The organism is Bradyrhizobium sp. CB82, from assembly GCF_029714405.1.
Classification (GTDB): domain Bacteria; phylum Pseudomonadota; class Alphaproteobacteria; order Rhizobiales; family Xanthobacteraceae; genus Bradyrhizobium.
In genome coordinates this window covers 5,177,360-5,235,030 of record NZ_CP121650.1, presented here as the reverse complement: position 1 = coordinate 5,235,030, position 57,671 = coordinate 5,177,360, and the positions used below count along the sequence as shown (strand labels likewise).

Below are 57,671 nucleotides of genomic sequence, written 5' to 3'. Positions count from 1 at the left end.
ATCGAAGGCCACACCATCTGCGCGCTCGGCGACGCAGCCGCCTGGCCGATCCAGGGCCTGATCGCGCATTTCCGTCATGAGATCGAAGCGCGCATCGATCAGTATTCGCACAGGGCCGACATCGACGATGCCGGCGTCCGCGATCCCGTGAACATGGTCGCGGCGGAGTAGGAAGAATGACAAAGCTCATCATCGACGGCAAAGAGATCGATGTCCCGCCGGAGTACACGCTGCTCCAGGCGTGCGAGACCGCCGGCGCCGAGATTCCGCGCTTCTGCTATCACGAGCGGCTGTCGATCGCTGGCAATTGCCGGATGTGCCTCGTCGAGGTGAAGGGCGGCCCGAAGCCGGTCGCGAGCTGCGCCTGGGGCGTGCGCGATTGCCGTCCGGGTCCCAAGGGCGAGCCGCCGGAAATCTCGACGCGTTCGCCGATGGTGAAGAAGGCCCGCGAAGGCGTGATGGAGTTCCTTCTCATCAACCATCCGCTGGACTGCCCGATCTGCGACCAGGGCGGCGAGTGCGACCTCCAGGACCAGGCAATGGGCTATGGTGTCGACACCAGCCGCTTCGCCGAGAACAAGCGCGCCGTCGAGGACAAATATCTGGGTGCGCTGGTCAAGACCTCGATGAACCGCTGCATCCAGTGCACGCGCTGCGTCCGCTTCTCGGCGGAAGTCGCCGGTGCCCCCGAAATGGGCGCGACGGGCCGCGGCGAGGATATGGAGATCACGACGTATCTCGAGCACGCGCTGACGTCCGAGCTTCAGGGCAATCTCGTCGACATCTGCCCCGTCGGCGCGCTGACCTCGAAGCCGTACGCCTTCGCCGCGCGCCCATGGGAGCTCGGCAAGACCCAGTCGGTCGACGTCATGGACGGCATCGGCTCGGCGATCCGCGTCGACACCCGTGGTCGCGAGGTGATGCGCATCCTCCCGCGCGTCAACGAGTCGGTGAACGAGGAGTGGATTTCCGACAAGACCCGTCACGTCGTCGACGGCCTGCGCACCCAGCGGCTCGACCGGCCCTATATCCGCGAGGCTGGCAAGCTGCGCCCGGCTTCGTGGTCCGAAGCCTTTGCTGCAATCGCCGCCAAGGCGGCCCGCACCGACGGCAAGCGGATCGGCGCCATCGCCGGAGATCTCGCCGGCGTCGAGGAGATGTTCGCGCTGAAGGATCTGCTCGCCAAGTTCGGCTCGGCCAATCTGGCGGTGCAGGGCGGTGATGCCTTCGATTCCGCGCTCGGCCGCGGCGCCTACGTCTTCAATCCGACCCTTGTCGGCATCGAGCAGGCCGACGCTCTCCTGATCATCGGCGCCAATCCTCGCAAGGAAGCGGCCGTGTTCAACGCCCGCATCCGCAAGCGCTGGCGCGCGGGCGGCTTCAAGATCGGCCTGATCGGCGCCAAGGCTGATCTGACCTACGATTACGAACATCTCGGCGCGGGCACGGAAACGCTCGCCGACCTCGGTGCGGGTAAGCACTCCTTCGCTGATGCCCTGAAGAATGCCAAGCATCCGGTCATCCTGGTCGGCGCCGGTGCGACCTCGCGTCACGACGGCGCGGCCATTCTCGCCCAAGCCGCCAAGCTGGCGCTCGAAATCGGCGCGGTGAAGGACGGCTGGAACGGTTTTGGCGTGCTGCATGAGACGGCCTCGCGCGTCGGCGCGCTGGATATCGGCTTTACGGCAGGTAATGGTGGCTTGAACGCCGCACAGATGACGACTTTCGGCACGTTGGATCTGTTGTTCCTGCTCGGGGCCGACGAGATCAAGGCGCCGGACGGCACCTACGTCGTCTATATCGGCACCCATGGCGACCGCGGCGCGCACCGCGCCGACGTGATTCTGCCGGCAGCGGCCTACACCGAGAAGTCGGCGATCTATGTCAACACCGAGGGCCGCGCGCAGATGACGGGCCGTGCCGCGTTCCCGCCGGGCGAGGCGCGCGAGGACTGGGCGATCATCCGTGCGCTGTCGGAAACGCTCGGCAAGAAGCTGGGCTACGACTCGCTCCCCGCGCTGCGCCAGGCGATCTTCAAGGCGGTGCCGCACCTGATCCGTCTGGACCAGATCGAGGCGGGCACGGCCGACCAGGTCAAGGCGCTCGCGAGCAAGGGCGGCACGCCTGAGAGGGCGCCGTTCAAGGCCCTGATCGAGGACTTTTACCTGACCAACCCAATCGCGCGTGCGTCCGCCGTGATGGCGGAATGCTCGCGGCTTGCCTCCGGGCAGATGCTGACCGCAGCGGAGTAAGCGTGATCTGATGGAATTCTTCCAAAGCGCATTCTGGACCGGCTTCCTCTGGCCGCTGATCATCATGGTCGCGGAGAGCGTCCTGCTGCTCGTCGTGCTGCTGGTCGCGATCGCCTACATCCTGCTCGCCGACCGCAAGATCTGGGCGGCGGTGCAGATCCGCCGCGGCCCTAACGTCGTCGGCCCCTGGGGCTTGTTCCAGTCCTTCGCCGACCTTCTGAAGTTCGTGCTGAAGGAGCCGATCATTCCGTCCGGCGCCAACAAGGGCGTCTTCCTGCTGGCTCCCTTGGTCTCCTGCGTGCTCGCGCTTGCGGCATGGGCGGTGATCCCGACCAATCTCGGCTGGGTGATCTCCGACATCAATGTCGGCATACTCTACATCTTCGCGATCTCGTCGCTGTCGATCTACGGCATCATCATGGCCGGCTGGTCGTCGAACTCGAAATATCCGTTCCTGGCGGCGCTGCGCTCGGCGGCGCAGATGGTGTCCTACGAGGTCTCGATCGGTTTCGTCATCATCACCGTTCTGCTCTGCGCCGGCTCGCTGAACCTCTCGGCCGTGGTCGAGGCGCAGAAGCTGCACGGTTTCGCAGGCCTGATCGGCCTGCCGCAGCTCACCATCCTGAACTGGTATGTGTGGCCGCTGTTCCCGATGTTCGTGGTGTTCTACGTCTCGGCGCTGGCGGAAACCAACCGTCCGCCGTTCGACCTCGTCGAGGCCGAGTCCGAGCTCGTCGCCGGTTTCATGGTCGAATACGGCTCGACCCCGTATCTGTTGTTCATGCTCGGCGAGTATGTCGCGATCGTCACGATGTGCGCGATGGCGACGATCCTGTTCCTGGGCGGCTGGCTGCCGCCGGTCGATCTGCCGCCCTTCAACTGGGTGCCGGGCATCATCTGGTTCTCGCTCAAACTGTTCTTCATGTTCTTCCTGTTCGCGATGGCGAAGGCGATCGTGCCGCGCTACCGCTACGACCAACTGATGCGCCTCGGCTGGAAGGTATTCCTGCCGCTGTCGCTGGCGATGGTGGTCGTGGTGGCCGGCGTGCTGCATTTCGCCGGCATCGCGCCGAAGTGAGGTCCGCCATGGGTATCAACATCAACGCCACCGCACGCTCGCTTCTGCTGTCGGAATTCGTCTCGGCGTTCTTCCTCGCCATGCGCTACTTCTTCCAGCCGAAGCCGACGCTGAACTATCCCTTCGAGAAGGGCCCGATCTCACCGCGCTTCCGCGGCGAGCACGCGCTGCGCCGCTATCCCAACGGCGAAGAGCGGTGCATCGCCTGCAAGCTGTGCGAGGCAGTCTGCCCCGCGCAGGCCATTACCATCGAAGCCGGCCCGCGTCGCAACGACGGAACCCGCCGCACCGTGCGCTACGACATCGACATGGTGAAGTGCATCTATTGCGGCCTCTGCCAGGAGGCCTGCCCGGTCGACGCCATCGTCGAAGGCCCGAACTTCGAATTCGCGACCGAGACCCGCGAGGAGCTCTACTATGACAAGGCCAAGCTGCTCGCCAACGGCGACCGCTGGGAACGCGAGATTGCGAAAGCGATCGAGCTCGACGCGCCGTACCGGTGAGGTGAGGGCATGATCCTTCCCGCGCTGTTCTTCTATCTGTTCGCCGGCATCTGCGTCGCCTCGGCGGTGATGGTGATTGTCTCGCGCAATCCCGTGCATTCCGTGCTGTATCTGATCCTGGCCTTCGTCAACGCCTCCGGCCTGTTCGTGCTGATGGGCGCCGAGTTCCTGGCGATGATCCTGATCGTCGTCTATGTCGGCGCGGTCGCGGTGCTGTTCCTGTTCGTGATCATGATGCTCGACGTCGACTTCCTTGAGCTGCGCGAAGGCTTCATCGAGTACCTGCCGGTTGGCCTCGTAATCGGCGGCATCTTCATGTTCGAGCTGTTGCTGGTCGTCGGCGCATGGGTGATCGACCCGACCGTGACCAAGTCGATCACGGCGGCTATCCCGGCCAACGTCTCCAATACCGAGGCGCTCGGGCTCGTGCTCTACACGAAGTACATCCATTACTTCCAGCTCGCCGGCATGGTGCTGCTGGTCGCGATGATCGGCGCCATCGTGCTGACGCTGCGCCACAAGGCGTCCGTCAAGCGGCAGGACATCAACGTTCAGAACGCGCGTACGCCCGACATGGCGATGGCGCTGCGCAAGGTGGCGCCGGGGCAGGGACTCCAGGATGCCGATGCAGCGGAGTGGGTGAAATGACGATCGGGCTCGGACACTATCTTGCCGTCGGCGCGATCCTGTTCACGCTCGGCATCCTCGGAATCTTCCTGAACCGCAAGAACATCATCGTCATCCTGATGTCGATCGAGCTGATCCTGCTCGCGGTCAACATCAACCTGGTGGCATTTTCGACCTTCCTGGGCGACATCGTCGGCCAGGTCTTCGCGCTCCTGGTGCTGACGGTCGCGGCTGCTGAAGCCGCGATCGGTCTTGCCATCCTGGTGGTCTATTTCCGCAACCGCGGCTCGATCGCGGTTGAGGACGTCAATCTGATGAAGGGTTAACCCAGCTATGGTTCAGGCAATTGTCTTTCTGCCTCTGCTGGGCGCCATTCTCGCCGGCCTGATCGCCATTTTCGGCGCGCATGGCCGCAACCCCAGCGGCGATACGGTCGAGCATCACGACGATCACGATCACGGCGCGCACGCTCACGCATCAGCTTCGATCAACGAGGATGCCGCCGTCATCCACGAGACGCATCACGAGCCGGGCGACGGCCATGACGACCACGCTCATGGTCCGACCGAGCCGCCGGCTCAGGGCTCGCGCGCGGCCGAGCTGATCACGACCGGGCTATTGTTCGTCTCGGCGGCCCTGTCCTGGTTCACGCTGGTCGACGTCGGCTTCATGCACCACGATGCGCGAATTCCGATTCTGCCGTGGATCCTCTCCGGCGATCTCCAAGTTTACTGGGCGCTGCGGGTCGACACGCTCACGGCCGTGATGCTGGTCGTGGTCACCACCGTGTCCTCGCTCGTGCACCTCTATTCCATCGGCTACATGGACGAGGATCCGTATCGTCCGCGCTTCTTCGGCTATCTGTCGCTGTTCACTTTCGCCATGCTGATGCTGGTGACGGCCGACAATCTCGTGCAGCTGTTCTTTGGCTGGGAGGGCGTGGGCCTCGCAAGCTACCTGCTGATCGGCTTCTGGTACCAGAAGCCGTCGGCGAATGCGGCCGCCATCAAGGCCTTCGTCGTCAACCGCGTCGGTGATTTCGGCTTCGCGCTCGGCATCTTCGCGATCTTTGCGCTGGTCGGCTCAACCGATTTCGAGACGATCTTCCATGCAGCCCCCGGTCTGACCGGCAAGAGCGTCAACTTCCTCGGCTGGCAGGTGGATGCGCTGACGCTGACCTGCGTGCTGCTGTTCATGGGCGCGATGGGCAAGTCGGCGCAGTTCCTGCTGCACACCTGGCTGCCGGACGCCATGGAAGGCCCGACCCCGGTCTCGGCGCTGATCCACGCCGCGACCATGGTGACCGCCGGTGTCTTCATGGTGGCCCGGCTGTCGCCGCTGTTCGAGCTCGCGCCGAACGCGCAGGCGGTGGTGATGTTCTTCGGCGCAACCACGGCATTCTTTGCCGCGACCGTCGGCCTCGTGCAGAACGACATCAAGCGCATTGTCGCCTACTCGACCTGTTCGCAGCTCGGCTACATGTTCGTGGCGATGGGGGCGGGGGCCTATTCGGTCGGCATGTTCCACCTGTTCACGCACGCCTTCTTCAAGGCGCTGCTGTTCTTGGGCTCCGGCTCGGTGATCTACGCGATGCATCACGAGCAGGACATCCGCAACATGGGTGGCCTGTGGCGCAAGATCCCCTACACCTACGCGGTGATGCTGGTCGGCACGCTGGCCTTGACCGGCTTCCCGCTCACTGCCGGCTACTTCTCCAAGGACGCGATCATCGAGTCCGCCTATGCCTCGCACAACCCGTTCGCAGTGTACGGCTTTCTCCTGACGGTCTTCGCCGCCGGCCTGACCTCGTTCTATTCATGGCGCCTGATCTTCAAGACCTTCCACGGCGAGCCGCATGACGAACATCACTATGAGTCGGCGCATGAGAGCCCCCTCTGGATGCTGATCCCGATCGGCATCCTGGCGGCCGGCTCTATCCTGGCTGGCTTCCCGTTCAAGGAATTGTTCGCGGGCCACGGCATCGAGGAGTTCTTCCGCGAGTCCGTGAAGATGAATCCGCACATCATCGAGGAGATGCACCACATCCCCGAGACCATCGCCTTCCTGCCAACGGTGATGATGGTGGTGGGCTTCCTGATCTCGTACCTGTTCTACATCCGCCGGCCGTACCTGCCGGTCGAGCTGGCCCAGACCCAGCCGGGGCTGTACCAGTTCCTGCTCAACAAGTGGTACTTCGACGAGCTCTACGACATCATCTTCGTCCGTCCGGCGAAGTGGATCGGCTACCAGCTCTGGAAGAAAGGCGACGGCTTCATCATCGACGGCTTCGGTCCGGACGGCGTTTCCGCGTCGGTCCTGCGCATCACCCGCAACGTCGTGAAGATCCAGACCGGCTATCTCTATCACTATGCATTCGCCATGCTGATCGGCGTCGCCGGCCTGATCACCTGGTTCATGTTCGGCTTTGGAGGCCAGTAAATGACAACCTGGCCCATCCTTTCCGTCACCACCTTCCTGCCGGTCGTCGGAGCGCTGCTGGTCTACGTCGTGCGTGGCGACGACGAGGCGGCGCGGCGCAATGCGCGCTGGATCGCGCTGTGGACCACGCTCATCACCTTTGCGGTGTCGCTGCTCCTGGTTGCGCGCTTCGACCCGTCGGTCGCCGATTTCCAATTCGTCGAGAAGGCCAACTGGATCGCCGCCGGCATCACCTATCACATGGGTGTGGACGGCATCTCGCTGCCCTTCGTGATCCTGACCACAGCCCTGATGCCGTTCTGCATCGTCGCGAGCTGGAACGCGATCCAGAACCGGGTGCGCGAATACATGATGGCGTTCCTGATTCTGGAAACGCTAATGGTCGGCACCTTCTCGGCGCTGGATCTCGTGCTGTTCTATTTGTTCTTCGAGGGCGGCCTGATCCCGATGTTCCTGATTATCGGTGTCTGGGGCGGCCCGCGCCGGGTCTACGCGTCGTTCAAGTTCTTCCTCTACACGCTGCTCGGCTCGGTTCTGATGCTGCTCGCCATCATGGCGCTGTACTGGAACGGCGGCACCACCGACATCCCGACCCTGATGCACACCGCAGTGCCGCGGTCGTTGCAGACCTGGGCGTGGCTGGCCTTCTTCGCCTCCTTCGCGGTGAAGATGCCGATGTGGCCGGTGCACACCTGGCTGCCCGACGCGCACGTCGAGGCCCCGACCGCCGGCTCGGTGATCCTGGCCGCGATCCTCCTGAAGATGGGCGGCTACGGCTTCCTGCGCTTCTCGCTGCCGATGTTCCCGCTGGCGTCGCATGACTTCGCGCCGCTGATCTTCACGCTCTCGACCATCGCCATCATCTACACCTCGCTGGTGGCGATGATGCAGGAGGACATGAAGAAGCTGATCGCCTACTCGTCGGTCGCGCATATGGGCTTCGTCACCATGGGCATCTTCGCTGGTACCATGCAGGGCGTCGCCGGCGGCGTGTTCCAGATGATCTCGCACGGCATCGTCTCCGGAGCGCTGTTCCTCTGCGTCGGCATCGTCTACGACCGCATGCATACCCGTGAGATCGCGGCCTATGGGGGCCTCGTCAACCGGATGCCACTCTACGCGCTGACCTTCATGGTCTTCACCATGGCCAATGTCGGTCTGCCCGGCACCAGCGGTTTCGTCGGCGAATTCATGACGCTGCTCGGCACCTTCAAGGTCTCGATCCCGACCGCGTTCTTCGCCACGACGGGCGTGATCCTGTCGGCCTGCTATGCGCTCTGGCTCTACCGCAAGGTCGTGTTCGGGGCGCTGGTGAAGCCGTCGCTGATGACCATCAAGGACCTCACCTTCCGGGAGTGCCTGACGCTGTTTCCGCTGATCGCGCTGACGATCCTGTTCGGCGTCTATCCGAAGCCCGTGCTCGACATGTCGGCTGCCTCTGTCCAGCAACTTGTCAACAATTACAACACCGCGGTGACGGCCGTGAAGGCCGCCGCACTGCTCCAGTGAGCGGGCAGGTCAGGATATCGCCATGAGCTTTGAGACTGCAGGTTATCAACTGGCGCCGGTCGTGCCCGAGCTCGTGCTCGCGGTCGGCAGCATGGCGCTCCTGATGCTGGGTGCGTATCGCGGGCAGGGGACCACGAAGGCGATCACGACGCTCGCCGTCCTGCTCCTGGTCGCAACCGGCGTGCTGGAGCTCCTGCTGCCCGCGGGCAGGCAGGTGACCTTCGGCGGTAGCTTCATCGTCGACGACTTCGCGCGCTTCCTGAAGGTCCTGGCGCTGATCGGCTCGGCGGTGACGCTGATCCTGTCGACGGAGTTCTTGTCCGATCCGTCGCGCCGCATCTTCGAATATTCGATCCTCGTGCTGCTCTCCACCCTCGGCATGATGGTGTTGATCTCGGCCGGCGACCTGATCTCGCTTTATCTCGGCCTCGAGCTGATGTCGCTGGCGCTCTACGTCGTCGCGACCAGCAACCGCGACAATGCGAAGTCCAACGAGGCGGGCCTGAAGTATTTCGTGCTGGGTGCGCTGTCCTCGGGCATGCTGCTGTACGGCGCCTCGCTGATCTACGGCTTCACCGGCACGGTCAGCTTCGCCGGCATTGCTGCATCTGCCACGACCGCGAGCGTCGGCCTGGTCTTCGGTCTCGTCTTCCTGCTCGCCGGCCTGTGCTTCAAGGTCTCGGTGGTGCCGTTCCACATGTGGACGCCCGACGTCTATGAGGGCGCGCCGACACCGGTGACCGCCTTCTTCGCTTCGGCGCCGAAGGTCGCGGCACTCGCTGTCTTCACTCGCGCGACGCTGACCGCTTTCCCGGGCATCGTCACGCAGTGGCAGCAGATCCTGGTGTTCGTCTCGATCGCGTCGATGGCGCTCGGCTCCTTCGCCGCGATCGGGCAGACCAACATCAAGCGCCTGATGGCCTACTCCTCGATCGGTCATATGGGCTTTGCGCTGGTTGGCCTTGCCTCGGGCACGGTCGAGGGCGCGCAGGGCGTCCTGACCTACATCCTGATCTACGTCGCGATGACGCTCGGCTCCTTCGCCGTCATCCTTGCGATGAAGCGCAATGGCCAGGCCGTCGAGCAGATCAGCGATTTCGCCGGCCTCTCGCGCACCAACCCGCTGCTCGCCTTCTTCTTTGCGATGCTGCTGTTCTCGCTGGCCGGCGTTCCGCCGCTCGCAGGTTTCTTCGCCAAGTGGTACGTCTTCGTTGCCGCAATCAAGGCCAATTTGTTCACGCTCGCGGTGCTCGGCGTGCTGGCGAGCGTGGTTGGCGCCTACTACTACCTCACCATCGTCAAGACGATGTACTTCGACGAGCCTGCCGGGAAGGTTGATCCGGTGCGCGTCGAGGTGCGGGCGGTGCTGGCGGTGGCGGGCTTGTTCAACATCCTATTTGCGCTGTTCGCGGGACCCGTCGTGAGTGTCGCCAGCGCAGCGGCAAAGTCGCTGTTCTAGGGATGGGCTTCGCGCTCGCTCATCGCGCTCTCAACGCGGGCTACCGTCTCGCAGCCTTCGATCAGATCGGCTCGACCAATACGGAAGCCCTGGAGCGTGCCCGCCAAGGCGAGCGCGGCCCGATCTGGTACGTGACCTCGGAGCAGACGGCGGGGCGTGGCCGCCGCCAGCGCGCCTGGATCGCGCCGCGCGGCAACCTCGCCTGTAGCATCCTCGAGGTGATGGAGGTCGCGCCGGCCGTTGCCGCCACACTCGGCTTTGCGGCGGGGCTGGCCGAGGAGGCGGCGCTGGAGCGGGTCAGCGTCGAGGCCGCGCTTCGCCTGGGTCTCGACCGGCCCCGATACACCCTGAAATGGCCGAACGACGTGCTTGCCGGCGGCAAGAAGCTCGTCGGCATCGGCCTCGAAGCCGAGGCCATCGGCAATGGCCTTGCCGTCGTGGTCGGCATCGGCACCAACGTCGTCGCGGCTCCCGAAGGGACGCCGACGCCCGCAGTGTCACTGGCCGCCCTCGGGGTCCAGATCAGCGCGGAGGAGCTATTCACGGCATTGTCAGACGCCTGGGTTGAATTCCGGGGCATCTGGGACAATGGCCGCGGTTTTGCAGAGATCCGCCGGCTCTGGCTGGAGCGCGCCGCCGGCCTCGGCGAGAAGGTCGCGATCCAGATCGGGAGCGGGATGCTGGAAGGTATCTTCGACACCATCGACGACACCGGTTGCCTGATCGTCCGCACCGCCGACGGCCGGCGGGTACCGGTGGCCGCCGGCGAGGTCTTCTTCGGCACGGCCGCCTCGGTGGGAGCGGCGTGATGGCACGGCCCGACGAACTGGTGTTTGCCCCGCTCGGCGGCGTCGGCGAGATCGGCATGAACCTGTCGATCTACGGCCTCGGCAACCGCCACCAGCGTGCCTGGCTCGCGATCGATCTCGGCGTCTCCTTCGGCGACGAGGAGCACCTGCCGGGCATCGACCTGATCATGCCCGACATCAGCTTCCTGGAGAAGGAACGCAAGAACCTGATGGGCCTCGTGCTCACGCACGCCCATGAGGATCATTTCGGCGCGATCATCGATCTCTGGCCGAAGCTGCAATGTCCGATCTATGCGACGCAGTTCAGTGCGGCGCTGTTCGAGGCCAAATGCGCGGCCGAGCGTAATCCGCCGAAGATCCCGGTGACGGTGATCCCCTCCGGCGGCCGCGTCGACATCGGGCCGTTCAACGTCGAATTCATCCCGGTCGCGCATTCGATTCCGGAATCGCACGCGCTGGCGATCCACACCGAGGCCGGCACGGTGTTGCATACCGGCGACTGGAAGATCGATCCGACCCCGATCATCGGCCCGCCCACCGACGAGCGGCGGCTGCGCCAGTTGGGTGAGGAGGGCGTGCTTGCCCTGATCGGCGATTCCACCAACGCGGTGCGTGAGGGCCGCTCGCCCTCGGAAGCCGAGGTCGCCAGGACCATCATCGAGCTTGTCAAGGCGGCCAAGGGGCGCGTCGCGGTGACGACCTTCGCCTCCAACGTCGCCCGCATCAAGGCCGTGGCCGACGCCGCCAAGGCCGCCGATCGTGAGGTCGTCGTGGTCGGCCGCGCCATGGATCGCGTCGTGCAGGTCGCGCGCGAGACCGGCTATCTCGACGGCGTGCAGAATTTCCGCTCGCCGGAGGTCTATGGTCATCTCCCGCAGGACAAGGTGCTCGCGCTCTGCACTGGCAGCCAGGGTGAGCCGCGCGCGGCGCTGGCGCGTATCGCCAATGACGATCATCCGGAGATCACGCTGAACCGGGGCGACTGCGTGATCTTCTCCTCGCGCACCATCCCGGGCAACGAGAAGGCCGTCGGCTCGATCATCAACAATCTGATCCTCCAGGGCGTCGAGATCATCACCGACCGCGACCATCTGGTCCACGTCTCCGGCCATCCCCGCCGCGACGAGCTCCGCGACCTCATCGCCTGGACGAAGCCGCAGCTCCTGATCCCCGTGCACGGTGAGGCGCTGCATCTGCATGAGCACGCCAGGCTCGCGCGCGCCGCTGGAGTTCCGCGCGTCCTGGTCTGCCGTAACGGCGATCTGGTCAAGCTCGGCCCGGGCGACCCCGGCATCGTCGGCGAGGTGCCCTCCGGTAGGCTCTACAAGGACGGCACGATCCTGGAGGACTCCAAGTCGCGCGCGGTGGTCGAGCGGCGCCGGATGGCGTTTTCCGGCTGCGCCTTTGTGGCCGTCGCGATGACCGCGCAGGGCGAGCTCGCGGACGAACCTGAGGTCGATCTCGTCGGCATCCCCGAGAAGAACAAGGCGGGCGAAGCGTTCGACGACCTCGTCTTCGACGCCGTGGTTTCGACGATCGAAGGCCTGCCGCGGCCGCGTCGCCGCGATCCCGACGCGCTGGGCGAGTCGGTGCGCCGCGCCGTGCGCGCCGTAATCAACGAACATTGGGGCAAAAAGCCCCCCTGTCTGGTACATGTACTGACAGTTTAGTTTTGAGGATGATCTTTTCGGAAAACCGTTTCACACTTTTCCGGATCATCCTCTGAGGGAGAGAACCATGCTGGGCCGGCTCAACCATGTGGCGATCGCGACCAAGGATGCGGCCAAGGCGGCAAAGATCTATGGCGCCGCGTTCGGTGCGCCGATCTCCGAGGCCGTGGCACTGCCCGAGCACGGGGTGACCACCGTGTTCGTGACGCTGCCCAACACCAAGATCGAATTCATCGAGCCGCTGGGCGAGGCCTCGCCGATCGCAAAGTTCCTGGAGCGCAATGCCGATGGCGGCATCCATCACGTCTGCTACGAGGTCGCCGACATCGTCACGTCACGCGACGTGCTGGTGAAGGAGGGCGCGCGGGTGCTCGGCGACGGCGAGCCGAAGATCGGCGCGCATGGCAAGCCCGTGCTGTTCCTGCACCCGAAGGACTTTTCCGGCGCGCTGGTCGAGATCGAGCAGGCGTAGGGCCGGGCCATGGCCTACCAAATATCAACCGCGGTCGCGATCTACTTCGTGCTCTGGTGGGTCACGCTGTTCGTGACCCTGCCGTTCGGCGTGCGCAGCCAGCATGAGGACGGCGTCGGAGCACCTGGCACCGATCCGGGCGCGCCGATCCTCACCGGGATGGGCCGCAAGCTGATCTGGACCACGCTGCTCTCGGCTATCGTTTTTGCGATCGGCATGGCTGCCTATCATGCCGGCTATCTCTCGATCGAACGCCTGTCGAAATTGATGGGAATGCCGTTCTAAACTAAAGCGCGATGAGATTAGGATGAATCGTCATCGCGCTTTAGGTTATTGTTTGAGCATGATCTCCGCGCAAACGCGTTCCGCGTTTGTCGCGAGGGAAAACCGCTTCACACTTTTCCGGATCATGCTCTAGGTTTTGTCGGCCTCCGTCAAGCTCGACAAATATACGGCCATTGGGAGCTACACGCTGGTGGCGGACAGCGTCTATTGCGATTACGATCCGATCAAAAGAAAGGCCGACATCGGCTCGAGCTTCCTGGAGCGCGACTGACGATCCGGCCAAGACCATGGGCAGGACTCGTCATGACGCAGGGGCAGGCGGAGAACTATCGGATTCTGCATGAGGCGGATCTGCGGGATTATCTCGCGGGCCGTCCGAAGCTGGTGGCGGCACTGGGCGGCGCGCCGGGCGACTGGTCGATCACGGAAGTCGGCGACGGCAATCTCAATCTCGTCTTCATCGTGAAGGGAGCACGGGGCGGCGTCGCCGTGAAGCAGGCGCTGCCCTATGTCCGCCTGGTCGGGGAAAGCTGGCCGCTGCCGCTGTCCCGCGCGCATTATGAATATCTGGCGCTGACGCGACAGGCGCAACTTGCGCCTGGGCTCGTGCCTGCAGTGCTGCATCACAGCGATGCGCTGGCGCTCACGGTGATGGAGCTGCTCGAGCCGCACATCATCATGCGCAAGGGGCTGATCACGGGCATGCACTATCCGCGCTTCGTCGACGACATCACGACCTTCATGGCGCGAACGCTGTTCTTCACCTCCGATCTCGCGCTCACCGCCGCAGAGAAGAAGGACGGCATCGCAGCCTTTGCCGGCAACCACGCACTCTGCAAGATCACCGAGGACCTGATCTTCACTGATCCCTATCGCGTGGCGGAGCAGAACCGCTGGACCGCGCCCTACCTCGATGCGAGGGCCGCGAGCCTGCGTGAGGACATGGAGTTGCACGTCGCGATCTCCCGGCTGAAGCTGAAATTCATGGCGGGCCCCGAGGCCCTGATCCACGGCGATCTCCACACCGGTTCGATCATGGTCACGGACGGCGAGACACGGGTGATCGATCCCGAATTCGCATTCTTTGGCCCGATGGGCTTTGACGTCGGTGCCGTTATCGCGAACCTCCTGATGGCCTATTTCGCATCAAGCGGCCACGAGCGCTCGCCCGGTGAGCGGCGTGGTTTCGAAGGCTGGGTGCTCGAAACGGTCGAGCAAGTGTGGACCGAGTTCGCACGAAAATTCCTCGCGCTCTGGCGAACCGAGGCGGCAGGCGATGCGTATCCGGCCTCGCTGTTCGCCGGTGAGAAGGGAACTGCGCGGCTGGAGGCCGAGCGGAAAGCTTACATGCAGCGGCTCTTTGGCGATACCGTCGGCTTCGCGGCGGCAAAGACCATCCGCCGGATCTTCGGTCTCGCCCACAACATCGACTTCGAGCTGATCGAGGACGCGCGGACACGGGCGATCAGCGAGGCGCGCGCCGTGCGGCTGGCGCGCGCGATGATGGTGGAGACGGGGTCATTCCCGAGCATCACGGACGTCACCGGCGCCGCGCGAAAACTCCGCGATTGGCAGCCGGAGTTTGCGGATTGAGTTCTCGCTGCGGCTTCTCTTCACCTCGCCCAAAAATGTCTTACTCCGCCGCCTTCTCCCGGAGCCGCTGCGCATAGACGTTGATGATCAGCGCCGCCAGCAGGATCAGGCCGCGGATCAGGATCTTCAGGAAGCTGTCGATGTTGACGTGGTCGAGGCCGTTGTTGAGCACGCCGAGCACGAACAGGCCGACGATTGTGTTGCCGATGCCGCCGCGGCCGCCGAACAGGCTGGTGCCGCCGACCACGACGGCGGCGATGGAGTCGAGCAGATAAGTGTCGAACTCGTTCTGCTGCGCGCTGCCGAAATGGGCGACGCCGAGCATGCCGCCGATCCCGGAGCAGACCGCCGAGATCACCATGACGACGCCGAGGATCAGCTTGACGTTGAGACCGGAATATTCGGCCGCCTCGCGGTTACCGCCGACCATGTAGACGTAGCGGCCGAAGCGGGTGTAAGTCAGCACGAGGTGCCCCGCCAGCAGCATCACCGCGGCGACGATGACGATCCATGGAATGCCGCCGATCGAGCCGGAGCCGAGCGTTGCGATCAGATCGGGCACCTTGTAGGCGATCTGGCCGCGTACCAGCAGCGCGGAGATGCCAGCCGCGATCTGCATCATCGCCAGCGTCATGATGAAGGAGGGGATGCCGATCACGGTCAGCCCCAGCGCGTTGACGAGCCCGAGGGCCGCGCATAGCAGCAGCGAGAGCAGGATCGCGACGGCGCCGGGGAGCGGGACGTTGGCGATGTTGACGTAGGACTCCTGCACAGTGAAATAGGCGACCGCAATACCCGTGACGTTGGCGATGCTGGCGATCGAGAGATCGATCTCGGCGCAGAGGATCACGAAGGTGAGTCCGACGGCGATCACGCCGGTCACGGACACCTGGGTGAGGATGTTGCCGAGATTGTCCAGCGTGGCGAAGGAGGGGCTGGCGAAGGCGAAGAACAGGCTGAGGAAGATCAGCGTCAAAAACGGCGCGATGTTGCGCATCTGCGATCGCAGGAAGGAGCCGACACCGCGAGGCCGGCGGGCCACTCCGGAAACTGCTTCACTGCTCGCCATTATGCTTCTCCGTCACGCCGCCTCCAACAGGCGGTCTTTGCTGACCGGCTCGTTCTTGAATTCGCGCACCACAGCGCCGCGCTTGAGCACGAGGATGCGGTCGGCCAGCGACAGCACCGTCTCCGGCTCCGTCGATAGCACGATGATGGCAAGGCCCTTGGCGCGGAGGTCGCGCACGATGTTGATGACGTCGTTCTTGGCGCCGACATCCATGCCGCGCGTCGGCTCGCACAGCACGAGCAGCCGCGGCGGATAGGTCAGCCATTTCGCCAGCGCCACCTTCTGCTGATTGCCGCCGGAGAGCATGCCGAGGTCGAGGCCGACCACCGGCGGCCTGATCTGCAACTGCCCGACCTGGTGCCTGGCTATGTCGCGCTCCTGCGCCGGTTTGAGCAGCATGGCCGAAATGCGATCCAAAATGCTGATCGAGATGTTCTTGTAGACCGGCTCCTGGTGAAACAGCATGGCACGCCGGCTCTCGGGCACCAGGGCGACGCCCGCACGTCGCGCGGCCGCGGTCGAGGCAAAGGATTTTGGCGCGCCGTCGACGACCAGCGCCCCGCTGTCAGGCTTCAGCTTGCCGAACAGGATGCGCGACAGCTCCTGCTGCCCGCAGCCCATGAAGCCGTAGATGCCCAGCACCTCGCCGGAACGAGCCTCGAACGAGACGTCCTGGAGGCTGCGCGCGAGCGACAGCTGATCGACCTTCAGCACGACCGGCCCGTCGTCGGAGCGCGGCAGCATCAGGTCGTCGGTGTAGCTGTGCTCGAGCGCCTCGCCGCCGCGGCCGATCATCGCTTCGATCAGGGCGCCCTTGGTGGTAGTGCCGGCCGCGGTCTCGGCGACCTTCCGCCCGTTGCGGAACACGGTCACCGTGTCGGACACGCGCAAAATGTCCTCGATGAAGTGGGAGATGAAGACGATACCGGTGCCCTCGTCGCGCAATCGGCGGAGCGTCGCAAAGAGGCGCTCGACCTCGGGCGGGGAGAGGGCCGAGGTTGGCTCGTCCAGGATGACGATGCGCGCGCCGGAGAACAGCACGCGAGCGATCTCGATGAGCTGCTGGAGGCCGATCGGGAGGTCGCCGAGCCGCGTCATCGGATCGACGTCGATGCCGAAGCGGGCGAGCTGCTCGCCGGCCTCGCGCGCCATGCGCCGCCATTGCACCAGCCCAAGCCGATTTGTCGGCTGGTTGCCGAGGAAGACGTTCTCGGCGACCGAGAGGTCCGGCGCGACGCTGAGCTCCTGATGCACCATGGCAATGCCGGCCGCGTGCGCGTCGCGGGCCGAGCGGAACCGGGTCTCCTTCCCGTCGACCAGGAAGCGCCCCAAGAAGTCCGGGTGCACGCCGGCGATGATCTTCATCAGCGTGCTTTTTCCGGCGCCGTTCTCGCCGACGAGACCATGGATCTCGCCGGCGTACAACGCAAAGTCGACACCACGAAGCGCTTCGACGCCGCCAAAGCTCTTCGTGATGCTCTGTAGTTCCAGGATCGGCGAACGGCCTTCAGGCATGGAGGAATCAGATCAGGAAGTGGTCTTCCATCCATTGCATGCCGGCAGCATTCGCCTTGGTCACGACCGGGCCGTCCGTCACCACGCTCTTCGGAATGCCCTGGCCGCTCTTCTCCCCACCGACGACCGCGGCGACACCCGCGATGATGGCGCCCCCATGGATGCGGCAGGAGGGATTGCGCACGGTCGCGAACATGCGCCCTTCGCTCACCGCCTGAATCGCGGGCGGCATGGCATCGACGCCGCCGACCAGGATGTTGGTGCGGTTGCGCGCCTTCATGATGTTGTAGGCGGCGAGCGCCATGTCGTCATTGTGGAAGAAGGCCGCATCGATCTGCGGATATTTCGTCAGATAGGTCTCCCACAGGCGCGCGGTCTTGGAGACGTCCCAATCGGCCGGCTGGGTGTCGAGCACCTCGATGTTGGGGAATTGCTTGACGACCGAGTTAAAACCCTTGGCACGGCCTTGCGCGCCGGTATGGCCGAGCGCGCCTTGGGTCATGATGATCTTGCCCTTGCCGCCCATGGCGTTGCAGAGCGCCTGCGTGACGGACGCGCCCATGAACTCGTTGTCGGGGGCGAGGAAGGAATGCACGTTGATCTGGTCGAGCGGGGCGATCAGCGTGTCCATGTCGATGACGGGCGTGCCGGCATCGATCATCTTCTGCACCGGCTGGGTGAGGGTGCCGATGCCGAAGGCCTGGATCGCCACGAAGTCCCACTTCTGCGAGGCCATGTTGTCGATGGCGGCGCGCTGTTTCACCGCATCGAGCTGGCCGTCGAACCAGGTCACCTCGACGTTGAACAGCTTGCCCCAGAATTCCGCTGCCTGCTTGCCCTGAGCACACCAAGTGGCCTGCAAGCCTGCATTGGAGAATGCCGCCTTCAACGGCTTCTCCGAACGTCCCATCTCGGCTGCAAGTGCAGGGTTGATCCCCATGCCGCCGAGGATGGCCGCCGCGGCGCCGGCGGTGGTTGCCGCCTGAAGAAGATCGCGCCTGGTTGTCGAGAAATCTTTCGTCTCGGACATCGCTCGCTCCCATGATTTTATCGTTGGCAGCGTCATTGTTTGCGCTACCAAGGTGGGCAGTGTCTCACAATCGATGGGTTCACGCTACCCACTCTGCTTGTGGGACAGCGACGCTGCGCCTTGGTGCAACGCAAAGAGAGTTCGGCCGGGATGCCGGCGAAGGCCGCGATCTCGGAGGGTGGTTTCTTCCAGGCCTCGTCCCTATCAGCGGACCATTCGTCGCCCAGCAGCTCACGCAGCACATCACGGATCACGCGAAAGAACTCGATGAACAACTCTCGTGGTGTGCCGTAGTCATGCGAGAGGACGATTCGCACTGGATCGTGCGGCAATGTCCACGGCGCTCGCCGGCGAAATCGCGGACCGCCTCGATCGTGAGCATCCCCCCGACCAAGCTCGCCGCCGCCTTTGCGACCATCACCTGTGTTTCGGGATGCTCGGCAAACCTCGCCGATAGGCTCGATCCTCGCAGCGCGTCGCCGCAAGCTCGAGGCTTCTCTCGATCGGATTGGCTGAGGCGTTCATGGGCGTTGGACGCCGGCACAAAAAAAGAGCGGGGCCCTAGCCCCGCTCAAAAATTGTGTCGACCCTATTATCCCCGATATCTGCGATTTGATCTTGATTGCCGGGGCGACGCTGCGTTTTGCGCGCCAGGGGCTCCTCCCGAGACTTGGACCACCAGACTTCGACCTCGCGGCCAGCCTGAGCAAAGAGATGCTAGATCAACTTTTCTCACTTGTCATCATTTTCGGCAACGATTGTTCAAAATTCGAGCAGCTAACGAAATGATCAGGCTTTTTGCCCCCTAAGTATATGACAGATATAAGAAATCTGTGAAGGTGGGGCCGCCACGTATTTGCCTCAAATGCCGGACCGTCACGCCGCGGCCGGGCGCGGCGAACACAGTTTTCGAGAAATTTGTGATCGCACAAGCAGGCCGACGAAGTGACCTCGACTCGGGCTCGGCGCGGTGTTTAGTTGCTAGGCGAACGAATGGTTCGGCCAATGCGCGCGCGGCTTCAAAAATTCCTGCCCCTAGTCCTGCTCGCTCTCGCGATGCAGGTGCTGGCGCCGATTGCCGCCTGCTGGGCCGCGGGTCTTGCGGTCGCCGATCCGCTTCAGAATGCGGTGATCTGCCACAGCACAGATGCGTCGGGCGCGGGAGCTGCCGGCCAAACCAATGTGCCGGCGACACATGCCGGAAGCTGTTCGATCTGCTGCCTGGCGCAGGCCAATGCGCCGCTTGATTCGCCGCAGGCCGCGTTCGCGAATCCTTTCCGGCTCGCTGAAGCTGTGCTGTGGCATGAGCAGGCGGCAGCCGCGGTCACATCGCGCGGCGGATCCAACGCCCGCGCACGAGCGCCTCCGCAGTTGACGTGAGCCCGGCGGCCAACCGACCGCCGAATTCGCACGTTAACATCGCGGAGATTCTCAAATGTCCATCTGTCATACGCGTGGGGGCCTTCTGGGGCTTGCCCTCGCGCTCGTCCCTCATTCGGGAAGCGTTGCCCACGAGATCGTTGGCAACCGCTTCTTTCCGGCAACGCTGGGCATCGATGATCCCGGCGTCAACGATGAGCTGTCGATTCCAACGGTCGATAGCTTCAAGACCGGCGATGTCCCGCCCGTTCGGCAGCGCGACATCTCCGGCGAGTTCTCCAAACGCATCACCGAGGATTTTGCGGTGTCGTTCGGCTCGACCTACACCTTTCTCAATCCAACGGACCCGACCGTCCCCGGCGCCAACGGATTTCAGAACCTCGAGACCACGTTCAAGTACCGGGTCTTCAAAGATCCCGCGCATGAATTCGTGATGTCGGTCGGCCTCAATGTCGAATGGGGCGGCACCGGCGCGCAAAATGTCGGTGCCGATCCCTTCCACACCTATACACCGATGCTGTGGTTCGGCAAAGGTCTCGGCGACCTGCCGGACACGTTCTCCTGGCTTCGTCCTGTCGCCGTCACCGGCCAGGTCGGCTACGCGATTCCTGCCAGGAATTTCACGACCACGTTCGGGATCGATCCCGATACCGGCGACTTGACTGCCGATACTGAATTTCATCCGCGCGTGCTGAACTGGGGCGCAACGATCCAATACAGCATGCCTTACCTGAAATCCGCCGTCGTGGACCTCGGTCTGCCGGAGTTCGTCAATCACCTGATCCCGCTCGTCGAAGCCAATCTGCAAACACCGATTGCGAACACGCTCACCTCGGGGACGACGACGACAGGCACCATCAATCCCGGCGTGATCTGGGTCGGCAACAAGTATCAGGTGGGTGTTGAGGCGCTGATTCCGATCAATCGGCAAAGCGGAACACATGTCGGCGTGATCGGACAGTTGCACTTCTATCTCGACGACATTGATCCCCGCGGCATCGGCAAGCCGCTTTTCGGTGGCCCGGTCCAATCTGCCAACCCCTTCGCAAGGAATTGACCGATGCGACGCTCATCCCTCAGTTCTTCGATACTGTTCATGGTCGTCTTGCTGACTTCGCTGACGCCTGGCGAAGTGAGCGCCCATGCCGAACTCGACCACGCCGAGCCGCGCGTCGGCAACAAGGTGGCAAGCCCCCCGCGCGAGGTGACGCTCTGGTTCACCCAGAAACTGGAGGCCGCGTTCAGCTCGATAAGCGTCACGGGTCCCTCGGGTCAGCGCGTCGATGCCGGCAAGGCGCGCGTCAGCGGCAACCAGATGTCTGTCTCGCTGAAGGCGGCAGGGGCAGGCACGTACCACGTGAACTGGCGCGTGCTGTCCGTGGACACCCACACGACGGACGGCAGCTTCACCTTCCAGGTCGGTCCATGAAGGCCTGACCCCCAATGGACTGGTCAGCAGCGGAAGCGGCGTTGGTCGCGACGCGCGCCGTGCACTTCGCGGCGACAGCGATCACGGTTGGAGACGTCATGTTTCGGACTGTCATCGTTGCGCCGGTCGTGCGCTCGGAGAAGGCCGCGGCTGTGTCGTTCGAGGCGCCCACCTTGTGGGTCGCGTGGCTCGGTCTTGGCTTCGCGGTGATCTCCGGCGCGATCTGGCTCGTGCTTCAGGCCGCCTCGATGAGCGGGATGCCGCTCGATGAGGCAATGTCCGCGGATGTGTTGTCGACGGTGATCAACGAAACGCAGTTCGGCCACGTGACGACGCTTCGAGCAGGCCTTGCGATCTGTCTGGCGGCTTGCCTCACCTATGATCGTACGGCGATCGCGCGATGGGGGGGATTTGCGGCTGCGCTCGCATTTGCCGCAAGCCTCGCCTGGAGCGGCCATGCCGGCTCGACCGCGGGCGAGGCAGGGTACCTGCATCTTGCCGCGGATACGCTGCATCTGGCAGCCAGCGCGGCCTGGATCGGTGGCTTGGCGTCATTAATCCTGTTCATGGCTGCGGCCCGCCGAAACAAGGTGATTTCGCTCGCCCACGACGTCGTGCGCCGATTTTCGATCATGGGCATGGTGAGTGTGGCAACGCTACTGCTCACGGGATTCATCAACGCCGCCATCCTGGTCGGCTCGGTCCACGCGCTGGTCGTCACCGACTACGGACGGCTGCTGCTGCTCAAGCTTGTCCTGTTCGCGCTCATGCTGGTGCTCGCCCTGGTCAACCGGGTGGTGCTGACGCCGCGGCTCGTCCCGGCCGGGCGCGGCGCGTTGCGCTGGCTTACGCGCAATAGCGCCGTCGAACTCGCTCTCGGCCTCGCCATTCTCGCCATTGTCGGGATGCTCGGCACGATGCATCCCGCGATACACCTGGTGAACTGAACGATGAAAAAAGGCTAGCCAAATGAAAAAGCTCTCCCGCATTTTCGCGCTCGCTGCCCTCTCGGCACTGGCGTTCGCCGCACCCGGCCGCGCCGACGACGTCAAGGCCGGCGATCTCGTCATCACGCAGGCCTGGAGCCGGGCGACGCCAGGCGGCGCGAAGGTTGCCGGCGGCTATCTCACGATCGAGAACAAGGGGAGTGCGGCCGACAAGCTCGTTGCCGTCTCGGCCGATATCGCCGGCAAGGTCGAGGTTCACGAGATGGCGATGGACAATGGCGTGATGAAAATGCGCCCGATCGACAAGGGTCTTGCGATTGAGCCGGGCAAGACGGTCAAGCTCGCGCCTGGCGGCAATCATCTGATGATGCAGGAGCTGAAGGGGCCGCTCAAGCAGGGCGACAAGGTCCCGGTCACGCTGGAGTTTGAGAAGGCCGGCAAGGTGGCAGTCACCCTCGATGTCCAGGCCGTCGGCGCTCAGGCGCCGGGCGGCGGTGAGCATGGCGGACACATGGATATGAAAAAAATGCCGGATCATTCGGGAATGAAGATGTGATGGGTACGCCGCTGGCAATCCATATCCACGGTCAGAGGGCAATGTTCCAGGTCCTGGTCTCGCCGGGCAAGGCCGGCACCGATGACTTTGTCCTCCAACTCATGACGGGTGGGGCGACGCCGCTTTCCGCCAAGGAGGCGACACTGACCCTGAGCCTGCCGGAGCGCGGCATCGAGCCGATCGAATACGACGCCGAGCTCGGCAGTGACGGCTACTGGCATGTGCGCAAGGTCGAGCTGCCGTTCGCCGGCCGTTGGCACGTGCGCATCGACGCGCTGGTCACCGATTTCGAGAAGATCACGCTCGAGGACGAGCTCGAGGTCGCGCCGCGCTGAAGGCTTCGCCCCGGGGGATCCGAAACCGCCGCCAGCGTCTTCGAGCGGGACTTCAAGGAGACAGAAAAATGACAGGAATTTCGCCGCGTTAGCGGGTTTTCCTCATTCCCGGTCTTGTGTTTTCGCTCCCAATCCGGTTTCACTGCAACCCCTCACTGATTCTTCGAGTATATCCATGCGGTTGTCCCGGTTCTTTCTGCCCATCCTGAAAGAAAATCCGAAAGAGGCGGAGATCGTTTCGCATCGCCTGATGCTGCGCGCAGGCATGATCCGGCAGGAGGCCGCCGGCATCTATGCCTGGCTGCCGCTCGGCTTCCGCGTGCTGAAAAAGATCGAGCAGATCGTGCGCGAGGAGCAGGATCGCTCCGGCGCGATCGAGGTGCTGATGCCGACCTTGCAGCTCGCCGATCTCTGGCGCGAGAGCGGCCGCTACGATGCCTATGGTCCGGAGATGCTGCGCATCGCGGACCGCCACAAGCGGGAGCTCCTGTACGGGCCGACCAACGAGGAAATGATCACCGAGATCTTCCGCGCCTATGTGAAGTCCTACAAGAACCTGCCGCTCAATCTCTATCATATTCAATGGAAATTCCGTGACGAGCAGCGTCCGCGTTTCGGCGTGATGCGCGGCCGCGAATTCCTGATGAAGGATGCCTATTCCTTCGACCTCAACGAGGCGGCCGCGCGCGTCGCCTACAACAAGATGTTCGTCGCCTATTTGCGCACCTTCGCGCGGATGGGGCTGAAGGCGATTCCGATGCGTGCCGAGACTGGCCCGATCGGCGGCGATCTCAGTCACGAGTTCATCGTGCTGGCCGAGACCGGCGAGTCCGGCGTCTTCATCAATCGCGACGTGCTCGATCTGCCGGTGCCGGGCGAGGACGTCGACTATGAGAGCGACCTGACGCCGATCATCAAGCAGTGGACCTCGGTCTATGCCGCGACCGAAGACGTGCACGATACTGCGCGCTTCGAGCAGGAGGTGCCCGAAGGCAAGCGGCTCAACACCCGTGGCATCGAGGTCGGCCAGATCTTCTATTTCGGCACCAAATATTCCGAGCCGATGAAGGCACTCGTGGCCGGGCCGGACGGCGTCGAGGTGCCGGTCCATAGCGGTTCCTATGGCGTCGGCGTCTCGCGCCTGGTCGGCGCCATCATCGAGGCCTGCCATGACGACGCCGGCATCAAATGGCCGGAGGCGGTGGCGCCGTTCCGCGCCGTCGTGCTCAATCTCAAGCAGGGCGATGCCGCCGTCGATGCGGCCTGCGAAAAGCTCTACGCCGAGCTCCAGGCCAAGGGCGTCGATGTTCTCTATGACGACACCGACCAGCGCGCCGGCGCCAAGTTCGCCGCCGCCGACCTGATCGGCATCCCCTGGCAGATCATGATCGGACCCAAGGGGCTCGCCGACGGCAAGGTCGAGATCAAGCGGCGCGCCGACGGTTCGCGCGAGACCATGTCGCCAGCCGACGCGGTCGCTCGCCTGACGGGTTGAATATTATCCACCGCACGATTGCGGGGCAGGCAATCCGGCCACAATTGACCCCGAATCATGGGATTATCGAGCGATGGATGAGACCATGACAGAGCCTGTGCAAACCGCGCCCTTCGCGCCGTTCGAATGGATGTTATCGGCGCGCTACTTGCGGGCGCGCCGCAAGGAAGGATTCATCTCCGTCATCGCCGGGTTCTCCTTCCTGGGCATCATGCTTGGTGTCGCCACGCTGATCATCGTCATGGCCGTCATGAACGGCTTCCGCAAGGAACTGCTCGACAAGATCCTCGGCCTCAACGGCCACATCCTGGTGCAGCCGCTGGAATCGCCGCTGACCGACTGGAAGGACGTCGCCGAGCGCATCAGCCAGGTCGACGGTGTGCGGCTCGCTGCGCCCGTGGTCGACGGCCAGGCGCTGGCCTCCTCGCCGTTCAACGCATCGGGCGTGCTGGTGCGCGGCATACGCGCCGACGATCTCAATAACCTCACCTCGATCGCCAAGAACATCAAGCAGGGCTCGATCGAGAATTTCGACGAAGGGCAGGGCGTGGCGATCGGCCGGCGGCTCGCCGATCAATTGTCGCTTCATGCCGGCGACAGCGTCACCCTGGTCGCGCCGAAGGGCGCGGTCACGCCGATGGGCACGACGCCGCGGATCAAGCCGTACAAGATCGTCGCCGTGTTCGAGATCGGCATGTCCGAATATGACGCCGGCTTCGTCTTCATGCCGCTTCCGGAAGCGCAGGCCTATTTCAACCGCAACAACGACGTCACCGCGATCGAGGTGTTCACCACCAATCCCGACCGCATCGACGCGTTTCGCAAGTCGGTGACGGAGGCCGCCGGCCGGCCGGTGTTCCTGGTCGATTGGCGGCAGCGCAACTCGACCTTCTTCAACGCGCTGCAGGTCGAGCGCAACGTGATGTTCCTGATCCTCACCATGATCGTGCTTGTGGCCGCGCTCAACATCGTATCCGGTCTGATCATGCTGGTGAAGGACAAGGGCAGCGACATCGCGATCCTGCGCACGATGGGCGCCTCGCAAGGCTCGATCATGCGTATCTTCCTGATTACGGGCGCTTCGATCGGCGTGGTCGGCACGCTCGTCGGCTTCTTCGTCGGGCTCGTCATCTGCCTCAATATCGAATCGATCCGGCAGTTCCTGTCATGGCTCACCAGCACGGAATTGTTCTCGCCGGAGCTCTATTTCCTGTCCCGCCTGCCTGCCGAGATCGACGTCGGCGAGACCACTGCGGTGGTCATCATGGCGCTGACGCTGTCGTTCCTTGCGACGCTCTACCCGTCGTGGCGCGCCGCGCGTCTCGATCCCGTCGAAGCGCTCCGGTACGAGTGAGGGGCTGATGGAGCAGGGGACGGAAGATGTACCGGTCATTTATCTCCACGAGATAAAGCGCCAGTACGTGCAGGGCGAGAACGTGCTGACCATTCTGGACGGCGCCAAGCTCGCGCTGTGGCCCGGACAGTCGGTGGCGCTGGTGGCGCCGTCGGGTTCGGGCAAGTCGACGCTGCTGCACATCGCAGGGCTGCTGGAGGCGCCCGACTCCGGCGAGGTCTATGTCGGGGGCTCCCCGACCTCGCAACTGCCCGACATCGAGCGCACGCAGCTTCGCCGCACCGAGATCGGCTTCGTCTACCAGTCGCACCGGCTGCTGCCGGAGTTCTCGGCACTGGAGAACGTCATGCTGCCGCAGATGATCCGCGGCCTGAAGCGGTCCGAGAGCGTCAAGCGCGCCAAGGACATCTTGTCCTATCTCGGGCTCGGCGACCGCATCACCCACCGCCCGGCCGAACTGTCGGGCGGCGAGCAGCAGCGCGTCGCGATCGCCCGCGCGGTCGCCAACGCCCCGCGGGTGCTGTTCGCGGATGAGCCGACCGGCAACCTCGATCCCGGCACCGCCGAGCACGTGTTCCAGGCCCTGATGCAGCTCGTGAAGGCGACCCAGGTCTCAATGCTGATCGCGACCCACAACATGGAGCTCGCCGGCCGCATGGACCGGCGGGTGTCGCTTTCCAACGGCCAGGTGGTCGAACTCGACTAAAATCTGAAAAACAACCCCATGCAAAGGAGCCGGCCGCTGGCGAGGTGGGCTCTTTCGTATTTTACGAAATCAGCTTGACACGTCGGGCAAATCACCGGCACTATGCATCCTCGGGTAGCTTACTGCGATTGCTCTGCTCCCCTCATCCGGAGGAGCCCGCGGAAGCGGGCGTCTCGAGGGATGTAGGCCACGGTTGGGCGCCTATGGTTCGAGACGCGCGTTCCGCTCTCCTCACCATGAGAGGCTTGTAACGCCGAAATTGGAATAGGCTACGGCCGGATCACCGTCATCTTGAACGGGCCGGCATGGGCCGCGGCGTGGGCCACGGCCTCGTTGGCGTGGTCGAGATCGAACGCTGTCACCTCATACTCGTCGAGCCGCAATAGGCCGGAGCGCGCCAGCGCGATCAGGCGGACCGCCGCATCCGGCGGATACATCCAGACGCCGTGGATGGTGATGCAATTGCGCATGAGCCAGGGGTAGGGCAGTTCGAGCCCGGGTCCACCGGCCATGCCGACGCCGCCCATCAGCACCACGCGTCCGTTGGGGCGCACCGTCATGATCGCGGTACGCACCACCGCGGGACTGACCGAGGGCGGCATGATGTCGAACACACAGTCGATTGGGCCCGGCGCGGCGCGCTTCATCGTTTCGCGATCGTCGCTCTCGTTGCCGGAGAGCTTTACGGGTCTGACGCGCGCGCCGAAGCGCCGCACAAGATCGGCGAGGATCTTCTCGTTGCGCCCCGGCGCCACGACGCAGGCCGCGCCCATGGCGAGCGCCACCGCCACGGCGGCGCTGCCGAAATTGCCGGTGGCGCCGCTGACCAGCACGGTCTCGCCGGGCTTGAGATCGGCCGCGAGGAAGCCGCCATAGGGCACGAGCATCGTGCCGAGCGCGCACCATTGCGCGGCCTCGACGGAGGTGATCTCGCCGAGCCGCTTCACGTTTTCCGTCGGCACTCGCATCTGCTCGGCGAACGATCCGTGGCGAAAATGCTTTTGCAGCTTCATGCCGCCTTCGTCGCGGGCGCTCAGGGCTTGCAGCGTGATATCAGGCGAGATCGCGTCGTCGCGCGAGCGCACGGTCGGATCGCAGAATACCCAGTCGCCCACGGCGAGTTTCGTCGCATCCGGTCCGATCGCGCGGACACGGCCGATGCCGCCGGGGCCGGGGATCACGGGCAGATCGAGCGCATAGTTGCGCGCGCCGCTGAAAACCTCGTTCAGATAGGGCAGCACGCGGGTGGCGACGACGTCGGCGATGACTTCGCCGGTGCCGAGCACCGGAGCGGAAACATCCTCGATGACGAGCGGTGTTCCCAGGGATTTGAGGACGGCGGCTTTCATGTTGTTCACCTCATATTCGAACTGAGGCGCATATGCGCCTGCCTTGAAGGCGCATGAAGGCCTGGTATTATCCTAGTATTCCAACGACCCTGCATAACAGGCGGAACGCGATCATGGCCGATCCCCGATGTGTCGAATTCGGCGACTTCCTGCGCTCGCGCCGCGAGAAGCTGACGCCAAAATCCGTCGGCCTTCCCGCAGGCCACAGGCGGCGCACCGCAGGACTGCGGCGCGAGGAGGTGGCGCAGCTCGCCGGCATCGGTGTCGACTGGTACATCCGCCTTGAGCAGGGCCGCACCGTGAGCCCGTCGGTCACCACGATCGACGCGCTGGCCCGCGCGCTGCGCCTTTCCAGGACCGAGCATGCGCATCTGAAGGCGCTGGCGCGCGACGGCGCGAGGAGCGCATTCGTGCCCGAGATCGTGCCGCCGCCCATTCGGCGGATGATTGAGAGCCTGAATCAGCCGGCCTACGTTACGGGACGGCGCTGGGATGTGCTGGCCTGGAACGACGCCGCCGAGGAAGTTTTTGCCTTCGGCCGGTTGCCGGAACAGGATCGCAACACGCTGCTCCTCATGATGACCAACAAGCAGACGCGAAAATCCTACGGCGCGAGCTGGGCGGACGTGGCCAAGGGCATGGTGGCGATGTTTCGCGCGACGCACGACGTCTGGGCGGGCGATCCCGCTTTTGCGGAACTGCTGACGCGGCTGCGGCAAGGCAGTCCTGAATTCGTCAAATGGTGGGAGGCGCACGAAATCCGCAACACCGCCTCGGGCCGCAAGACCATGAACCATCCCACCAAGGGCGTGCTCCATTTCGAGCACACGAGCTTTCAGGCCAATGACGATCCCGCGTTGAAGCTTGTCATCTACACGCCGGTCTAGCGCGCAGAAGGGCCAAGCGTCGGCTTCTGCGGGCCGAGCGCGCGACCAGTCGGAGCGATGCCGCTTTTGGCCCCAAAGCGGACATTGACCCGGCATGGATCGACAATACACTTCCGGTAGTTCGACCCGGAAGCAATGTCATGGCGAGCTTCGTTCAGTTCTTGCAGCATTCTGGTGTGTATGCTGCGCAAAGCTTCATGATCGTTCCTCGGGGAGGCTTCAACCTGGTCTGCCTCCGCGACAGCAAGGACGTTCGCCTATCGTATGATCGCGGTCGATTACAGGTCGAGGATGTGCGTCTCGAGCAGGTCGAACGCGTCGCTCAGGAATACATCAACACTCGCTTCAGGGAGCAAAGAAGCCAGGAGCGCGAAGATCAGTTGCTGCGTTTGCGTACAGCGCTATATGCCACTGCACGGCCGAAGGGCCTTGCGCGCGCCCTCAAGGTCTCGGCCAAAGGTGTCGGTATTCCGGAACTCAAAGCCATGCGAGGCAACACAGAAATCAGGTTGGAGGTCGCCATTCTGCCGCGCAAAGACTTCACGATCGCGTTCAAATTCCTCAAGCACCTCGATCAATCGGGCAAAGTAATCAACGCCACGACATGGACGCCGAATGACGTGCCCTGGTTCCTCACCAGGCTGAATTGGACGTTCGGGGCTCAGGCGAATATCTTTTTCACCTCGGTCGATGCCACATGGATCACGGTCCAGAAAGCCCTGGGGCCAAAAATCTCGCGAGATGTTTTTCGAAAAGATATCGTACCATTCAAGAGGCGCGGCACCGATCTCACGTGCTTTCTCGTCGGCGACTATGATGCAATGGATAGTGAGGCGGCTGGGGAGTATCTGCCTGATGAGCAGGTATGCGTGGTTGTCGACCAGGGCAATCCACCCGCGTTCGACTATGGCGAAGCGTTCATTGGCGTCATGGCGCACGAGGTCGGTCACTTCTTGCACCACAAACGGAATATGCCCGGGAGTGGACACCATGACCGAAGCGGTATTTTGCTTTCCAGTGGCATGGAAAGCTTATCCCTGGACAAGCAGCTTGTAAGCAACCTCAACGCGTGGTGAGAGCGCCCGTTGAGGTCTTTTCAACTCCAGTTCGATTGCGCGCCGCCGCATTGCTGATCGCGACGCGGATCACCCTGTTCCGGACGCAGATTGAACTGAAACACGGCGCCCCGTGGTTCATTCGCACCGGCCCAAAGTCGTCCTCCGTGTGCTTCAATGATCGAGTGGCAGATAGACAGGCCCATGCCGATCCCATCTGGCTTGGTCGTGTAGAAGGGCTCGAACAAGCGGTCGACCATTGCCGCGTCAAATCCGGGACCGTTGTCCCGCACGGCAACAACAACGCCGTTCGAGTCATCTGCGGCCGTGCTGATCCGCAGTTCGCGCCTTCCCTCGTCGAGGCAGTCCATTGCTTCAATCGCGTTGAGGATCAGATTGAGAATCACTTGTTGCAGTTGGACGCGATAGCCCTCGACGAGCGGCAAGCCCGGAGCGAGGTCCGTTTGGAGCAAGACGCTGCGCTTGAAGAGTTCGCTGCGAGCTATGGTGATGACGTCCTGGATGGCGACGTTGACGTCAATGCTCTCTTTCCGCGCCGGTGTTCTCTTGATCAGGGAGCGGATCCAACCGATGATTTCGCCGCCTCGCTTGGCGTCTGCGACAATGGATGCGAGCGCCCGTTGGGCCCTCTCGACATTCGGAGATAGCGATCCGAGCCAGTTCAGTGCGGCCTCTGCGTTGCAGAGCATCGCGGTAATCGGTTGACTCAATTCGTGTGTGACCGAAGCCGTGACTTGTCCCATGGCTGCCGCGCGATTGGCGCGTGTCAGTTCCGCCTGCATTTCGCGGAAGATCTCGGCGGTCCGCTTACGTTCGGTGATGTCGCGGCTCAGGGAGATGATCTGTCGCTGGCCGCCTTCGCAGAACTCCCGCATGCGGACTTCGACAGGAAACACGGAGCCGTCTTTCCGGCGATAGTGACTCTCCAGTGTTGCGATGTCGCCTGCCTTGAGGCGCTCGCGGTTGATCCGCCAGCTCGCTTCATCCATCTCCAGATCGAAGAAAAGCGCAGTGACCCCGATCAGTTCGTCCCGGCGATAGCCCAGGCTCTCGCAAGCATTTCGGTTCACGTCGAGAACGCGACCGTCATCATCGTGGAGCATGAACATGTCCGTCGCGTGGTCCACGAAGGTGCGGAAACGGGCCTCGCTCTCGCGCAGGGCCAATTCGGCGCGCTTGCGCTCGGTGATGTAGCGCCCGACACCGCGGTAGCCCAGGAAGCGCCCGGTTTCGTCAAAGACTGGCAGCCCGGAGACCGACGTGTAGCGCTTGCCGCCATCGGGCGTTGGTCGCGCGTGCTCGAAATCGCGGAACGGGAGGTGGGCATCGAGCATCTCGCGGTGCTTGCGCCAGCCCTCTGCATCCGGCTCCAGGTAAGGCACTTCCCACCGCGTCCTGCCAATTTCGGCGACCGGCGGCTCGGAAAGCGTCTCAGCGAACTCCTGGCGGATGAAGCGATGTTGCGCGTCGGTTTCCCAGTACACGTCGAAGGAGAATTGCACCAAGGTGCGAAAGCGCTCCTCGCTCTCGCGCAACGCCTCCTCGGGGCGCTTGCGCTGGTCCAAATCGAACCCGGCCGATGGCGCTTGAACGGTATCTCGCATGGTCGACCTTGCGAAAGAGCGATGGATCAAACCAGCTCGTTTCTTACGACGGGTAGCGGAGCTGTCCCTGGCCCGGAGCGGCAATATAGCCCCGGCGGTCGGTGAACAGCGGGTCGAACCTGGCCTGAGGCGGCCAATGATCGATCAGGAATATGGCTCGTGACGACTATACTTGTGTATAGCGGGCTTCTCGACCGTGAGGTGATCCCGGTTCCATGAATGTCTTTCACGCAAGTTGCAGCGCGCGCGTGCGCAATTGCGGCGGCAATGCGGAAAAAAGAAGTCGGCGCGCCACACTATTCCTTTACACCAAGATGTGACTCGTTCCCGATGCGCGGGCGCGTGCGTCAAAGCGTCGTACGATCGATGCCGGAGTCGCTGCAAATACTGGATTATTAAGGGGTCCATGAATGCAACTAAACATTCATTAATACAGCGGGTCCTTTGGACTGAACTGTTGCGTTGCGGTTACAGCAATTCCGTCGATCGCTGTTAAGAGGTGCGCACGGCCCGGGGGCCTTTACGAAGAAACTGGAACGGGAATCAAATGAAGAAGAGTTTGTTGCTTGTCACTGCGAGCCTCGTCGCGCTCAGCGCGGCTGCGCCGGCGGTGGCTGCTGACCTCGCAGCACGGCCTTACACGAAGGCTCCGCCTCCGATGATCGCCGCGATCTACGACTGGAGCGGCTTCTACATCGGTATCAACGGCGGTGGCGGTTCGGCTCACACCACCTGGGATTTCGTCGGCGTCGGCTCGGAAGGTTCGCACAACGCGACCGGCGGCACCGTCGGTGGTCAGATCGGCTATCGCTGGCAGGCCGGACAGTGGGTGTTCGGGGTTGAAGGCCAGGGCAACTGGGCCGACTTCTCCGGCGACAACGTCAGCAACATCTTCGCGGGTGACCGCAATCGCACCAAGATCGACGCGTTCGGTCTGATCACCGGTCAGGTCGGCTACGCCTGGAACAACGTGCTGCTCTATGTGAAGGGCGGCGCGGCTGTGGTCAGCGACAAGTACGACGTCTTCAGCACCGCAACGGGCGCGCTGCTCGGCTCGACCAGCCAGACCCGTTGGGGTGGCACGGTCGGTGCCGGCCTCGAATACGGCTTCGCTCCGAACTGGTCGGTTGGCGTCGAGTACAACCACATCTTCCTGGCCGACAAGGACGTCACCTTCACGGGTCTCGTGGGTACCGACCGCATCCGTCAGGACGTCGACATGGGCCTCGTCCGCCTGAACTACAGGTTCGGCGGCCCGACCGCCCCCAGGTACTGATTGGCGTGTACTGATATCGATCGCTCTTCCGGAGCGGTTTGCGAAAGCCCCGGCCTTGCGCCGGGGCTTTTTTCTTTCGAGAATTCATCGAGTTAACCATTGGGTGCGAAGCGGGGCCGCGGCTGCCGTCGCGCTGCTTGACTCTTGGAACAAAAACAGAACAATGTTCTCTCTATGTTCTAGCGAGGGAGCAAGGCCATGTTGAAGATCTTCGTGGAAGAAGCCGCTGCACTGGCATCGATCACGCTGTTCGTCGGGATGATCGCGATCTGGGCGCAGGTGATTCCCCAGCTCTGAGCGGCGATCGGCGGCCCCCCTGTTGAAAAACGGGACGGCACGAGGAATGTGCGCCGTCGCCGTGGACTCCGGGGGGCCGAGGCACCACCATTGTGGGGCGAGTCGGGCCCGCGAAGCGCGCATGCTGCGCCCTGGTCCGGCTGGCGTTCCCACGATGCCCAGGAGGCCTTAAGCGACCATGCCGAGCGCCGGATTTGTCCATCTTCACGTTCACTCGGCCTATTCGCTGCTCAAGGGCTCGATCAAGATCGCCAAGCTCGCCGAGCTTGCGAAAAAGGACCATCAGCCGGCGCTGGCGCTGACCGACACCGACAACATGTTCGGTGCGCTGGAGTTCTCCGACAAGATGGCGGGCTCGGGTATCCAGCCGATCGTCGGCTGCGAGCTCGCGATCGATTTCGGCGACCAGGATCCGAACGCGCGTAATGCGATTCCGCCCTCGCGGGTCGTGCTGCTGGCAGCCCAAGAGCGCGGCTATCGCAGCCTGATGCGGCTGAACTCGCGCGCGTTCCTGGAGACGCCCGACAGCCACGCGCCGTTCATCAAGTTCGATTGGCTTGATGGCGAGACCGACGGCCTGATTGCGCTGACGGGCGGCCCGGACGGTCCTATCTCGCTTGCGCTCGGGGTCGGCCATGCGGAGCTCGCCGCGGAGCGCTGCGAGCGGCTCGCCGGTCTGTTCGGCGACCGCCTCTACATCGAATTGCAGCGCCATGGCATCGACAAGGAGCGCCGCATCGAGAGCGGGCTGATCGACATCGCCTACACAAAAGGCCTGCCGCTGGTTGCGACCAACGAGCCGTACTTCGCCTCGACGGACGATTACGAGGCGCACGATGCGCTGCTCTGCATCGCCGGCGGGCGGCTGATCGCCGAGAGCGATCGCGAGCAGCTCACGCCCGATCACCGCTTCAAGACGCGGGCCGAGATGGCCGTGCTGTTCGCCGACATTCCGGAAGCGCTTGCCTCGACGATCGAGATCGCCGAGCGCTGCTCGTTCCGCCCGATGACGCGCAAGCCGATTCTGCCGTTTTTCACCGTCGGTGCCGCAGGCAGTTCCGATGCGGCCGCGGTCGAGGCGGCCGAGCTGAAGCGGCAGGCGGAGGAGGGGCTTGCCAACCGTCTGCGCGTGCATGGGTTATCGCAGGGCACGACCGAGGAGGACTACAACAAGCGGCTCGCCTTCGAGCTCGACGTCATCACCCGCATGAAATATGCGGGCTACTTCCTGATCGTGTCCGACTTCATCAAATGGGCGAAGTCGCAGGGCATTCCGGTCGGGCCGGGCCGCGGCTCCGGTGCGGGCTCGCTGGTTGCGTGGGCGCTGACCATCACCGACCTCGATCCGATCAAGTTCGGCCTGCTGTTCGAGCGCTTCCTCAATCCCGAGCGCGTCTCGATGCCGGACTTCGACATCGACTTCTGCCAGGACCGCCGCGGCGAGGTGATCCAGTATGTGCAGCAGCGCTACGGCCGCGACCAGGTCGCGCAGATCATCACCTTCGGTACGCTCCAGGCGCGCGGCGTGCTGCGCGACGTCGGGCGCGTGCTGCAAATGCCCTATGGGCAGGTCGACAAGCTGACCAAGCTGGTGCCGCAGAACCCGGCCGCGCCCGTCACACTCGCGGCCGCGATCGAGAGCGAGCCGAAGCTGCAGGCGTTCCGCGATGAAGACCCGGTGGTGGCGCGCGCCTTCGACATCGCCCAGCGCCTCGAAGGCCTGACGCGCCACGCCTCGACGCATGCGGCCGGCATCGTGATCGGGGATCGCCCCTTGAGCGAGCTCGTGCCGCTCTACCGCGATCCCAAATCCGACATGCCGGTGACCCAGTTCAACATGAAATGGGTCGAGCCCGCGGGCCTCGTGAAGTTCGACTTCCTCGGCCTGAAGACGCTGACCGTGCTCGACGTCGCAGTGAAGCTCTTGAAGCCGCGCGACATCCACGTCGATCTCGCCACGCTGCCGATCGACGATGCCGAGAGCTACCAGATGCTTGCCCGCGGCGACGTGGTCGGCGTGTTCCAGGTTGAAAGTCAAGGCATGCGGCGCGCGCTGATCGACATGCGCCCCGACCGTTTCGAGGACATCATCGCGCTGGTCGCGCTGTATCGCCCGGGCCCGATGGCGAACATCCCGACCTATTGCGCGCGCAAGCACGGCGACGAGGAGCCGGAATATCTGCACCCCGTGCTGGAGCCGATCCTGAAGGAGACGTTCGGCGTCATCATCTACCAGGAACAGGTGATGCAGATCGCGCAGGTGATGTCGGGCTATTCGCTCGGCGACGCCGACCTGTTGCGCCGCGCGATGGGCAAGAAGATCCGCGCCGAGATGGACAAGCAGCGCGACATCTTCGTCGCCGGCGCGGTGAAGAACGGCGTGCCGAAGGCGCAGGCCGAGACGATCTTCGAATTGCTCGCCAAATTCGCCGACTACGGCTTCAACAAGAGCCACGCGGCAGCCTACGCGCTGGTGTCCTACCACACCGCCTACATGAAGGCGCATTATCCGGTGGAGTTCATCGCGGCGTCGATGACGCTCGACCTCAACAACACCGACAAGCTCTCCGAATTCCGCTCCGAGGCGCAGCGCCTCGGCATCAAGGTCGAGCCGCCGAACGTCAACCGCTCTGGCGCGACCTTCGAGGTCGGCGAGAAGACAATCTTCTATGCGCTCGCCGCGCTGAAGGGCGTCGGCCTTCAGGCCGTCGAGCAGATCATCGAGGAGCGCACCCGAGGCGGGCTGTTCACCTCGCTTGCCGATTTCGCCGCGCGCGTGTCGCCACGCGCGATCAACAAGCGCATCATCGAGAGCTTAGCCGCCGCCGGTGCCTTCGACACGCTGGAGCCGAACCGGGCGCGCGTCTTTGCCGGTGCGGATGCGATCCTCGCCGCCTGCCAGCGCGCGCATGAGGCCGCCACCATCGGCCAGAACGACATGTTCGGAGGCGCATCGGATGCACCCACCATCATGCTGCCGCAGATCGAGGCCTGGCTGCCGGCGGAGCGGCTGCGGCGCGAATATGACGCGATCGGGTTCTTCCTGTCGGGCCATCCGCTCGACGACTACGCGACCGTTCTGAAGCGCCTGCGCGTGCAGAGCTGGGCGGAGTTTTCTCGCGCGGTGAAGACCGGCGCGACCGCCGGCAAGGTCGCCGCCACCGTGGTGTCACGCATGGAGCGGCGCACCAAGACCGGCAACAAGATGGGCATCATGGGCCTGTCCGACCCGACCGGGCATTTCGAGGCGGTGCTGTTCTCCGAAGGGCTTGCGCAATATCGCGACGTGCTCGAACCCGGCGCTGCGGTGTTGCTACAACTCGGTGCGGAATTGCAGGGCGAGGACGTTCGCGCGCGCGTGCTGCACGCCGAGCCGCTCGATGACGCCGCCGCCAAGACGCAGAAGGGGCTGCGCATCTTCCTGCGCGACACCAAGCCGCTGGAATCCATCGCGCGGCGGCTTGCAGGTCCCGACGCCGCGCCCTCGAACGGCGCCGCGCCAAAGGTGGGCAGCCCCGGCACCGCGCCGCGCTCCAACGGCGACGGCGAGGTGTCGCTGGTGATGATGCTCGATCTGGAGACCGAGGTGGAGATGAAGCTGCCCGGCCGCTTCAAGGTCTCGCCGCAGATCGCAGGCGCGATCAAGGCCGTCGCGGGCGTCGTCGACGTGCAGCAGCTTTAGCTGCCGCATGGTTGCGGCCTGTGCGTTTCCCCCGGTGGTTGCGCCGGTGTTGTTGCAACCAGGCGATGTTTCCAGCTAGCATACGCCTGGGGAATACTGGGGGACGTAATGTTACTGCGTGGGTTTGTGCTGCTCATGGCAGCGGCGTTGCTGTGTGGCTGTGAGACCGCAAGGAGCGGTCTGGACTATTCGGAGACCTTGCGAAAAATTGGGCCTCCAAAGGCGGGACAGGCGCGCATCGTTGTACTGCGCGAAAAGGGCTATGGCGGCCTTGCCGATGCGGGCTGGGGATTTACCCTTGATGGCAAGCCGCTCGCCGGCCTCAAGACCGGGACATACGTCTATGCCGATCGCCCGGCCGGCCAGCATCAGTTCGTGGCGGAAGAGCCGGGCTTCCCCGGCGTCACGCACGTCGATTTCGCCGCGCAATCGGGCCAGACCCTGTTTTTCGTGGCGCGCATGAGCGAGCGAAAGAGTGCTGTGATCGCGAATGCGAGTACGGGATTGCTCGGATATGGCCTCACGCTGGCGATGACCTCCGGTTACAAGAACCAGGGGCCGATGGATTTCCTGCCACTGGAGGAAACGGCTGCGCGGACGACGATCGCGGAGCTGCGGCTGGCGGAGTAGGGGCGCACCTCGACATCGGGCTTCGTGACGCCGTCGCAGGCGGCATGTAAAATTGCTCGTCTGCGCCGAGCCGTCAGGCCATTGAAGCTGGGAGCGAACCATGTGCGACAAATGCTCTGAAAATCCGATCAATCACATCGCGCCCTCGCGGCGGTCCGCGATGGTCTTTGTTGCCTCGGCGCTCGGGCTGGCCGTGGGCGGGGCCGCTTTGGCCAAGGAGACCAAATCGCCACCCAAGCCGCAGAACGTGCTGTCGCCGGACACCGCGTTGAAGCGGTTGATGGACGGCAATGCCCGATATGTCGACGGCGTCACGCGCCGCCACGATTTCAAGCATGAGCGTGAAGCGCTGGTCGGCGGCCAGAATCCGTTCGCAGCCGTGTTGAGCTGCGCCGACTCGCGTATCGCTCCGGAATACGCCTTCGACACCGGCCGCGGCGATCTCTTCGTCTGTCGCGTGGCCGGCAATTTCGCCGGCACCGAAACCATCGCCAGCATGGAATATGCGGTCGCCGTGCTCAACACGCCGCTGATCCTGGTGCTGGGTCACGACGCCTGCGGCGCTGTCGATGCGACGCTCAAAGCGCTCAAGGACAACACGTCGCCGCCCGGACACATTCCCTCGCTGGTCGAGGCGATCGCGCCGGCCGCCAAGGCGGCCATGCAACAGGGCGGGAACGCACTCGATGTGGCGATCCGGCAAAACGTGATCGACAACGTCGCCAAGCTGAAGTCGGCGGCGCCGATCCTCAATGCCGCGGTCGAGCAGGGCAAGCTCAAGGTCGCCGGCGGCATCTACCGCCTGGCCACGGGCACCGTCGACCTGATCGTCCAGGGGTAGGCAGAAGCTGGGAACATCTGGCCCCGCCGTTCCGCAATCGCGAACCTGACATGGGGCTGACGGGCGGCGGGGTGCGGCCATGCCGTCGCCTCAATCCAAGCGCTTGTCGTTCAAACGCCATTCAGCCAGCCGCGCGCATCATGTGCGGTGCAAGCTCAACATCAATAGCGGGCGCGAAAGCCATGCGTGGGACACGACAATCTTTCCTTGGATCCTTCCTTGGTCTGCTTCTTCCGGGCCTGCTGCTTGCGGCAGGCGGGCTCTTCGATCCCGCCTATGCCCAGCAGCAGGAGAAGCGCATCGCGCTGGTGGTCGGCAACGGCGCCTATGCGAAGTCGCCGCTGGCGACGACCGCCAATGACGCCGGCCTGATCGCACAGACGCTCCAGGCCGCCGGCTTCGACGTGGTCGGCGCCCGCGACCTCGACGGCGACACGCTGCGCAAGAGCTTTCGCGATTTTCTCCAGAAGGCTCAGACATCGGGACCCGGCACGGTCGCGATGATCTATCTCGCCGGCTATGGCGTGCAACTCGCCGGTGAGAACTACTTCATCCCGGTCGACTCCAGCATCACGCGCGATACCGACGTCCCGACCGAGGCGCTGCGGGTCAGCGACTACGTCCGCCAGCTCGCCGCGCTGCCGCTGAAGGCGAACATCGTCGTGCTCGACGCGGCGCGGGCGCAGCCCTTCATCGAGGGCGGCCAGCCGATCGCGAGCGGGCTCGCGCTGGTCGAGCCCGAGGCGAACATGCTGATCGCCTTCAACGCCGCGCCGGGAACGGTCGCGCCGCAGGAGCCTGGACCGTATGGCATCTACGCGCAATCGCTGGCCGAAATGATCCGCACCGGCGGCCTGTCGCTGCCGGAGGTGTTCGACCGCGTCAGGCTACGCGTCAATGAGGCCAGCAAGGGCGCGCAGGTGCCTTGGAACGAGCAGAAAATCAGCGCCCGGTTCGCCTTCTTCGAGCGCGGGCCCGACGCGCCGCCGCCGCAGACGGCGCCGGATCAGGTTGCCGCGATCCGCAGCAAACCGATCCGCGATCTCGGCGTGCAGGATGCCTATGCGTCCGCGCTCGAGCGCGACACGCTGCCGGCCTACGAAGAATTCCTCGCCGCCTATCCCGGAGATCCCCTGGCGAAACGGGTGATGGTGATTGTGGCTGCGCGGCGCGAGGCGATCACCTGGCGGCGGACCTATCGCACCGACACGCCGGAGGCCTACTGGTCCTATCTGCGTCGCTATCCGCGCGGCCCGCACGCAGGTGATGCGCACCGGCGTCTGGCGATCCTGACGGCGCCGGTCGAGCCGCCGCCGAGCTTCGCGATGATCGACTACGACGTGCCGCCACCGCCGCCGGAGGAGGTCGTCTATGTCGATCGGCCGGTGCTGTACTTCAGCGATCCCGATTTCGGCTTTGCGCCGCCGCCACCGCCGCCGGTGTATTTCTGCCCGCCGCCGCCGCCGGACTTCGTCGTACTGCCGCCGCCGCTCCCCGTGGTCGGCCTGTTCGTGCTGCCGCAGCCGGTGTTCGTGCCGATCCCGGCATTCGTGAGTCCGCCGGTTTACGTTGCACCGCCGCCGAACAACATCATCTATCAGAACATCCACAACACCACGATCATCAACACCGTCATCAACCAGCCGCCGCCCACGGCGGCCGCGGGTCTCGCGCCGACCAGCCTGGCTCCGGCGGTCTCCGGCCGCGCCACACCCGCCAGTCCGGCTGTGCCGCAGGCAGTTGCACAGCGGGCCGCCCTGATCCAGCAGGGCAAGCTGCCGATGCCGCAAAGCGCAACCATCACGCCGACCGCAAGACCGGGGACGCCCGGAGCGACGCCGGCGAATGTCGCGCCGAGCGCAACGCCGCCCGCCCAGCAGAGACTGCCTCAGGCAAACACGCTACCCGTGCCTGGTGCTCATGGAACTCCGGCGGCGCCGGGAGGCGCTGGGCCGACGCAACCTGCCGCCCAGGCGCCCAACGGCAGGCTCGCGCCGACAGCGACGGCGCCCACCGGCAACACCGCACCGGCGCAGGCCAACGCGCCCGCGGCTGGAGCGCGAGGGCAGCCCAAACTGCCCGAGGCCCATGCATTGCCGGTGCCTGGTGCTCATGGGACGCCGCCGACACCCGGCGGTACGGGCCCGGCGCCATCCACTGCCCAGACACCCGGTGGCAGAGGCGCACCGACCGCGACCGCGCCGGCCGCGGTACCGCCAGGCACGCCTCCGGCGATTTCGGCAACCCCCAGCGGCAAGCCGTCGCTGGTCCGGACGCCGCCCACGACCGGACCGGATCATCGCGGTAATCGGCCCGGATCAAACCAGGCCGTCTCGCCGCCGCCGCCGTCCGCGATCCGGGCGCCTGCGGTTACCTCCGTAAAGCCTGCCGCCCCTCCGCCACCGCCCCCCGTCGCTCGGCAGCAGGTCAGGCCAGAGCCTCCGCGGGCAGCGGCGCCGCCACCGCAGGTGGCCAGGCCTGCGCCCCCGCCACCACCTCCGTCCCGGCCGGCGGCCGTCGCGAGACCCGCGCCACCGCCCCCGCCACCGCCGCGGGTGGCGGCACCCCGCCGCCGCGTCCGGCGCCTCCGCCGGTTGCCGCGGCACGGCCGGCGCCGCCGCCACCGGCGGCGAGGCCGGCGCCACCCCGCCACCGCGAGTCGCGGTTGCTCCGCCGCCGCGTCCGGCCCCGCCGCCACCCCCGCACCCGGCGCCGGCTCCGGCTGCGAAGAAATGTCCGCCAAACCAGCCGAAGTGCTAGGGAGCTCCGTGAAAACCCCGTGGACGGGCCCAAGGAGGGGCTGCTTAACGCCCCTCCAAAGACCCTTATTTCCTTGCTTCTGACCGAAATCGCGCTATATAGCGCGCCATCTCACACGGAAACATGGCTCAAAAGGCCGTCCGGTGGCAACCGGGGCGAGAACGCCCCGTTTTGCTCACACGTTTCCGGAGGAACCAACCGGAGAATTATCACTATGGCACTACCCGACTTCACCATGCGTCAGCTGCTCGAAGCTGGCGTGCATTTTGGTCACCAATCCCACCGCTGGAATCCGAAAATGGCGCCGTTCATTTTCGGGACCCGCAACAACATCCACATCGTCGACCTCGCGCAGACCGTGCCGATGCTGCATCAGGCCCTCCAGGCCGTCAGCGACACCGTTGCGAAGGGCGGCCGCATCCTGTTCGTCGGCACCAAGCGCCAGGCGCAGGACGGCGTTGCCGATGCTGCCAAGCGCTGCGCGCAGTACTTCGTCAATTCGCGCTGGCTCGGCGGCACGCTGACCAATTGGAAGACGATCTCGGCGTCGATCAAGCGCCTGCGTCATCTCGACGAGGTGTTGTCCGGTGGCGAAGCCAACTCCTACACCAAGAAGGAGCGCCTCACGCTCCAGCGTGAGCGCGACAAGCTCGACCGCTCGCTCGGTGGCATCAAGGACATGGGCGGCCTGCCCGACATGATCTTCGTGATCGACACCAACAAGGAAGACATCGCGATCCAGGAAGCCCAGCGGCTCAACATCCCGGTCGCGGCGATCGTCGATACCAATTCCGACCCCAAGGGCATCACCTATGTGGTGCCGGGCAACGACGACGCGGGCCGTGCGATCTCGCTCTATTGCGATCTCGTCGCGCGTGCGGCGATCGACGGCATCTCGCGCGCCCAGGGTGACGCCGGCATCGATATCGGCGCTTCGGTCCAGCCAGCTGCTGAAGAGCTTCCGTCCGCCAGCGGTTTCCAGGGCCTTGCAGGTCCGCGCGGTACCGCCGACGACCTCAAGAAGCTCCCGGGCGTGTCGGGTGCAATCGAGAAGAAGTTCAACGACCTCGGGATCTTCCACTACTGGCAGCTCGCCGAGCTCGATCACGCCACCGCGCACAAGATCGGCGAAGAGGTCGGTCTGCCCAGCCGTGCGGATGCCTGGGTGGCCAAGGCCAAGGCGCTCACTGCGGAAGCGGAATGACAGTCGAGGGGTGGCCGGATCGTTCCGGCTGCCATTTCAGTTGACGCGATGTCCTGTGATGGACCGCGGTGGGGCGAGACAGCGCCGCGCCGCGGGTCAACCGGCAGGCAAGAAGGATTTTCAACGATGGCTACGATCACAGCTGCGATGGTCAAGGACCTGCGCGAGTCGACCGGCGCGGGCATGATGGACTGCAAGGCCGCGCTCACCGAAACCAATGGCGACATGGAAGCGGCGCAGGACTGGCTGCGCAAGAAGGGCCTGTCCAAGGCCGCCAAGAAGTCCGGCCGCGTTGCGGCCGAGGGCCTGATCGGCGCGCTCACCAAGGGCACCAAGGGCGTCGTGGTCGAGGTCAACTCCGAAACCGACTTCGTCGCGCGCAACGGCCAGTTCCAGGGCCTCGTCAAGATGATCGCCCAGGTCGCATTCGACGCCGGCGCCGATGTCGAGAAGATCAAGGCCGCCAAGGTCGGCGACGTCACGGTCGAAACTGCGATCAACGACGCGATCGCGACCATCGGCGAGAACATGACGTTGCGCCGCGCCGCTTCGCTCGAAGTGAAGCAGGGCGTGGTGTCGAGCTACGTCCACGGCGCTGTCATCGATGGCGCCGGCAAGATGGGCGTCCTCGTCGCCCTCGAATCGTCGGGTAAGGCCGATGAGCTCGCAGCGCTCGGCCGCCAGCTCGCCATGCATGTCGCGGCCGCCAATCCGCTCGCGCTCGACCCGGCCGGCCTCGATCCGGCGGTCGTGAAGCGCGAGAAGGACGTGCTCGCCGACAAGTATCGCCAGCAGGGCAAGCCGGAGAACGTGATCGAGAAGATCGTCGAGTCCGGCCTGAAGACCTACTACAAGGAAGTCTGCCTGCTGGAGCAGGCGTTCATCCACGACACCGGCAAGTCGGTGGCGCAGGCGGTGAAGGAAGCTGAGGGCAAGGTCGGGGGGGCGGTGAAGATCGCCGGCTTTGTGCGCTATGCTCTCGGTGAGGGAATCGAGAAGCAGGAAAGCGACTTCGCGGCGGAAGTCGCGGCCGCCAGCGGCAAGAAGTAAGCGCCGGGACGTTTCCTTCCGGCGTGCCGCCGGAAGCGGCGCCCGGAGAAGGAAAGTGCTCATGACTGATCCGGTCTACCGTCGCGTGGTGATCAAGCTGTCCGGCGAATATCTCGCGGGACCGCAGGGTTTTGGGATCGACCAGCCCACGGTTGACCGGGTTGCCGACGATCTGATCGGCGCCCGCCATCTCGGCGCCGAGGTCGCGGTGGTGATCGGCGGCGGCAATATCGTTCGCGGCGTGGAGGTGTCCTCCCGCGGCGTTTCGCGTCCCACCGGCGACACCATGGGCATGCTCGCCACCGTGATGAACTGCCTTGCGGTGGAAGCGGCGATCGAGCGCAAGGGCACGCCGGCGCGCACCCTCTCGGCCTTCGTCATGCCCGAGATTTCCGAGCTGTTCACCCGCGCCGCGGCGCACAAATACCTCGCCGAGGGCCGAATCGTGCTGCTCGGCGGCGGAACCGGCAATCCGTTCTTCACGACCGACACGACGGCGGTGCTGCGCGCCGCCGAGATCGGCGCCGAGGCCGTCCTCAAGGCGACCAATGTCGACGGCGTCTACTCGGCCGATCCCAAGCAGGATCCGGCCGCCAAGCGTTTCGACCGGCTGACGCATTCGCAGGCGATCGAGGGCGGCTACAAGGTGATGGATGCGACCGCCTTCGCGCTTGCCCGCGAGACGTCGCTGCCTATCATCGTATTCTCGATCGCCGAGCCGGGCTCGATCGGCGCGATTCTGCGCGGCACCGGCCGCGGGACGATCGTCGCCGGCTGACGGCCCGCCGGGCGCAGCTCCTGCGCTCGGCCTCAAGTATCTGAAGGGAGAGCGTGATGGCCACGGGTAATTTCGACCTCAACGAATTGAAGCGCCGGATGCAGGGCGCCACCCAGTCTCTCAAGCACGAACTTGGAGGCCTGCGCACCGGGCGCGCCTCAGCCTCGATGCTCGATCCGGTCCAGGTCGAGGCCTATGGCACCCACATGCCACTCAACCAGCTCGCCACCGTCAGTGTGCCGGAGCCGCGCATGATCTCGGTCCAGGTCTGGGACAAGTCGATGGTCAAGCCGGTGGAGAAGGCGATCGTCGATTCCAACCTCGGCCTGTCGCCCGCCACCGAAGGGCAGGTGCTGCGCCTGCGCATCCCCGAGCTGAACCAGGAGCGTCGCAAGGAACTGGTCAAGGTCGCGCACAAATATGCCGAAGCGGCGAAGGTCGCGGTGCGCCACGTCCGCCGCGACGGTCTCGACGTTCTCAAGAAGCTCGAGAAGAATCACGAGATGTCGGAAGACGACCAGAAGCGTCACGCCGACGAGGTGCAGAAGGCTACCGACGGCGCGATCACCGAGATCGACCAGCTGCTGGCGGCCAAGGAAAAAGAAATTCTCACCGTCTAAGGCATCGCGTTCATGTCCAACGCCGCCGCGCCCGTCACGGAAGGACCGGAAAGATCCGAGGCGCCCGCGCATGTCGCCATCATCATGGATGGCAACGGGCGCTGGGCGGCTGCACGTGGCCTGCCGCGCGCCGAGGGCCACCGCCGCGGCGTGGAAGCGTTGCGCCGCGTCGTCCGTGCCTCGCATGAGCTCGGCATCCGCTATCTCACCATCTTCTCCTTCAGCTCCGAGAACTGGTCGCGGCCGGCGAGCGAGATCGGCGATCTCTTCGGCCTATTGCGCCGCTTCATCCGCAACGATCTCGCGCGCCTGCACCGCGATGGCGTCAAGGTGCGCATCATCGGCGAGCGCGAGGGTCTCGAAGGCGACATCTGTGCCCTTCTGAACGAGGCGGAGGAGCTGACGCGCAACAACACGCGTCTTACCCTGATCGTCGCGTTCAACTACGGCTCGCGGCACGAGATCGCGAAGGCGGCGCAAAAGCTCGCGCGCGAAGTCGCCGAGGGCAAGCGCGATCCGGCCTCGATCAATGCCGAGACGCTCGGGCACTATCTCGACGCACCCGAGATTCCCGATCCTGATCTCATTATCCGCACCTCCGGCGAGCAGCGCCTGTCCAATTTTCTGATGTGGCAGGCGGCCTATAGCGAGCTGGTGTTCGTGCCGATCCATTGGCCGGATTTCGACAAGGCCGCGCTCGAAGGCGCGATCGCCGAATTTGCCAGACGCGAGCGCCGCTTCGGTGGCCTGGTCGCGAAAACCGCCTCGTGACCGAAAACGGTGCCGCGCCGGCGGGCTCAACGCCGGCTTCAAGCAACCTGATGATGCGTGTCCTCGCGGCCCTCGTGCTGGCGCCGCTTGCGATCGCGCTCGCCTATGCCGGAGGCTGGATCTGGGCGTTCCTGGTGACGCTCGTCTCGATCGGGCTGTTCGTGGAATGGCTGACGGTGGTCGGGGCAGGGAAGGCGGGGCCGACCGGGGCCGGCACGATCGCTCTTGCCGTCATAGGCTTCTGCGCCGCCCTGGGCTGGCTGACCCCCGTTGTCCTGATCGCCGTCCTCGGCTTCGTCTGCATTGCTCTTCTTGCAAAAGAACAGCGCGGCTGGACGGCGGCAGGTTTCCTCTATGCGGTTGCGGCCCTCGTCGCCTCGGTGCTCGTGCGCCAGGATCCCGTGAACGGCTTTGTCGCGCTGATGTTCGTGCTGCTGGTGGTCTGGGCGACCGACATCGGCGGCTATTTTGCCGGCCGGGCCATCGGCGGTCCGAAATTGTGGCCGCGCGTGAGCCCGAAAAAGACCTGGGCCGGCGCGCTCGGCGGTTTCGCTGCTAGCCTCACGGTGGCTGGCGGGTTTGCCGCCTTCGGCCTCGGGAAGGCGGTTCCGCTATTGGTCCTGAGCGCTGTCCTGTCGGTGGTCTCGCAGCTCGGCGACCTCTTCGAGTCCGCGGTCAAGCGGCGGTTCGGGGTCAAGGATTCCAGTCACTTAATTCCCGGCCACGGCGGCTTGATGGACCGCCTGGACGGCTTTGTCGCCGCCGTCCTGGTGGCCTCGATTTTTGGCATCCTGCGCCATGGTGTGCATAGCGCGGGAAGCGGTCTTATGGTTTGGTGAAACAATGAGCCCAGTCCCTTTGCGTAACAACAAGCCCGCGGCGTCCGCGGTGCGCAGCGTCACCGTCCTCGGTGCCACCGGCTCGATCGGCGACAGCACCATGGATCTGTTGCGTGCCTCGCCCGAGCGCTATCGCGTCGAGGCGCTGACCGCCAACGGCAACGTCGGGGCGCTTGCAAAGCTTGCTAGAGAGTTTTCCGCGCGCTTTGTCGCCATCGCCGACGCCTCGAAACTTCCCGAGCTCAAGGACGCGCTCGCCGGCACCAAGACCGAATGCGGCGCCGGCGAAAGCGCTGTCATCGAGGCCGGCGCACGGCCGGCCGATTGGGTGATGGCGGCAGTGAGTGGTGCGGCCGGATTGAAGCCCGCGCTCGCCGCAGTGGATCGCGGTGCCCATGTCGCGCTCGCCAACAAGGAATGCCTGGTCTGCGCCGGTGATTTCTTCATGCAGCGCGCCACCAAGGCGGGGGCGTGCATTCTGCCCGCCGATTCCGAGCACAACGCGCTGTTCCAGGCATTGAGCTCGGGCAATCGTGACGAGCTCGTGCGCGTCATCATCACCGCCTCGGGCGGTCCGTTCCGCACTTGGAAGAGCACAGACATCGAGCAGGCGACGCTGGCCGAGGCGCTCAAGCATCCGAACTGGAGCATGGGCCAGAAGATCACGATCGATTCCGCCTCGATGATGAACAAGGGTCTCGAGGTGATCGAGGCGTCCTATCTGTTCGCCTTGAAGCCGGACGAGATCGACGTGCTGGTCCATCCGCAGTCGATCATCCACGGCATGGTCGAATTCTCCGACTGCTCGGTCGTTGCCCAGCTCGGCGCGCCCGACATGCGTACGCCGATCGCGCACTGCCTCGGCTGGCCCGACCGCATCAAGGGACCGGCCGCCAAGCTCGACCTCGCCCGGATCGGGCAATTGACCTTCGAGGCGCCGGATTTCGAACGCTTCCCGGGATTGCGGCTTGCTTACGATTCGTTAAGGACGGGACGCGGCGCAACTACAGTATATAATGCGGCGAACGAGGTCGCGGTGGCGGCCTTCATCGCCGGCAAGATCAGATTCGGCGCCATTGCGCGACTGGTCGAAGCAACGCTCGAAGACTGGATCAAGGGCGGCAATCTGGCGCCCTTGTCCTCGGCGGATGATGCGATCACCGTTGACCATGTTGCGCGAAATAGAGCGGCCACCCTATTGCCTCAAATTGCCTGAAAGGCAACCTAGAGGGTTCGGGACCGGGGCCGCGGCCGCGGGTGAGGGAAATCGATGACTGAGTTTTTTGTCCATAGTTTCAGCACGTTGAGCCATGGGCTCATCGGCTACGCGATCCCCTTTTTGTTCGTCCTGACCATCGTCGTGTTCTTCCATGAGCTCGGCCATTTCCTGGTCGCGCGCTGGGCCGGCGTGAAGGTGTTGACCTTTTCGCTCGGCTTCGGCCCCGAGCTCGTCGGCTTCAACGACCGCCATGGGACGCGCTGGAAGATCTCGGCGATCCCGCTCGGCGGCTATGTCAAATTCTTCGGCGACGACACCGAGGCCTCAACGCCGTCGGCCGAGACACTGGCTGCGATGTCGGCCGAGGAACGCGCCGGCAGCTTCCACCACAAGAAGGTCGGCCCGAGGGCGGCGATCGTCGCGGCCGGACCAATCGCGAATTTCCTGCTCGCGATCGTGATCTTCACCTGTCTTTTCACCTTTTTCGGCAAGCCATCGACGACGGCGCGAGTCGACAAGGTCGAGGCTGGCAGCGCCGCAGCGACCGCCGGCTTCCAGGTCGGCGACGTCGTAACGGCGATCGACGGAACCAAGATCGGAAGCTTCTCCGACATGCAGCGGATCGTCGGCACGCATGCCGGTGACAAGCTGACCTTCACCGTGAAGCGGGGCGATTCCCTGGTTGATCTGGCCGGAACCCCGGAGTTGCGCGAGGTAAAGGATCCGTTCGGCAACGTGCACCGGCTCGGCGTGCTGGGAATCACGCGGCAGACGGCGGCCGGTGACACTGTCACCGAGCGGGTCGATCCGGCCACCGCGCTGTGGCTGGGCGTGAAGGAAACCTGGTTCGTGATCGACCGGACGCTGGCCTATATCGGCGGGGTGTTTGCTGGCCGCGAGGCGGCCGACCAGGTCGGTGGTCCGCTCCGAATCGCCCAGATCTCGGGGCAGGTCGCGACCATCGGGCTTGCGGCGCTGATACATTTGGCCGCGGTGCTGTCGATCTCGATCGGGTTGCTGAACCTGTTCCCGGTTCCGCTGCTCGATGGCGGGCACCTTCTGTTCTATGCGGTGGAGGCGGTGCGGGGCCGGCCTTTGTCGGAGCGCGCGCAGGAAATGGGGTTCCGAATCGGGCTCGGGCTTGTACTGATGTTGATGGTGTTCGCGACGTACAACGACATCCTCCATCTGGCGGCATCGTGAAGCGGGCTTTTTTGTGACGTTGCTCTTAGGCAACGTCTTGGACTGAAATTGAAATTACGGCGCGCTCGGCCGTTTGCGGCGTCGGTGAAATTAGCTACAAGCGGCGTGAAACTTGGGGAATCTCCCGGCCCGGGGGTTGGGTCTGGGTTGGAATGATTGAGGGCGCGTTGCGCATGATGTTTGGAATGCGAGTCCGGGGGGGTCTGCTTGCCACCCTGATCATGTTCGGCGTGCCGGTGCTTGCCCCGGTCGGGGCTGTTTTCGTGCCTTCGTCCGCGGCGGCCCAGACCGTGGATTCGATCTCGGTGGAGGGGAACCGCCGTGTCGAGGTCGAGACCATCCGTTCCTATTTCAAGCCCGGTCCTGGCGGGCGGCTTGACCAGGCGGCCATCGACGACGGCCTCAAGGCGCTGATCGAGACCGGCCTGTTCCAGGACGTGAAGATCAACCGCGTCGGCGGCCGGATCGTGGTTTCGGTGGTCGAAAACGCAGTCATCGGCCGCGTCGCCTTCGAGGGCAACAAGAAGATCAAGGACGAGCAGCTCGCCGCCGAAGTCCAGTCCAAGCCGCGCGGCACGTTCTCTCGCGCCGTGGTGCAGTCGGACACGCTGCGGATCGCCGAAATCTATCGCCGCTCCGGCCGCTACGACGTGCACGTCACGCCCGAGATCATCGAGCAACCGAACAACCGCGTCGATCTGATCTTCACGATCGAGGAGGGCGCCAAGACTGGCGTCAAGTCGATCGAGTTCGTCGGTAACGTTGCCTATTCCAGCTATCGCCTCAGGGATGTCATCAAGACCCGTGAGAGCAATCTCCTGAGCTTCCTCGGCAATGCCGACGTCTATGATCCGGATCGGGTCGAGGCCGACCGCGACCTGATTCGACGCTTCTACCTCAAGCACGGCTTTGCCGACGTGCAGGTCGTCGCCGCGATCACCGAATACGATCCGGAGAAGAAGGGGTTCCTTGTCACCTTCAAGATCGAAGAAGGCCAGCAGTACCGCGTCGGCTCGGTCGACTTCCGCACGAGCATCCCGAACTTCGATCCCAACGTGCTGCGCACCTATTCGCGCGTCAGCGTCGGCTCGCTCTACAATGTCGAATCGGTCGAGAAATCGGTCGAGGAAATGCAGATCGAGGCCTCGCGCCGCGGCTTCGCCTTCGCCGTGGTTCGGCCCGGCGGCGACCGCAATTTCGATGCGCATACCGTGTCGGTCGTGTTCAACATCGACGAAGGCCCGCGCACCTATATCGAGCGCATCAACATTCGCGGCAACACCCGCACCCGCGACTACGTGATCCGGCGCGAGTTCGACCTCTCCGAGGGCGACGCCTACAACCGCGCGCTCGTCGATCGTGCCGAGCGCCGGCTGAAGAACCTCGACTTCTTCAAGACCGTCAAGATCACCACAGAGCCCGGCTCGTCCAGCGACCGCGTCGTCCTGATCGTCGATCTCGAGGAAAAGTCCACCGGCGACTTCTCGGTGTCGGGCGGCTACTCCACGACCGACGGCGCGCTGGCCGAAGTCTCGATCTCCGAGCGCAACCTTCTCGGCCGCGGTCTGTTCGCCAAGGCCGCCGTCACCTACGGCCAGTATGCGCGCGGGTACTCGCTGTCGTTCGTCGAACCGTACCTGCTCGACTACCGCGTCGCGCTCGGCCTCGACCTCTATCAGCGCACGCAGCTGTCCAACCGCTTCATCTCGTACGGCACCAAGACGCTGGGCTTCAGCCCGCGACTCGGCTTCAGCCTGCGCGAAGACCTGGCGTTGCAGCTGCGCTACTCGATCTACCGGCAGGAGATCACGCTACCGTCCTTCCTGACGGACTGTAACAACACGCTGGGCACTCACGCCAACATGAGCCCGGCCTTCGCGAATGCGAACGGTATCAACATCTCCGACACCACCAACAGCCTCGGCTGTTACGCCAACGGCGAAGCCTCGCTGCCGGTGCGCAAGGAGCTGGCGAACGGCGCGACGCTGACCTCGGCGCTGGGCTACACGCTGACCTACAACACGCTGGACAACAACAAGAACCCGACCGACGGTCTCCTGGTCGACTTCCGGCAGGACTTCGCCGGCGTCGGCGGCGACGTCTCCTACCTGAAGACCGCGGTCGATGCGAAGTACTACCAGTCGCTGGTGTCCGATCTCGTCGGCCTCGTCCACGTGCAGGGCGGTATCCTCAACAAGTGGGGTAATACCGAGCTGCGCATGCTCGATCACTTCCAGATGGGCCCGAACCTCGTACGCGGCTTTGCGCCGAACGGCATCGGTCCGCGCGACCTCAATCCCTACGGCACGCAGGACGCGATCGGCGGCACGAAGTACTGGGGCGCTTCGCTCGAATTGCAGATGCCGTTCTGGTTCCTGCCCAAGGAAGTGGGTCTGAAGGGTGCGGTCTATGCCGACGCCGGCGGTCTCTACGACTACCAGGGCCCGACGACCTGGGCGTTCACCGGCGAAACGACGACGACGAAGAACTCGTCCTGCACGCCGTCGACCATCAATCCGGCCACGCCTGGAACTTGCACCGGATTGGTGTATGACGATAGCAAGGTCATCCGTTCTTCGGTGGGTGTCGGTCTGATCTGGCAGTCTCCGTTCGGACCGCTGCGCTTCGACTACGCAGTGCCGCTCACCAAGGGCCAGTTTGACCACGTGCAGCAGTTCCGGTTCGGCGGCGGTACGTCGTTCTAAGCGGATCTCCGGCCGGACCTCGACGGGGTGGAATGGCGCAGCCGTCCTTCTTCAAGAAGCCGCCTGCGTCGGCGCTGGCTGATGTTGCCACGCTGACGAAGGCGCAGCTGGTCGACCCGACCCGGGCCGGCCACATCATCACGGGCCTGGCTTCGCTCGACGAAGCCGGCCCGATGCATCTGACGTTCTTCGACAACCTCAAATATGTCGACCAGCTCAAGGCGACCAAGGCCGGCGCGTGCCTCGTCAGCCCGCGCTTCGAGACGCAGGTGCCGGCACATGTCGCAGCGCTACGCGTGGCGCAGCCGTTCCGCGCCTTCGTCAAGATCGCTCGGGAATGGCATGGCGACGCGCTGAGGCCGCAATCCTCGGTCGGCAATGACGGCATTGCGCCGTCGGCGATCATCGATCCGACGGCGCGTCTGGAGGATGGCGTCGTGGTCGATCCGCTGGCCGTCATCGGCCCCGAGGTCGAGATCGGCAGCGGCACCGTGATCGGCGTGGGCGCGGTGATCGGCCCCGGCGTCAAGATCGGTCGGGACTGCGACGTTGGCGCCCGTACGGCGATCCAGTGCGCCCTGATCGGCAACAATGTGTTGATCCACCCCGGCTGTTCGATCGGCCAGGACGGCTATGGCTTCGTCTTCTTCGGCCCCGAAGGCCACCTCAAGGTCCCGCAGACCGGACGCGTGCTGATCCAGAACGACGTCGAGATTGGCGCCGGCACCACCATCGATCGCGGCAGCTTGCGCGACACCGTGATCGGGGAGGGCACCAAAATCGACAACCAGGTCCAGATCGGCCACAATGTGACGATCGGCCGGCACTGCCTGCTGGCGGCTCAGATCGGACTCGCCGGCAGTCTGACGATCGGCGACAACGTGGCGCTGGGAGCAAAGGTTGGCATCAACAACCACCTCAAGATCGGCGACGGAGCTCAGGTAACTGCCATGAGCGCCGTCAAGGACGACATCCCGGCAGGCGGACGCTGGGGTGGTCATTTCGCCAAGCCGACCAAGCAGTGGTTCAAGGAGATCATCGCGGTGGAGCGCCTGGTGCGCGACAGCAAGGCCGATCCGAAGGACGAGGGACAGGAGTGATGGACGAGGCACCGGTCAGGTTCGAGCTCGTGGATATCAATGAGATCCTCCGGACGCTCCCACATCGCTTTCCAATGCTGTTGATCGATCGGGTGATCAACATCCGTACTGACTACAGCGGCATCGGCATCAAGAACGTCACCTTCAACGAGCCGGCTTTCCAGGGGCATTTCCCCGAGCGGCCGGTCTATCCCGGCGTGATGATGATCGAGGCGATGGCGCAGACAGCGGGCGTGATCGGCATCAAGTCGGTCGAAGGCACCGAGAAGCCGCGGGCCGTGTATTTCCTCACCATCGACAAGTGCAAATTCCGCAAGCCGGTGCTGCCCGGCGACACCATCGAATACCACATGCGCTCAATCGGCCGCCGCAAGGCGATGTGGTGGTTTCACGGCGACGCCAAGGTCAACGGCCAGGTCGTCGCCGAAGCCGACGTCGGCGCGATGCTGACGGACTGAGGCGCGCAAAGTCCCGACCGATTGTATTCGGCTTACTGTTTTCTCCGTCATTCCGGGGCGCGACGAAGTCGCGAGCCCGGAATCCATCGGGCCACAGTACAAGTGGGAAAATGGATTCCAGACTTGCGCGCTTCGCACGCATCCCGAAATGACAGCGGACCCGGCCGAAACAAGCCGAGATGATACGTCACTGGACAGATCACGCAAAGTCGCGCTAACCACCGGAAAACCGAGCGACTTCAACGGATAGCCAGACCTTCTTAATGAGCAAGATTGATCCCACCGCGCGCGTGGAAGACGGTGCAATGATCGGCGAGGGCACGGAGATCGGACCCTACTGCATCATCGGCCCGAACGTTGTGATCGGCAAGAATTGCAAGCTGATCGGGCAGGTCACGATTATCGGCCACACCTCGATCGGCGACGACTGCGTGATTTCGCCGTTCGTCGTGCTCGGTGGCGCGCCTCAGGATCTCAGCTACAAGGGCGAGGCCACCAAACTCGAGGTCGGCTCCGGCTGCATCATTCGCGAAGGCGCGACGATGAACGTCGGCACCATCAAGGGTGGTGGCCTGACGCGCGTCGGCAACGGCGGATATTTCATGAACAACAGCCACGTCGGCCACGACTGCATGGTCGGCAACAATGTCATCTTCGCAACGTCGGCGACGCTCGGCGGCCACTGCGAGATTGGCGACTTCGTTTATATCGGCGGCCTCTCCGCGGTGCATCAGCTCACGCGCATCGGCCCGCAGGTGATGGTCGGCGGCGTTTGTGGCGTGCGCGACGACATCATCCCGTTCGGGCTCGTCAACGGCCAGTATGCGGTGCTCGAAGGTCTCAACCTCATCGGCATGAAGCGGCGCAAGTTCACCAAGCAGCGGCTCGCGACGGTGCGCGCGTTCTATCAAAAGCTGTTCCACGGCCCCGGCATTTTTGCCGAGCGGCTCGCTTCGGTACAGCCGCTTGCGGCGGAGGATCCCGCGATCGCCGAAATCCTCGACTTCATCGGCAAGGGCAAGCATCGCCCGCTCTGTCTTCCCGCGATCGGGCAGTAATCACAAGATGGCCGCAAGCATGACATCGGCGGCTCCAGAGATTTCGTCACCGGTCGGCGTCATCGCCGGCGGCGGCGCCATGCCTTTTGCGGTTGCGGAGTCGCTCGCCGCGCGTGGCATCGCGCCGGTGCTGTTTCCGCTGCGCGGCGCCTGCGATCCGGTCCAGGTGGAAAAATTCCGACATCGCTGGATCTCGGTCGGGCAGCTCGGCCGCGCCATGCGGCTGTTTCGCGAAGAGGGCTGCCGCGACCTGATCTTCATCGGCACCTTGATGCGGCCGTCGTTGTCGGAAGTGCGCTTCGATCTCAAGACCCTCCGGCTTCTCGGGCATGTCGCCCGCGCGTTTCGCGGCGGCGACGATCATCTGCTCTCCGGCGTCGGCCGCATGCTCGAGCAGGACGGTTTTCGCATGGTCGGAATCAAGGACGTCGCGCCCGATCTCCTGATGCCCGAGGGCTGCATTACCCGCGCCTGGCCGGCAGACAACGCCAGGAGCGACATCGAGCGCGGCCGCGCGGTGCTGGCGGCGCTCAGCCCGTTCGACATCGGCCAGGCCGTGGTCGTGATCGACGGCCATGTGGTCGCGGTCGAGGACATCGAGGGCACCGACGGGTTGCTGCAGCGCGTGGCGCGGCTGCGCAGCGAGGGCCGCATCCGCGCGGCGAGCGGGCGCGGCGTGCTGGTGAAGGCACCGAAGAGCGGACAGGATTTGCGCTTCGATCTGCCGACGATCGGCCCGCGCACCATTGAAGGTGTCGCCAGCGCTGGCCTTTCGGGCATCGCCGTGATCGCGGGCAACACCATCGCCGCCGAGCCGCAGGCGATGATCGAGCTGGCGGACGCCAACTATCTCTTCGTCATGGGTTTGCAAGCGTGATGCCGGGGCGCGATCCAAAGCGGAAGATTTTTCTGATCGCCACGGAGGAATCCGGCGACCGGCTCGGGTCTGCGCTGATGAAGGTGCTGCGCCAGCGGCTTGGCGATGGCGTGCAATTCGAAGGGGTCGGCGGCCGCACCATGGTGCGCGAGGGCCTCAACTCGCTGTTTCCGATCGAGGAGATGTCGATCGTCGGTCTGGTTGCGCCGCTATTGCAATTGCCGAAGATGTTGCGGTTGATCCGTAATACCGCGGATGCCGTGACGGAAGCTGCGCCCGACGTGCTCGTCATCATCGACAGTCCCGATTTCACCCATCGCGTCGCCCGCCGCGTCCGCGCGCGCAATCCGCACGTACCGATCGTCGACTACGTCTCGCCCTCGGTCTGGGCCTGGCGGCCGGGCAGGGCGCGGGCCATGCTGTCCTATGTCGATCACGTGCTTGGCCTGATGCCGTTCGAACCCGAGGAATATCGCAAGCTCCGCGGCCCGCCCTGCAGCTATGTCGGCCATCCCCTGATCGAGCAATTGTCCTCGCTGCGGCCGAATGCGGAGGAGCAGCAGCGCCGCGACGGCGAGCCGCCGGTGCTGCTGGTCTTGCCCGGCAGCCGCCGCAGCGAGATCAGGCATCACCTCGACGTGTTCGGCGCGGCGCTCGGCGGGTTGCAGGCTACAGGCCAGTGTTTCGAATTGGTGCTACCGACCATGTCGCATCTCGAACCAACGGTGCGCGAGGGCATCGCGAGCTGGCAGGTCAAGCCGCAGATCGTGGTCGGCGAAGCCGAGCGGCGTGCCGCGTTCCGGGGCGCGCGCGCCGCACTGGCGAAATCTGGCACGGTGACGCTGGAGCTTGCGCTGTCCGGCATACCCATGGTGACGGCCTATCGCGTCGGCGCGATCGAGGCCTTCATCCTGCGCCGCGCCATCCGCGTCCCCTCGGTGATCCTCGCCAATCTCGTGATCGGCAGGGAGGTGATCCCCGAGTTCTTGCAGGAGGACTGCACGCCGGAGAACCTTACAGAGGCGCTGACCGAGGTCTTGACTGACTCTCCGTTGCGCCGTCAGCAGGTCGAGGCCTTCGCCCAGCTTGACACGATCATGTCGACCGGCAACAAGCCACCAAGCGTGCTGGCGGCGGACATCGTGCTGGCGACGATGCGCGGGGGCAGACGAGTGAAGTAGGGCGTCCCAGCATGGCTGCTATTTCATCGTCGGGACAATCCGCAATCGCTGAAAAAGCTCCGCTTAGGCAACATTTGCCGCGCCGGCCGCTTCCTCCGCGGTCTCGGCCAGCGCATCGAGATCGACGATCTCTGGATCGTCCTGACGCGGCTCCTCATTGAAGCTTCCGCTGCCATGGACCTGTATCAGCGTCTGTACACGCCGGGCACTCAGATAATCGACATGCTGATGGCGCAACGCGACCGGCAGCAGCAATGTTGGGAGTCCGACCAACGTGAACGCCGGAACCGTACGCACCTCGTCGCCCTCGCGCCAAAGCAGCGAGCTGAGCGTGTAGATCAATTTTTTCTCTATCACCGGTGAAGGGCCTTGATCCGGTTCGCCCGGCGCGCCGAGGGCGACGTTTGCGTTGCCAGCCCGTGTGCGTACAGCTACGGATCGTAGCTCCCAGCAAATGAGATCAGCGGTGGAGAGAACCTCGCGGCGCATTTCATCCACGCTGGCTGAAAACCTCGTCGCTTCAGGTGGTAGCGCCACCCCTTTTGTGGCAGCCTCCACGAGTGCGATGGCGCTGGAATCAAATCGCGGGACAGCCTGTTCGATGGCCGCCGCCACGGCCAAAATGCTATCTGCCAATTTATTGCGGTCGCGCTGCGCTACCGCTTCAGCCAACGCACGTTCGGTTGAAGCGATCTGCTCGTCGAGCTCCGCGAGTTCGGCGCGCTGTCCCCGGGCGCGATCCTCGACCGAGCGCATCTTGGTTTCCACTCGGTCGAGCTGGCCATCGGTGGCTCCGGCAACCGCCAGCCGCCGGGCTGCGGCGCGTTGCTCTTCAAGCACCTTTTCGGTGAGGCTTAGCCGCTCGGCCATTTTCTGCCGCGCCGACCGCTTCCGCTTCAACGCATTCTCGAAGCTCTCGACCGGGCCTAGCTCACGCTTGAAAAATGCCATGACAACTATCCTCGCGGGTGCGATTAGCCGCCGAATCAGAATGGTCTATTATAGCTGCAAATTCGAACTGGGCTTGTCTAGGCCGCGTCGAAGGCAACCGCGCGATTTGCGCCTGGTGCGAGCCATGGACGGTCGGCTCCGTCATCACCGTGCCGCCCGACAAATCGAGGCTTGGATTTTCTTCGTCCCGCCCCGAGGGCCGGCTGATGCAATCATCACAAACGGAGACGGCGCCATCGCGTTGATGGCGCCGTTTGAAACTTCGAAGCAGCCGACCTACTTCCGCTGGTCGATCGGCACGTAGTCGCGCTTGGTGACGCCGGTGTAGAGCTGGCGCGGGCGGCCGATCTTCTGCTGCGGATCCTCGATCATCTCGCTCCACTGGCTGATCCAGCCGACGGTGCGCGCGACCGCGAACAGCACGGTGAACATCGAGACCGGGAAGCCCATCGCCTTCAACGTAATGCCCGAATAGAAGTCGACGTTCGGGTAGAGCTTGCGGTCGATGAAGTACTGGTCGCTGAGCGCGATCTTCTCGAGTTCCAGCGCGACCTTCAGCATCGGATCGTCGCCATGGCCGATCTCCTTGAGCACGGCGTGACACATCTTCTGCATGATCTTGGCGCGCGGATCGTAGTTCTTGTAGACGCGATGGCCGAAGCCCATCAGGCGGACTTCGCTGTTCTTGTCCTTCACCTTGGCGATGAACTCGGGAATCTTGTCGACGGTGCCGATCTGATAGA

The 57,671-nt window shown here is 64.3% G+C and carries 50 protein-coding genes and 2 pseudogenes (2 of these 52 running past the window's edge); 45 read left to right on the top strand and 7 right to left on the bottom strand.

What is annotated here, in order from left to right:
- The 15 genes from nuoF to mtnK form a co-directional block, all read left to right on the top strand.
- Nucleotides 1–171: the final stretch of an NADH-quinone oxidoreductase subunit NuoF gene (gene nuoF / locus QA640_RS25515; protein WP_283035687.1), read on the top strand. The gene continues 1,155 nt to the left of window position 1, outside the view; 171 of the gene's 1,326 nt are visible here — the last part of the coding sequence; its start codon lies off the left edge, out of view; its stop codon occupies nt 169–171.
- 5 nt (nt 172–176) lie between these two features.
- Nucleotides 177–2,252 (top strand): NADH-quinone oxidoreductase subunit NuoG, encoded by a 2,076-nt coding sequence (nuoG, locus tag QA640_RS25510; RefSeq protein ID WP_283035686.1) that lies wholly within the window; start codon nt 177–179, stop codon nt 2,250–2,252.
- A gap of 10 nt (nt 2,253–2,262) precedes the next feature.
- Nucleotides 2,263–3,330, top strand: a complete 1,068-nt coding sequence (gene nuoH, locus QA640_RS25505; protein WP_283035685.1) for an NADH-quinone oxidoreductase subunit NuoH — start codon at nt 2,263–2,265, stop codon at nt 3,328–3,330.
- A 14-nt stretch (nt 3,331–3,344) separates the two neighbouring features.
- Nucleotides 3,345–3,833 carry an NADH-quinone oxidoreductase subunit NuoI gene (gene nuoI, locus QA640_RS25500; RefSeq protein ID WP_024341235.1) on the top strand — a complete coding sequence of 163 codons (489 nt, stop codon included), beginning with the start codon at nt 3,345–3,347 and terminating at the stop codon, nt 3,831–3,833.
- Nucleotides 3,834–3,842: 9 nt separating this feature from the next.
- Nucleotides 3,843–4,481 (top strand): NADH-quinone oxidoreductase subunit J, encoded by a 639-nt coding sequence (locus QA640_RS25495; RefSeq protein WP_283035684.1) that lies wholly within the window; start codon nt 3,843–3,845, stop codon nt 4,479–4,481.
- Nucleotides 4,478–4,786, top strand: a complete 309-nt coding sequence (gene nuoK, locus QA640_RS25490; protein WP_015685769.1) for an NADH-quinone oxidoreductase subunit NuoK — start codon at nt 4,478–4,480, stop codon at nt 4,784–4,786. Before QA640_RS25495 ends, nuoK begins: the two co-directional genes overlap by 4 nt.
- 7 nt (nt 4,787–4,793) lie before the next feature.
- Nucleotides 4,794–6,899, top strand: a complete 2,106-nt coding sequence (gene nuoL, locus QA640_RS25485) for an NADH-quinone oxidoreductase subunit L (protein ID WP_283035683.1) — start codon at nt 4,794–4,796, stop codon at nt 6,897–6,899.
- Nucleotides 6,900–8,408: an NADH-quinone oxidoreductase subunit M gene (locus QA640_RS25480; RefSeq protein WP_283035682.1), complete on the top strand. Its 1,509-nt coding sequence runs from the start codon at nt 6,900–6,902 to the stop codon at nt 8,406–8,408.
- A gap of 22 nt (nt 8,409–8,430) precedes the next feature.
- Nucleotides 8,431–9,867, top strand: a complete 1,437-nt coding sequence (nuoN, locus tag QA640_RS25475; RefSeq protein WP_283035681.1) for an NADH-quinone oxidoreductase subunit NuoN — start codon at nt 8,431–8,433, stop codon at nt 9,865–9,867.
- A gap of 2 nt (nt 9,868–9,869) precedes the next feature.
- Nucleotides 9,870–10,676 (top strand): biotin--[acetyl-CoA-carboxylase] ligase, encoded by an 807-nt coding sequence (locus tag QA640_RS25470; RefSeq protein WP_283035680.1) that lies wholly within the window; start codon nt 9,870–9,872, stop codon nt 10,674–10,676.
- Nucleotides 10,676–12,346 (top strand): ribonuclease J, encoded by a 1,671-nt coding sequence (locus QA640_RS25465; protein ID WP_283035679.1) that lies wholly within the window; start codon nt 10,676–10,678, stop codon nt 12,344–12,346. Before QA640_RS25470 ends, QA640_RS25465 begins: the two co-directional genes overlap by 1 nt.
- 67 nt (nt 12,347–12,413) lie before the next feature.
- On the top strand, nt 12,414–12,818 hold the full coding sequence (gene mce / locus QA640_RS25460; RefSeq protein WP_283035678.1) for a methylmalonyl-CoA epimerase: 405 nt from the start codon (nt 12,414–12,416) through the stop codon (nt 12,816–12,818).
- 9 nt (nt 12,819–12,827) lie between these two features.
- Nucleotides 12,828–13,103, top strand: coding sequence for a DUF1467 family protein (locus tag QA640_RS25455; protein ID WP_283035677.1), 276 nt, complete (start codon nt 12,828–12,830; stop codon nt 13,101–13,103).
- A gap of 136 nt (nt 13,104–13,239) precedes the next feature.
- Nucleotides 13,240–13,374, top strand: a complete 135-nt coding sequence (locus QA640_RS25450; protein ID WP_283035676.1) for a hypothetical protein — start codon at nt 13,240–13,242, stop codon at nt 13,372–13,374.
- Nucleotides 13,375–13,406: 32 nt separating this feature from the next.
- Nucleotides 13,407–14,696, top strand: a complete 1,290-nt coding sequence (mtnK, locus tag QA640_RS25445) for an S-methyl-5-thioribose kinase (RefSeq protein WP_283035675.1) — start codon at nt 13,407–13,409, stop codon at nt 14,694–14,696.
- 40 nt (nt 14,697–14,736) lie between these two features.
- Here the strand turns inward: mtnK and QA640_RS25440 are convergent, their stop codons facing one another.
- From QA640_RS25440 to QA640_RS25430, 3 genes are read right to left on the bottom strand one after another with little or no spacing between them, the layout of a single operon-like run.
- Nucleotides 14,737–15,765: an ABC transporter permease gene (locus QA640_RS25440; RefSeq protein ID WP_283035674.1), complete on the bottom strand. Its 1,029-nt coding sequence runs from the start codon at nt 15,763–15,765 to the stop codon at nt 14,737–14,739.
- Between the two features lie 12 nt (nt 15,766–15,777).
- On the bottom strand, nt 15,778–17,280 hold the full coding sequence (locus tag QA640_RS25435; RefSeq protein WP_283035673.1) for a sugar ABC transporter ATP-binding protein: 1,503 nt from the start codon (nt 17,278–17,280) through the stop codon (nt 15,778–15,780).
- A gap of 7 nt (nt 17,281–17,287) precedes the next feature.
- Entirely contained in the window at nt 17,288–18,310 is a 1,023-nt protein-coding gene (locus tag QA640_RS25430) for a sugar ABC transporter substrate-binding protein (protein ID WP_283035672.1), read from the bottom strand.
- Nucleotides 18,311–19,315: 1,005 nt separating this feature from the next.
- On the opposite strand from QA640_RS25430, the gene QA640_RS25420 reads away from it, so the two are divergent.
- The 9 genes and pseudogenes from QA640_RS25420 (at nt 19,316) to QA640_RS25380 (ending at nt 26,512) form a co-directional block, all read left to right on the top strand.
- On the top strand, nt 19,316–19,690 hold the full coding sequence (locus QA640_RS25420; RefSeq protein WP_283042882.1) for a DUF2946 family protein: 375 nt from the start codon (nt 19,316–19,318) through the stop codon (nt 19,688–19,690).
- Nucleotides 19,691–19,745: 55 nt separating this feature from the next.
- Nucleotides 19,746–20,747 carry a hypothetical protein gene (locus QA640_RS25415; RefSeq protein ID WP_283035671.1) on the top strand — a complete coding sequence of 334 codons (1,002 nt, stop codon included), beginning with the start codon at nt 19,746–19,748 and terminating at the stop codon, nt 20,745–20,747.
- A 3-nt stretch (nt 20,748–20,750) separates the two neighbouring features.
- Nucleotides 20,751–21,119 carry a copper resistance CopC family protein gene (locus QA640_RS25410; RefSeq protein ID WP_283035670.1) on the top strand — a complete coding sequence of 123 codons (369 nt, stop codon included), beginning with the start codon at nt 20,751–20,753 and terminating at the stop codon, nt 21,117–21,119.
- Nucleotides 21,120–21,133: 14 nt separating this feature from the next.
- On the top strand, nt 21,134–22,066 hold the full coding sequence (gene copD / locus QA640_RS25405) for a copper homeostasis membrane protein CopD (protein WP_283035669.1): 933 nt from the start codon (nt 21,134–21,136) through the stop codon (nt 22,064–22,066).
- A gap of 22 nt (nt 22,067–22,088) precedes the next feature.
- The gene (locus tag QA640_RS25400) at nt 22,089–22,622 is read left to right on the top strand and encodes a copper chaperone PCu(A)C (RefSeq protein ID WP_283035668.1); all 534 of its coding nucleotides are present in this window, start codon (nt 22,089–22,091) and stop codon (nt 22,620–22,622) included.
- A gap of 5 nt (nt 22,623–22,627) precedes the next feature.
- Nucleotides 22,628–22,957, top strand: a pseudogene (locus QA640_RS25395) (copper-binding protein); the annotation flags it as partial.
- Between the two features lie 175 nt (nt 22,958–23,132).
- Nucleotides 23,133–24,452, top strand: coding sequence for a proline--tRNA ligase (gene proS / locus QA640_RS25390; RefSeq protein ID WP_283035667.1), 1,320 nt, complete (start codon nt 23,133–23,135; stop codon nt 24,450–24,452).
- 73 nt (nt 24,453–24,525) lie between these two features.
- A complete protein-coding gene (locus QA640_RS25385; protein WP_027523839.1) occupies nt 24,526–25,806 on the top strand; it encodes a lipoprotein-releasing ABC transporter permease subunit in 1,281 nt (426 codons plus the stop codon).
- 7 nt (nt 25,807–25,813) lie between these two features.
- Nucleotides 25,814–26,512 carry an ABC transporter ATP-binding protein gene (locus QA640_RS25380; protein WP_283035666.1) on the top strand — a complete coding sequence of 233 codons (699 nt, stop codon included), beginning with the start codon at nt 25,814–25,816 and terminating at the stop codon, nt 26,510–26,512.
- A 269-nt stretch (nt 26,513–26,781) separates the two neighbouring features.
- Here QA640_RS25380 and QA640_RS25375 read toward each other — a convergent pair whose 3' ends face one another.
- Nucleotides 26,782–27,861 (bottom strand): zinc-binding alcohol dehydrogenase family protein, encoded by a 1,080-nt coding sequence (locus QA640_RS25375; protein ID WP_283035665.1) that lies wholly within the window; start codon nt 27,859–27,861, stop codon nt 26,782–26,784.
- A 113-nt stretch (nt 27,862–27,974) separates the two neighbouring features.
- Between QA640_RS25375 and QA640_RS25370 the strand changes: the two genes are divergently transcribed.
- Both QA640_RS25370 and QA640_RS25365 read left to right on the top strand, forming a co-directional pair.
- Nucleotides 27,975–28,748 (top strand): helix-turn-helix transcriptional regulator, encoded by a 774-nt coding sequence (locus QA640_RS25370; RefSeq protein ID WP_283035664.1) that lies wholly within the window; start codon nt 27,975–27,977, stop codon nt 28,746–28,748.
- Between the two features lie 140 nt (nt 28,749–28,888).
- On the top strand, nt 28,889–29,824 hold the full coding sequence (locus tag QA640_RS25365; protein WP_283035663.1) for a hypothetical protein: 936 nt from the start codon (nt 28,889–28,891) through the stop codon (nt 29,822–29,824).
- Nucleotides 29,825–29,844: 20 nt separating this feature from the next.
- Here QA640_RS25365 and QA640_RS25360 read toward each other — a convergent pair whose 3' ends face one another.
- The gene (locus QA640_RS25360; protein WP_283042881.1) at nt 29,845–30,990 is read right to left on the bottom strand and encodes a PAS domain-containing sensor histidine kinase; all 1,146 of its coding nucleotides are present in this window, start codon (nt 30,988–30,990) and stop codon (nt 29,845–29,847) included.
- Nucleotides 30,991–31,975: 985 nt separating this feature from the next.
- Here QA640_RS25360 and QA640_RS25350 point away from each other — a divergent pair.
- From QA640_RS25350 to lpxB, 19 genes and pseudogenes are all read left to right on the top strand, one after another.
- Nucleotides 31,976–32,704, top strand: a complete 729-nt coding sequence (locus tag QA640_RS25350) for an outer membrane beta-barrel protein (RefSeq protein ID WP_283035662.1) — start codon at nt 31,976–31,978, stop codon at nt 32,702–32,704.
- Between the two features lie 475 nt (nt 32,705–33,179).
- Nucleotides 33,180–36,683: a DNA polymerase III subunit alpha gene (gene dnaE / locus QA640_RS25345; RefSeq protein ID WP_283035661.1), complete on the top strand. Its 3,504-nt coding sequence runs from the start codon at nt 33,180–33,182 to the stop codon at nt 36,681–36,683.
- Between the two features lie 135 nt (nt 36,684–36,818).
- The gene (locus QA640_RS25340; protein ID WP_283035660.1) at nt 36,819–37,313 is read left to right on the top strand and encodes a hypothetical protein; all 495 of its coding nucleotides are present in this window, start codon (nt 36,819–36,821) and stop codon (nt 37,311–37,313) included.
- Between the two features lie 100 nt (nt 37,314–37,413).
- Nucleotides 37,414–38,154 carry a carbonic anhydrase gene (locus QA640_RS25335; protein WP_283035659.1) on the top strand — a complete coding sequence of 247 codons (741 nt, stop codon included), beginning with the start codon at nt 37,414–37,416 and terminating at the stop codon, nt 38,152–38,154.
- Between the two features lie 182 nt (nt 38,155–38,336).
- Nucleotides 38,337–40,914, top strand: a pseudogene (locus tag QA640_RS25330) (caspase family protein).
- Nucleotides 40,915–41,128: 214 nt separating this feature from the next.
- A complete protein-coding gene (locus tag QA640_RS25325; protein WP_283035658.1) occupies nt 41,129–42,118 on the top strand; it encodes a 30S ribosomal protein S2 in 990 nt (329 codons plus the stop codon).
- Nucleotides 42,119–42,244: 126 nt separating this feature from the next.
- The gene (gene tsf / locus QA640_RS25320; RefSeq protein ID WP_283035657.1) at nt 42,245–43,168 is read left to right on the top strand and encodes a translation elongation factor Ts; all 924 of its coding nucleotides are present in this window, start codon (nt 42,245–42,247) and stop codon (nt 43,166–43,168) included.
- Nucleotides 43,169–43,229: 61 nt separating this feature from the next.
- Complete coding sequence (gene pyrH / locus QA640_RS25315; protein ID WP_283035656.1) at nt 43,230–43,946, top strand: UMP kinase; 717 nt, start codon at nt 43,230–43,232, stop codon at nt 43,944–43,946.
- A gap of 56 nt (nt 43,947–44,002) precedes the next feature.
- Nucleotides 44,003–44,566: a ribosome recycling factor gene (gene frr / locus QA640_RS25310; RefSeq protein ID WP_283035655.1), complete on the top strand. Its 564-nt coding sequence runs from the start codon at nt 44,003–44,005 to the stop codon at nt 44,564–44,566.
- 12 nt (nt 44,567–44,578) lie between these two features.
- Entirely contained in the window at nt 44,579–45,337 is a 759-nt protein-coding gene (locus QA640_RS25305) for an isoprenyl transferase (protein ID WP_283035654.1), read from the top strand.
- The gene (locus QA640_RS25300) at nt 45,334–46,176 is read left to right on the top strand and encodes a phosphatidate cytidylyltransferase (RefSeq protein ID WP_283035653.1); all 843 of its coding nucleotides are present in this window, start codon (nt 45,334–45,336) and stop codon (nt 46,174–46,176) included. The genes QA640_RS25305 and QA640_RS25300 overlap by 4 nt, the downstream gene beginning before the upstream one ends.
- Nucleotides 46,177–46,180: 4 nt before the next feature.
- Nucleotides 46,181–47,392 carry a 1-deoxy-D-xylulose-5-phosphate reductoisomerase gene (gene dxr, locus QA640_RS25295; protein ID WP_283035652.1) on the top strand — a complete coding sequence of 404 codons (1,212 nt, stop codon included), beginning with the start codon at nt 46,181–46,183 and terminating at the stop codon, nt 47,390–47,392.
- A gap of 54 nt (nt 47,393–47,446) precedes the next feature.
- On the top strand, nt 47,447–48,598 hold the full coding sequence (locus QA640_RS25290) for an RIP metalloprotease (protein ID WP_283035651.1): 1,152 nt from the start codon (nt 47,447–47,449) through the stop codon (nt 48,596–48,598).
- A gap of 173 nt (nt 48,599–48,771) precedes the next feature.
- Nucleotides 48,772–51,303, top strand: a complete 2,532-nt coding sequence (gene bamA / locus QA640_RS25285) for an outer membrane protein assembly factor BamA (protein WP_283035650.1) — start codon at nt 48,772–48,774, stop codon at nt 51,301–51,303.
- 32 nt (nt 51,304–51,335) lie between these two features.
- Nucleotides 51,336–52,403 carry a UDP-3-O-(3-hydroxymyristoyl)glucosamine N-acyltransferase gene (gene lpxD / locus QA640_RS25280; RefSeq protein WP_283035649.1) on the top strand — a complete coding sequence of 356 codons (1,068 nt, stop codon included), beginning with the start codon at nt 51,336–51,338 and terminating at the stop codon, nt 52,401–52,403.
- Entirely contained in the window at nt 52,403–52,861 is a 459-nt protein-coding gene (fabZ, locus tag QA640_RS25275; protein WP_283035648.1) for a 3-hydroxyacyl-ACP dehydratase FabZ, read from the top strand. Before lpxD ends, fabZ begins: the two co-directional genes overlap by 1 nt.
- Before the next feature lie 263 nt (nt 52,862–53,124).
- Nucleotides 53,125–53,919: an acyl-ACP--UDP-N-acetylglucosamine O-acyltransferase gene (gene lpxA, locus QA640_RS25270; RefSeq protein ID WP_283035647.1), complete on the top strand. Its 795-nt coding sequence runs from the start codon at nt 53,125–53,127 to the stop codon at nt 53,917–53,919.
- A gap of 19 nt (nt 53,920–53,938) precedes the next feature.
- Nucleotides 53,939–54,796: a UDP-2,3-diacylglucosamine diphosphatase LpxI gene (lpxI, locus tag QA640_RS25265; protein WP_283035646.1), complete on the top strand. Its 858-nt coding sequence runs from the start codon at nt 53,939–53,941 to the stop codon at nt 54,794–54,796.
- Nucleotides 54,793–55,977 (top strand): lipid-A-disaccharide synthase, encoded by a 1,185-nt coding sequence (lpxB, locus tag QA640_RS25260; protein WP_283035645.1) that lies wholly within the window; start codon nt 54,793–54,795, stop codon nt 55,975–55,977. Before lpxI ends, lpxB begins: the two co-directional genes overlap by 4 nt.
- 63 nt (nt 55,978–56,040) lie before the next feature.
- Here the strand turns inward: lpxB and QA640_RS25255 are convergent, their stop codons facing one another.
- A complete protein-coding gene (locus QA640_RS25255) occupies nt 56,041–56,928 on the bottom strand; it encodes a hypothetical protein (protein WP_283035644.1) in 888 nt (295 codons plus the stop codon).
- A gap of 276 nt (nt 56,929–57,204) precedes the next feature.
- Nucleotides 57,205–57,671, bottom strand: the 3' end of a protein-coding gene (gltA, locus tag QA640_RS25250) for a citrate synthase (RefSeq protein WP_283035643.1). Its footprint extends 835 nt past the window's final position; 467 of the gene's 1,302 nt are visible here — the last part of the coding sequence; its start codon lies off the right edge, out of view; its stop codon occupies nt 57,205–57,207.

What these genes read in the sequence shown, in the direction of transcription:
- nuoG (WP_283035686.1), top strand. Translation starts at nt 177, where the DNA reads ATGACAAAGCTCATCATCGACGGCAAAGAGATCGATGTCCCGCCGGAG.
- nuoH (WP_283035685.1), top strand. Translation starts at nt 2,263, where the DNA reads ATGGAATTCTTCCAAAGCGCATTCTGGACCGGCTTCCTCTGGCCGCTG.
- QA640_RS25495 (WP_283035684.1), top strand. Translation starts at nt 3,843, where the DNA reads ATGATCCTTCCCGCGCTGTTCTTCTATCTGTTCGCCGGCATCTGCGTC.
- nuoK (WP_015685769.1), top strand. Translation starts at nt 4,478, where the DNA reads ATGACGATCGGGCTCGGACACTATCTTGCCGTCGGCGCGATCCTGTTC.
- nuoL (WP_283035683.1), top strand. Translation starts at nt 4,794, where the DNA reads ATGGTTCAGGCAATTGTCTTTCTGCCTCTGCTGGGCGCCATTCTCGCC.
- QA640_RS25480 (WP_283035682.1), top strand. Translation starts at nt 6,900, where the DNA reads ATGACAACCTGGCCCATCCTTTCCGTCACCACCTTCCTGCCGGTCGTC.
- nuoN (WP_283035681.1), top strand. Translation starts at nt 8,431, where the DNA reads ATGAGCTTTGAGACTGCAGGTTATCAACTGGCGCCGGTCGTGCCCGAG.
- QA640_RS25470 (WP_283035680.1), top strand. Translation starts at nt 9,870, where the DNA reads ATGGGCTTCGCGCTCGCTCATCGCGCTCTCAACGCGGGCTACCGTCTC.
- QA640_RS25465 (WP_283035679.1), top strand. Translation starts at nt 10,676, where the DNA reads ATGGCACGGCCCGACGAACTGGTGTTTGCCCCGCTCGGCGGCGTCGGC.
- mce (WP_283035678.1), top strand. Translation starts at nt 12,414, where the DNA reads ATGCTGGGCCGGCTCAACCATGTGGCGATCGCGACCAAGGATGCGGCC.
- QA640_RS25455 (WP_283035677.1), top strand. Translation starts at nt 12,828, where the DNA reads ATGGCCTACCAAATATCAACCGCGGTCGCGATCTACTTCGTGCTCTGG.
- mtnK (WP_283035675.1), top strand. Translation starts at nt 13,407, where the DNA reads ATGACGCAGGGGCAGGCGGAGAACTATCGGATTCTGCATGAGGCGGAT.
- QA640_RS25440 (WP_283035674.1), bottom strand. Translation starts at nt 15,765, where the DNA reads ATGGCGAGCAGTGAAGCAGTTTCCGGAGTGGCCCGCCGGCCTCGCGGT.
- QA640_RS25435 (WP_283035673.1), bottom strand. Translation starts at nt 17,280, where the DNA reads ATGCCTGAAGGCCGTTCGCCGATCCTGGAACTACAGAGCATCACGAAG.
- QA640_RS25430 (WP_283035672.1), bottom strand. Translation starts at nt 18,310, where the DNA reads ATGTCCGAGACGAAAGATTTCTCGACAACCAGGCGCGATCTTCTTCAG.
- QA640_RS25420 (WP_283042882.1), top strand. Translation starts at nt 19,316, where the DNA reads ATGCGCGCGCGGCTTCAAAAATTCCTGCCCCTAGTCCTGCTCGCTCTC.
- QA640_RS25415 (WP_283035671.1), top strand. Translation starts at nt 19,746, where the DNA reads ATGTCCATCTGTCATACGCGTGGGGGCCTTCTGGGGCTTGCCCTCGCG.
- QA640_RS25410 (WP_283035670.1), top strand. Translation starts at nt 20,751, where the DNA reads ATGCGACGCTCATCCCTCAGTTCTTCGATACTGTTCATGGTCGTCTTG.
- copD (WP_283035669.1), top strand. Translation starts at nt 21,134, where the DNA reads ATGGACTGGTCAGCAGCGGAAGCGGCGTTGGTCGCGACGCGCGCCGTG.
- QA640_RS25400 (WP_283035668.1), top strand. Translation starts at nt 22,089, where the DNA reads ATGAAAAAGCTCTCCCGCATTTTCGCGCTCGCTGCCCTCTCGGCACTG.
- proS (WP_283035667.1), top strand. Translation starts at nt 23,133, where the DNA reads ATGCGGTTGTCCCGGTTCTTTCTGCCCATCCTGAAAGAAAATCCGAAA.
- QA640_RS25385 (WP_027523839.1), top strand. Translation starts at nt 24,526, where the DNA reads ATGGATGAGACCATGACAGAGCCTGTGCAAACCGCGCCCTTCGCGCCG.
- QA640_RS25380 (WP_283035666.1), top strand. Translation starts at nt 25,814, where the DNA reads ATGGAGCAGGGGACGGAAGATGTACCGGTCATTTATCTCCACGAGATA.
- QA640_RS25375 (WP_283035665.1), bottom strand. Translation starts at nt 27,861, where the DNA reads ATGAAAGCCGCCGTCCTCAAATCCCTGGGAACACCGCTCGTCATCGAG.
- QA640_RS25370 (WP_283035664.1), top strand. Translation starts at nt 27,975, where the DNA reads ATGGCCGATCCCCGATGTGTCGAATTCGGCGACTTCCTGCGCTCGCGC.
- QA640_RS25365 (WP_283035663.1), top strand. Translation starts at nt 28,889, where the DNA reads ATGGCGAGCTTCGTTCAGTTCTTGCAGCATTCTGGTGTGTATGCTGCG.
- QA640_RS25350 (WP_283035662.1), top strand. Translation starts at nt 31,976, where the DNA reads ATGAAGAAGAGTTTGTTGCTTGTCACTGCGAGCCTCGTCGCGCTCAGC.
- dnaE (WP_283035661.1), top strand. Translation starts at nt 33,180, where the DNA reads ATGCCGAGCGCCGGATTTGTCCATCTTCACGTTCACTCGGCCTATTCG.
- QA640_RS25340 (WP_283035660.1), top strand. Translation starts at nt 36,819, where the DNA reads ATGGCAGCGGCGTTGCTGTGTGGCTGTGAGACCGCAAGGAGCGGTCTG.
- QA640_RS25335 (WP_283035659.1), top strand. Translation starts at nt 37,414, where the DNA reads ATGTGCGACAAATGCTCTGAAAATCCGATCAATCACATCGCGCCCTCG.
- QA640_RS25325 (WP_283035658.1), top strand. Translation starts at nt 41,129, where the DNA reads ATGGCACTACCCGACTTCACCATGCGTCAGCTGCTCGAAGCTGGCGTG.
- tsf (WP_283035657.1), top strand. Translation starts at nt 42,245, where the DNA reads ATGGCTACGATCACAGCTGCGATGGTCAAGGACCTGCGCGAGTCGACC.
- pyrH (WP_283035656.1), top strand. Translation starts at nt 43,230, where the DNA reads ATGACTGATCCGGTCTACCGTCGCGTGGTGATCAAGCTGTCCGGCGAA.
- frr (WP_283035655.1), top strand. Translation starts at nt 44,003, where the DNA reads ATGGCCACGGGTAATTTCGACCTCAACGAATTGAAGCGCCGGATGCAG.
- QA640_RS25305 (WP_283035654.1), top strand. Translation starts at nt 44,579, where the DNA reads ATGTCCAACGCCGCCGCGCCCGTCACGGAAGGACCGGAAAGATCCGAG.
- dxr (WP_283035652.1), top strand. Translation starts at nt 46,181, where the DNA reads ATGAGCCCAGTCCCTTTGCGTAACAACAAGCCCGCGGCGTCCGCGGTG.
- QA640_RS25290 (WP_283035651.1), top strand. Translation starts at nt 47,447, where the DNA reads ATGACTGAGTTTTTTGTCCATAGTTTCAGCACGTTGAGCCATGGGCTC.
- bamA (WP_283035650.1), top strand. Translation starts at nt 48,772, where the DNA reads ATGATGTTTGGAATGCGAGTCCGGGGGGGTCTGCTTGCCACCCTGATC.
- lpxD (WP_283035649.1), top strand. Translation starts at nt 51,336, where the DNA reads ATGGCGCAGCCGTCCTTCTTCAAGAAGCCGCCTGCGTCGGCGCTGGCT.
- fabZ (WP_283035648.1), top strand. Translation starts at nt 52,403, where the DNA reads ATGGACGAGGCACCGGTCAGGTTCGAGCTCGTGGATATCAATGAGATC.
- lpxA (WP_283035647.1), top strand. Translation starts at nt 53,125, where the DNA reads ATGAGCAAGATTGATCCCACCGCGCGCGTGGAAGACGGTGCAATGATC.
- lpxI (WP_283035646.1), top strand. Translation starts at nt 53,939, where the DNA reads ATGACATCGGCGGCTCCAGAGATTTCGTCACCGGTCGGCGTCATCGCC.
- QA640_RS25255 (WP_283035644.1), bottom strand. Translation starts at nt 56,928, where the DNA reads ATGGCATTTTTCAAGCGTGAGCTAGGCCCGGTCGAGAGCTTCGAGAAT.